At 37.5% G+C, this 45,484-nt stretch carries 44 protein-coding genes and 2 tRNA genes (1 of these 46 running past the window's edge); 22 read left to right on the forward strand and 24 right to left on the reverse strand.

Translation table 11 applies throughout. The features are described 5' to 3' along the window. From ACOH2D_RS07610 to lspA, 3 genes are all read left to right on the forward strand, one after another. Positions 1-315: the end of an NAD(P)/FAD-dependent oxidoreductase gene (locus ACOH2D_RS07610; protein WP_449534871.1), read on the forward strand. Its footprint begins 1,239 nt before the window's first position; only the last 315 of its 1,554 coding nucleotides appear in the window; its start codon lies off the left edge, out of view; it ends in the stop codon at positions 313-315. A gap of 562 nt (positions 316-877) precedes the next feature. Continuing rightward, entirely contained in the window at positions 878-1,771 is an 894-nt protein-coding gene (gene fabD / locus ACOH2D_RS07615) for an ACP S-malonyltransferase (RefSeq protein WP_348034918.1), read from the forward strand. A gap of 3 nt (positions 1,772-1,774) precedes the next feature. Further along, positions 1,775-2,275 carry a signal peptidase II gene (lspA, locus tag ACOH2D_RS07620; protein WP_449534872.1) on the forward strand — a complete coding sequence of 167 codons (501 nt, stop codon included), beginning with the start codon at positions 1,775-1,777 and terminating at the stop codon, positions 2,273-2,275. 111 nt (positions 2,276-2,386) lie between these two features. On the opposite strand, the gene ACOH2D_RS07625 is transcribed toward lspA, so the two are convergent. From ACOH2D_RS07625 to ACOH2D_RS07640, 4 genes are all read right to left on the reverse strand, one after another. After that, positions 2,387-2,578 carry a hypothetical protein gene (locus ACOH2D_RS07625; RefSeq protein WP_348034920.1) on the reverse strand — a complete coding sequence of 64 codons (192 nt, stop codon included), beginning with the start codon at positions 2,576-2,578 and terminating at the stop codon, positions 2,387-2,389. A gap of 264 nt (positions 2,579-2,842) precedes the next feature. Beyond that, entirely contained in the window at positions 2,843-4,120 is a 1,278-nt protein-coding gene (locus tag ACOH2D_RS07630; protein ID WP_449534873.1) for a metal-dependent hydrolase family protein, read from the reverse strand. 9 nt (positions 4,121-4,129) lie between these two features. After that, positions 4,130-5,152, reverse strand: a complete 1,023-nt coding sequence (gene galE, locus ACOH2D_RS07635) for a UDP-glucose 4-epimerase GalE (protein ID WP_449534874.1) — start codon at positions 5,150-5,152, stop codon at positions 4,130-4,132. Beyond that, entirely contained in the window at positions 5,152-6,291 is a 1,140-nt protein-coding gene (locus ACOH2D_RS07640) for a DegT/DnrJ/EryC1/StrS family aminotransferase (protein WP_449534875.1), read from the reverse strand. Before ACOH2D_RS07640 ends, galE begins: the two co-directional genes overlap by 1 nt. Before the next feature lie 213 nt (positions 6,292-6,504). Here ACOH2D_RS07640 and ACOH2D_RS07645 point away from each other — a divergent pair, with 213 nt between their 5' ends. Together ACOH2D_RS07645 and ACOH2D_RS07650 are read left to right on the forward strand one after the other, a co-directional pair. After that, a complete protein-coding gene (locus ACOH2D_RS07645) occupies positions 6,505-7,740 on the forward strand; it encodes a 3-deoxy-D-manno-octulosonic acid transferase (protein WP_449534876.1) in 1,236 nt (411 codons plus the stop codon). A 95-nt stretch (positions 7,741-7,835) separates the two neighbouring features. Beyond that, positions 7,836-8,090: a hypothetical protein gene (locus ACOH2D_RS07650; RefSeq protein WP_449534877.1), complete on the forward strand. Its 255-nt coding sequence runs from the start codon at positions 7,836-7,838 to the stop codon at positions 8,088-8,090. 81 nt (positions 8,091-8,171) lie between these two features. Here the strand turns inward: ACOH2D_RS07650 and ACOH2D_RS07655 are convergent, their stop codons facing one another. The 5 genes from ACOH2D_RS07655 to mutS all read right to left on the reverse strand — a co-directional run bounded on the left by ACOH2D_RS07655 (position 8,172) and on the right by mutS (position 11,982). Continuing rightward, entirely contained in the window at positions 8,172-8,576 is a 405-nt protein-coding gene (locus ACOH2D_RS07655) for a type II toxin-antitoxin system HicB family antitoxin (RefSeq protein WP_348034931.1), read from the reverse strand. Positions 8,577-8,629: 53 nt separating this feature from the next. Beyond that, complete coding sequence (locus ACOH2D_RS07660; RefSeq protein WP_348034932.1) at positions 8,630-8,812, reverse strand: type II toxin-antitoxin system HicA family toxin; 183 nt, start codon at positions 8,810-8,812, stop codon at positions 8,630-8,632. Between the two features lie 216 nt (positions 8,813-9,028). After that, positions 9,029-9,112 (reverse strand) — tRNA-Leu (locus ACOH2D_RS07665). A 74-nt stretch (positions 9,113-9,186) separates the two neighbouring features. Further along, a tRNA-Gly gene (locus ACOH2D_RS07670) sits at positions 9,187-9,259 on the reverse strand. A gap of 113 nt (positions 9,260-9,372) precedes the next feature. Continuing rightward, a complete protein-coding gene (gene mutS / locus ACOH2D_RS07675; RefSeq protein WP_449534878.1) occupies positions 9,373-11,982 on the reverse strand; it encodes a DNA mismatch repair protein MutS in 2,610 nt (869 codons plus the stop codon). A 439-nt stretch (positions 11,983-12,421) separates the two neighbouring features. Between mutS and ACOH2D_RS07680 the strand changes: the two genes are divergently transcribed. Continuing rightward, positions 12,422-12,958, forward strand: a complete 537-nt coding sequence (locus ACOH2D_RS07680) for an RNA methyltransferase (protein WP_449534879.1) — start codon at positions 12,422-12,424, stop codon at positions 12,956-12,958. A 158-nt stretch (positions 12,959-13,116) separates the two neighbouring features. On the opposite strand, the gene folK is transcribed toward ACOH2D_RS07680, so the two are convergent. Continuing rightward, a complete protein-coding gene (gene folK / locus ACOH2D_RS07685) occupies positions 13,117-14,265 on the reverse strand; it encodes a 2-amino-4-hydroxy-6-hydroxymethyldihydropteridine diphosphokinase (protein ID WP_449534880.1) in 1,149 nt (382 codons plus the stop codon). Between the two features lie 377 nt (positions 14,266-14,642). On the opposite strand from folK, the gene ACOH2D_RS07690 reads away from it, so the two are divergent. The 3 genes from ACOH2D_RS07690 to rpsU all read left to right on the forward strand — a co-directional run bounded on the left by ACOH2D_RS07690 (position 14,643) and on the right by rpsU (position 18,569). Further along, positions 14,643-17,300, forward strand: a complete 2,658-nt coding sequence (locus ACOH2D_RS07690; protein ID WP_449534881.1) for an AsmA family protein — start codon at positions 14,643-14,645, stop codon at positions 17,298-17,300. Positions 17,301-17,477: 177 nt separating this feature from the next. Continuing rightward, positions 17,478-18,341: a sigma-70 family RNA polymerase sigma factor gene (locus ACOH2D_RS07695; RefSeq protein WP_348034773.1), complete on the forward strand. Its 864-nt coding sequence runs from the start codon at positions 17,478-17,480 to the stop codon at positions 18,339-18,341. Between the two features lie 33 nt (positions 18,342-18,374). Then, complete coding sequence (gene rpsU / locus ACOH2D_RS07700) at positions 18,375-18,569, forward strand: 30S ribosomal protein S21 (RefSeq protein ID WP_348034772.1); 195 nt, start codon at positions 18,375-18,377, stop codon at positions 18,567-18,569. Between the two features lie 50 nt (positions 18,570-18,619). Here the strand turns inward: rpsU and ACOH2D_RS07705 are convergent, their stop codons facing one another. Together ACOH2D_RS07705 and ACOH2D_RS07710 are read right to left on the reverse strand one after the other, a co-directional pair. Beyond that, positions 18,620-18,859: a hypothetical protein gene (locus tag ACOH2D_RS07705; protein WP_449534882.1), complete on the reverse strand. Its 240-nt coding sequence runs from the start codon at positions 18,857-18,859 to the stop codon at positions 18,620-18,622. Between the two features lie 405 nt (positions 18,860-19,264). Further along, positions 19,265-20,059 (reverse strand): DUF2797 domain-containing protein, encoded by a 795-nt coding sequence (locus ACOH2D_RS07710; RefSeq protein WP_348034770.1) that lies wholly within the window; start codon positions 20,057-20,059, stop codon positions 19,265-19,267. A 72-nt stretch (positions 20,060-20,131) separates the two neighbouring features. On the opposite strand from ACOH2D_RS07710, the gene ACOH2D_RS07715 reads away from it, so the two are divergent. Then, positions 20,132-21,646, forward strand: coding sequence for a GH3 auxin-responsive promoter family protein (locus tag ACOH2D_RS07715; protein ID WP_449534883.1), 1,515 nt, complete (start codon positions 20,132-20,134; stop codon positions 21,644-21,646). A 289-nt stretch (positions 21,647-21,935) separates the two neighbouring features. Here ACOH2D_RS07715 and clpX read toward each other — a convergent pair whose 3' ends face one another. From clpX to ACOH2D_RS07745, 6 genes are all read right to left on the reverse strand, one after another. Continuing rightward, entirely contained in the window at positions 21,936-23,168 is a 1,233-nt protein-coding gene (gene clpX / locus ACOH2D_RS07720) for an ATP-dependent Clp protease ATP-binding subunit ClpX (protein ID WP_348034768.1), read from the reverse strand. 57 nt (positions 23,169-23,225) lie between these two features. Beyond that, complete coding sequence (gene clpP / locus ACOH2D_RS07725; RefSeq protein ID WP_348034767.1) at positions 23,226-23,909, reverse strand: ATP-dependent Clp endopeptidase proteolytic subunit ClpP; 684 nt, start codon at positions 23,907-23,909, stop codon at positions 23,226-23,228. A gap of 133 nt (positions 23,910-24,042) precedes the next feature. Continuing rightward, complete coding sequence (tig, locus tag ACOH2D_RS07730) at positions 24,043-25,365, reverse strand: trigger factor (RefSeq protein WP_348034766.1); 1,323 nt, start codon at positions 25,363-25,365, stop codon at positions 24,043-24,045. A gap of 205 nt (positions 25,366-25,570) precedes the next feature. Continuing rightward, the gene (locus ACOH2D_RS07735; protein ID WP_449534884.1) at positions 25,571-25,915 is read right to left on the reverse strand and encodes a phage holin family protein; all 345 of its coding nucleotides are present in this window, start codon (positions 25,913-25,915) and stop codon (positions 25,571-25,573) included. A gap of 44 nt (positions 25,916-25,959) precedes the next feature. After that, positions 25,960-26,727 (reverse strand): alpha/beta fold hydrolase, encoded by a 768-nt coding sequence (locus ACOH2D_RS07740; RefSeq protein ID WP_449534885.1) that lies wholly within the window; start codon positions 26,725-26,727, stop codon positions 25,960-25,962. Positions 26,728-26,888: 161 nt separating this feature from the next. Beyond that, complete coding sequence (locus ACOH2D_RS07745) at positions 26,889-27,602, reverse strand: pyridoxine 5'-phosphate synthase (protein WP_449534886.1); 714 nt, start codon at positions 27,600-27,602, stop codon at positions 26,889-26,891. 87 nt (positions 27,603-27,689) lie between these two features. Here ACOH2D_RS07745 and ACOH2D_RS07750 point away from each other — a divergent pair, with 87 nt between their 5' ends. From ACOH2D_RS07750 to murI, 8 genes are all read left to right on the forward strand, one after another. Then, positions 27,690-28,346, forward strand: coding sequence for a CBS domain-containing protein (locus ACOH2D_RS07750; RefSeq protein ID WP_348034762.1), 657 nt, complete (start codon positions 27,690-27,692; stop codon positions 28,344-28,346). Positions 28,347-28,350: 4 nt separating this feature from the next. Further along, a complete protein-coding gene (locus ACOH2D_RS07755) occupies positions 28,351-29,220 on the forward strand; it encodes an NAD kinase (protein ID WP_348034761.1) in 870 nt (289 codons plus the stop codon). Between the two features lie 98 nt (positions 29,221-29,318). Further along, on the forward strand, positions 29,319-30,035 hold the full coding sequence (porG, locus tag ACOH2D_RS07760; protein ID WP_449534887.1) for a type IX secretion system protein PorG: 717 nt from the start codon (positions 29,319-29,321) through the stop codon (positions 30,033-30,035). Positions 30,036-30,092: 57 nt separating this feature from the next. Beyond that, a complete protein-coding gene (gene uppS, locus ACOH2D_RS07765) occupies positions 30,093-30,776 on the forward strand; it encodes an undecaprenyl pyrophosphate synthase (protein ID WP_449534896.1) in 684 nt (227 codons plus the stop codon). Then, positions 30,748-33,336: a BamA/OMP85 family outer membrane protein gene (locus ACOH2D_RS07770; RefSeq protein WP_348034758.1), complete on the forward strand. Its 2,589-nt coding sequence runs from the start codon at positions 30,748-30,750 to the stop codon at positions 33,334-33,336. The genes uppS and ACOH2D_RS07770 overlap by 29 nt, the downstream gene beginning before the upstream one ends. 172 nt (positions 33,337-33,508) lie before the next feature. Further along, positions 33,509-34,534, forward strand: coding sequence for an OmpH/Skp family outer membrane protein (locus tag ACOH2D_RS07775; protein WP_449534888.1), 1,026 nt, complete (start codon positions 33,509-33,511; stop codon positions 34,532-34,534). Between the two features lie 39 nt (positions 34,535-34,573). Next, the gene (locus ACOH2D_RS07780) at positions 34,574-35,083 is read left to right on the forward strand and encodes an OmpH/Skp family outer membrane protein (protein WP_348034756.1); all 510 of its coding nucleotides are present in this window, start codon (positions 34,574-34,576) and stop codon (positions 35,081-35,083) included. A 189-nt stretch (positions 35,084-35,272) separates the two neighbouring features. Then, positions 35,273-36,052 carry a glutamate racemase gene (gene murI, locus ACOH2D_RS07785; protein ID WP_449534889.1) on the forward strand — a complete coding sequence of 260 codons (780 nt, stop codon included), beginning with the start codon at positions 35,273-35,275 and terminating at the stop codon, positions 36,050-36,052. A 72-nt stretch (positions 36,053-36,124) separates the two neighbouring features. Here the strand turns inward: murI and ACOH2D_RS07790 are convergent, their stop codons facing one another. Both ACOH2D_RS07790 and ACOH2D_RS07795 read right to left on the reverse strand, forming a co-directional pair. Next, positions 36,125-36,643, reverse strand: a complete 519-nt coding sequence (locus ACOH2D_RS07790) for a gamma carbonic anhydrase family protein (protein WP_348034754.1) — start codon at positions 36,641-36,643, stop codon at positions 36,125-36,127. Positions 36,644-36,976: 333 nt separating this feature from the next. Further along, positions 36,977-37,987, reverse strand: a complete 1,011-nt coding sequence (locus tag ACOH2D_RS07795; protein WP_449534890.1) for a PorP/SprF family type IX secretion system membrane protein — start codon at positions 37,985-37,987, stop codon at positions 36,977-36,979. Positions 37,988-38,442: 455 nt separating this feature from the next. Between ACOH2D_RS07795 and ACOH2D_RS07800 the strand changes: the two genes are divergently transcribed. The 4 genes from ACOH2D_RS07800 to ACOH2D_RS07815 all read left to right on the forward strand — a co-directional run bounded on the left by ACOH2D_RS07800 (position 38,443) and on the right by ACOH2D_RS07815 (position 40,893). Further along, positions 38,443-39,345 (forward strand): NifU family protein, encoded by a 903-nt coding sequence (locus ACOH2D_RS07800; RefSeq protein WP_449534891.1) that lies wholly within the window; start codon positions 38,443-38,445, stop codon positions 39,343-39,345. 65 nt (positions 39,346-39,410) lie between these two features. After that, positions 39,411-39,611, forward strand: a complete 201-nt coding sequence (locus tag ACOH2D_RS07805; RefSeq protein ID WP_348034751.1) for a dodecin family protein — start codon at positions 39,411-39,413, stop codon at positions 39,609-39,611. 39 nt (positions 39,612-39,650) lie between these two features. Beyond that, positions 39,651-40,007: a DUF1304 domain-containing protein gene (locus tag ACOH2D_RS07810; RefSeq protein ID WP_449534892.1), complete on the forward strand. Its 357-nt coding sequence runs from the start codon at positions 39,651-39,653 to the stop codon at positions 40,005-40,007. A 73-nt stretch (positions 40,008-40,080) separates the two neighbouring features. Beyond that, the gene (locus ACOH2D_RS07815) at positions 40,081-40,893 is read left to right on the forward strand and encodes a mechanosensitive ion channel domain-containing protein (RefSeq protein ID WP_449534893.1); all 813 of its coding nucleotides are present in this window, start codon (positions 40,081-40,083) and stop codon (positions 40,891-40,893) included. Here the strand turns inward: ACOH2D_RS07815 and tsaB are convergent. From tsaB to ACOH2D_RS07835, 4 genes are read right to left on the reverse strand one after another with little or no spacing between them, the layout of a single operon-like run. Continuing rightward, on the reverse strand, positions 40,890-41,561 hold the full coding sequence (gene tsaB, locus ACOH2D_RS07820; protein WP_449534894.1) for a tRNA (adenosine(37)-N6)-threonylcarbamoyltransferase complex dimerization subunit type 1 TsaB: 672 nt from the start codon (positions 41,559-41,561) through the stop codon (positions 40,890-40,892). The two genes, ACOH2D_RS07815 and tsaB, sit on opposite strands and share 4 nt — an antisense overlap. A gap of 19 nt (positions 41,562-41,580) precedes the next feature. Further along, positions 41,581-42,882 carry an efflux RND transporter periplasmic adaptor subunit gene (locus ACOH2D_RS07825; RefSeq protein ID WP_348034747.1) on the reverse strand — a complete coding sequence of 434 codons (1,302 nt, stop codon included), beginning with the start codon at positions 42,880-42,882 and terminating at the stop codon, positions 41,581-41,583. Positions 42,883-42,891: 9 nt separating this feature from the next. Beyond that, a complete protein-coding gene (locus ACOH2D_RS07830) occupies positions 42,892-44,220 on the reverse strand; it encodes a TolC family protein (RefSeq protein WP_449534895.1) in 1,329 nt (442 codons plus the stop codon). 50 nt (positions 44,221-44,270) lie between these two features. Further along, positions 44,271-45,434 (reverse strand): efflux RND transporter periplasmic adaptor subunit, encoded by a 1,164-nt coding sequence (locus tag ACOH2D_RS07835; RefSeq protein ID WP_348034745.1) that lies wholly within the window; start codon positions 45,432-45,434, stop codon positions 44,271-44,273. Positions 45,435-45,484: the final 50 nt, after the last annotated feature.

The raw sequence follows: 45,484 nt of genomic DNA on the forward strand, positions 1-45,484 counted from the left end.
AATCCCAGTTCTTACCAACCTGGATTAAAATCGGTACCCTTACACTCCTTATTGCCCAAATTGATTGGCGGGAGTTTACGTAACGGATTTAAAATTTTTGGCGAAAAAATGAAAGGCTATTATACCGAAGAAGCCAATGTCGTGGGTGTTGAATCGCGTACCTCCTCGCCTATTAGCATCCCTAGAAATGAGCGATTGGAACATCCGCAAATTTCAAATCTTTACCCTTGTGGCGAAGGCCCTGGATATGCTGGTGGCATTGTGTCTGCTGCCATTGACGGCGAACGTTGTGCAGAAGCGGCGTGTGGAGCGTAGACGAAATTGAAGATGAAATTGAACTTGCCTGCCCGTCCGAAGCTTTTGCGGAGGCGGGAAGTTGAAATTGAAGCCGTCCATTAAAGATCACTTCTCGTTATTTTAAGAAATCGAAGCCTTTTAATGTCGAATATCGAATACTGAATAAAAAATGTTGAAGTATTAAATCCGTCGTTTATAGGAATGGTGCATTTTTGATTTCATTTTTTTTCCGTTGCAACCTTTGCTAAAATCCTTTAAGTCTTTGGGTTTAAATAAACTAACCGCAATGGGCGCAAAGTTCAGCGCGAAGAACGCGAAGCGGTTGAAATTGGAGTCGAAGACAAGAATGGAATTAAATAAATTCATTCAAGTTTTGAAACAACTAAACACCTTACATCTTCACAACTTAACATCATTCTAGTGTTTATTCCAAAAACCCTTTTGAGAAGTTCCCAGTCAGAACTCGATTTTAAATCGCAATAGATTATAACGAGCATCTTGGTTCTTGATTCTAAAAGCGCAGCGGTCTCACATCTATCAAAAATATTCCTATTTTTGCATTTCTAAAAACAGACAAATAATGAACGCATATATATTTCCTGGCCAAGGTGCCCAATTTACAGGAATGGGCTTGGACCTTTATGAAAAATCATCCATAGCACAACAACTTTTTGAACAAGCGAATGCCATACTTGGTTTTTCGATAACCGATATAATGTTTGAAGGCTCAGCAGAAGCGCTTAAAGAAACCAAAGTAACACAGCCCGCAATTTTTTTACATTCAGTAATTTTAGCAAAAACCCTTGGTGATCAGTTCAAGCCAGATATGGTTGCAGGACATTCTTTAGGAGAGTTTTCAGCGTTAGTGGCGAATGGCACTTTATCTTTTGAAGATGGATTAAAGTTAGTATCACAACGTGCTTTAGCTATGCAAAAAGCCTGTGAGTTGCAACCAAGCACCATGGCAGCGGTTTTAGGTTTGGAAGATTCAATTGTCGAAAGAGTATGCGCTGAAACTGAAGGTATCGTTGTGGCGGCAAATTACAATTGCCCAGGACAACTGGTTATTTCTGGCGAACTTAACGCGATTAATCGTGCTTGTGAAGCCATGAAAGAAGCGGGAGCAAAACGTGCGTTGGTATTACCTGTCGGCGGCGCCTTTCATTCGCCACTAATGGAACCTGCACGTGAGCAATTGGCTGCTGCCATTGAAAACACCTTTTTCAGCAAACCGAACTGTCCAATTTATCAAAATGTGACAGCCCATGCAGTGATCAACCAAGATGATATAAAAGCCAATTTAATTTCACAATTGACTGCACCGGTACGTTGGACACAATCTGTGCAACAAATGATTGCCGATGGCGCCACTTTATTTACAGAAGTCGGCCCTGGCAACGTGTTACAGGGATTGGTCAAGAAAATCAACAGAGACGCACAAACCGCTGCGGCAACATTTACCCCTAATTTGTAGTCAATGAAACTATCTAGAACATTAAGTATTGTCTTATTGATTATTGCCAATATTGCCATTGATCAAATATCAAAATTTATCGTAAGAGCAGAAATAGCCCAAAATGAAATCATTCAACTTGTGGGCGACACTTTTATCATGACCAAGGTTGAAAATTCAGGGGCATTTTTAGGTATGGGAAGTGACCTGAGTCCTACTTTAAAATGGATTTTATTATTGATCCTTCCGGTCATTGTTTTGGGCGGCGTGGTGTATTATATCTTAACTAATAAAGCGTTAGACCGCTTAAGCCTGATTGCATTTTGCTGTATCGTTGGTGGTGGTATCGCCAATGTATTTGACCGGTTTGTGTATGGTTCTGTAACTGACTTTTTTCACATCGACTTAGGTGGCGTGTTTAGAACTGGTATCTTTAACGTAGCCGATATGTCGGTCTCTTTTGGAATGATCTTATTGGTTATTGCCAGCTTTCAACAGAAGAAACTCGAAAAACAAAACGCTTAAAACAATCAAATTTCAACTAGAATTCTCGAAGTAGATTTAGTCTTAAGCGCATTATAAAATCAAAAAAGCCTCAATAATCTGAGGCTTTTTCTATTGTTCTAAGTTACTATTTTATCTTGCTAAATTACAATCTTCACAAGCTTTCACTTCGCCGTAATAGGTTTCTCTATATTTATGAAGTGTTTTGTAAGGGATACTTAAAAATTGCTTTTTAATGTACGTTACTTTGGTCATGAGCAACCCCATTTGAGGGGTGTACCTTTCTTCAGGAATTGTTTCTCTTTTAATACTAATCAGTTTCATTTTGTACTTTGCTTTTTGTTTTTATAATCAAATTAGCTCACCAATTAAATTTCTTTAAAGTTAAAATTCATTAAGTGCATTTTGATTATTTCTAGTCATCATGAACTACAAAGAAACAAATTCAAAAATAGACATCCAAAACATCAGGGTTAAAACCATGTTAATCAACTTGCTAATTACAACACCCGTAACAACGGTCCGTTTTCGCAGTCATATTAACAACAGATACACGATATAATTAACAGATATGAACGTCAAAAACGGTTATTCCTTGTAGGTTTTACCTTCTTTCATTACAAATACCACATTGGTCATGGTGTCAATATTTTCAGTTGGATCGTCATTTGTAGCCACAATATCCGCTAAAAACCCTTCTTTCAATTGTCCAATTTGAGTGTCCATTTTCAGCAACATGGCATTTGTGACGGTAGCACTTTGTATTGCTTTAATGGCTGGCATTCCTGCCTCAACCATATAACCAAACTCTTTCGCATTTTCGCCATGGGCAAAAACCGCGGCATCAGTTCCAAAAGCTATTTTAACACCTTTTTTATAGGCTTTTCCAAACATGGATTGAATTTTCGGGCCTATATCCAACGCTTTTCCAACGATCACCTCTGGATAATAATTAGGGATTTTGGCCTTTTCAGAAACTGATTTTCCTGCAGTAATGGTAGGCACCAAATACACGTCATGCTTTTTCATAAGCTCCATGGTTTCATCACTCATAAACGTCCCGTGTTCAATGGTCTTTACACCACCAAGGATGGCGCGTTGCATGCCTTCATCGCCATGTGCATGAGCGGCAACTTCAAGTCCGTAGTCTTTAGCAGTATCGCAAATCGCTTTGATTTCCTCTACCGTAAATTGTGGATTCTGTCCGCTTTTCGCAACACTCAACACCCCACCCGTAGCCGTAATTTTTATCCAATCGGCACCATTTTTATAACGTTCCCTTACCGCTTTTTTCGCATCTTCCACACTATTGACCACACCTTCCTTTGGGCCTGGATCACCCAACAGTCCTCTTTTGGCACCATTGGTTGGATCAGCATGACCGCCCGTAGTTGCTAAAGACTTTTCGGCGGTTAATATTCTTGGACCATCAACTTTACCTGCATTAACCGCATTTCTTAAGGCTACATTGACGCCCGAACCTCCCAAATCCCTAACGGTTGTAAAACCTGACATCAGGGTCACGTTTGCAAAATGCTGTGCGTTAAAGGCCACATCGGCATCATTGAGGGTATACTTTTCCAGATAAGCAGCAGGGTTGGTTTCACTTTCAATGTGAACATGCATATCAATAAACCCCGGCATCACGGTTTTTGACTTTAAGTCAATCACCGCATCTTCGGCCGATTTAGGTGTTGAAAATCCATCTTCAATTGCCATGATCTTCTTTCCTGAAACGATAATCGTTTTATTGGTCAAAACCTTACCTTCTTTGGTATCGATTAATTTCCCACAATGCAAATAAGTATTCTGTCCAATTAAAATCGAACTAACTAAAAGGCTACAAAAAAGAAGTGCTTTTTTCATGGCTACAGTTTAAATGTTTCTGATATGTTTTTCCCATTTCCAAGCAGATAATAGGGCATCATCCAAATTGGTTTCCGCTTTCCACCCTAATTCTGTGTTAGCCTTAGTCGTATTAGCAAACGCTTGAATGACATCGCCTTCACGTCTTGGGGCAAACTTATAATTTAGTTTTTGTCCTGATACTTTTTCAAAAGATTGGATGACTTCCAAAACCGTACTTCCTGTTCCTGTCCCCACATTAAAGGTTTCGTAATTGGAAGCATTCTTTTGTCCGACTAATCTTTCTAACGCCACTACATGCGCTTTTGCCAAATCGACCACATGAATATAATCTCTCACGCAAGTACCATCTGACGTTGGATAATCATTACCAAATACCGAAAGCTCTTTACGCAATCCTGCAGCGGTTTGTGTGATAAAAGGAATTAAATTCTGCGGCACGCCAATGGGCAATTCACCAATTTTTATGCTGCTATGCGCTCCAATCGGATTAAAATAACGCAATGCAATAGCACTTAAATTTTCATTGACTTTACAGGTATCACTAATAATTTCCTCTCCAATTTGCTTGGTATTACCATATGGCGACTCTGCCAATTTAATCGGTGCCGATTCATTGATCGGCATCTGGTCCGCTTGTCCGTAAACGGTGCATGAGGAACTGAAGATGAAGTTTTGCGTTGGCAATTGCAATATGGATTTCAACACATACACTAAGGTATTGATGTTGTTCTCATAATATAACAATGGTTTTTCAACACTCTCTCCAACGGCTTTACTCGCCGCGAAATGAATGACGCCGACAATATCCTGATGTTTTTCAAAAAACGATTCAACTTTCGATTTTTCCTTTAGATCCAACTTCTCAAAAATGGGGGTTTTACCAGTAATGGCAGTAATTCCTGCTAAAACATCAATGGACGAATTTGAAAGATCATCGATAACAACCACTTCATAGCCTTTTTCCTGTAGCTCTACAACGGTATGTGAACCGATAAATCCTAAACCACCTGTAACTAAAACTTTTTTCATTATAGAGAATCGTTTATAAAATTAATAACTGTAGAGGTAATAAATTCAATTTGCTCGTCATCCAATTCCGTATGCATAGGCAATGAAATAACTTCTTTGACCAACTGATTAGTGACCATAAAATCTTCTTCCTTATATCTAGAGTCTTTATAAGCTTTTTGCAGATGCAAAGGAATCGGATAATACACGCCACAAGGAATCCCCTGCTCGTTTAAATGTTTTACCAAAGCATCACGATTGACATCCTTAACTTTTAAGGTGTATTGATGGAATACATGGTTATCCTCACTGCCTTCTCTAAAAGGTGTGACAATATGCTCATGACCTTCAAAAGCTTTATCGTAAGCATTTGCAGCTTTTAAACGTGCTGCATTATACGTGTCCAAGTGCTTTAACTTCGTGTCTAAAACAGCAGCCTGGATAGAATCTAATCGCGAATTAACGCCCACCACATCATGATGGTAACGCTCGTACATGCCGTGATTGACAATCCCTCGCAGTTTGTGCGCTAATTCATCATCATTGGTGAAAATAGCACCACCGTCGCCATAACATCCTAAATTTTTGGAAGGAAAAAACGAGGTAGAAGCCACATGTCCAATCGTACCAACTTTGGCTCTCTTACCATTGCTATACGTATAGGTTGCCCCAATAGCCTGTGCGTTATCTTCAATAACAAACAGATTGTGCTCCTCAGCAATTTTCATGATCGCTTCCATATTCGCACATTGACCAAACAAATGCACCGGAACGATTGCTTTCGTTCTTGGCGTAATGGCTTTTTTAATCGCCTCCACATCAATATTAAAAGTTTTAGGATCTACATCAACCAAAACTGGCGTTAATTGTAATAAGGCAATAACCTCAACAGTTGCAGCAAAGGTAAAATCGGCAGTAATAACCTCATCCCCTGGTTTTAAATCCAAGGCCATCATGGCTATTTGCAAAGCATCTGTGCCATTCGCACAAGGAATGACGTGTTTTACATCAAGATAATTTTCTAAATTTTTCTGAAATTGGTGTACTTGTGGCCCATTAATATAAGCTGTAGTGTCGAGAACTTCAGCAATAGACGCATCAACAACATCTTTAATTTTCTGATATTGACCCTTAAGATCAACCATTTGTATTTTTTTCATCTCGTTATATGTAGAATTGATAGTTTAAAACCTCAAGGCTTTATCGAGCAGCGAAATTACGAAATTGCACTTCTTATACCAATCATTCCTAAAGGTTTAATTTATTTTTCGATGAACGAATTCATTTGATTTTGATGAATCTTTACAAAAATTCAAAAGCATTTTTAAAGCGACATAATAGAAAGAAATGTATTTTAGCACAAATCATTCTTCTTGAAATTACTTTACAACATAGCATTATATAGCGTCGAATTTTTACTCAAAATTCCAGCACTTTTCAATGAAAAAATCAAAATGGGCGTTGAAGGACGCTCAAAGGCCTTTAACATTCTAGAAGAACACTTATCGGCTAACGACCGAACCTTTTGGTTTCATTGTGCTTCTTTAGGAGAATATGAGCAAGGACTTCCGATTTTTAAACAACTTCGAATGGAAAATCCGAACCATAAGATTGTGTTGACCTTCTTTTCGCCATCGGGATATGAGGTCCGGAAAAACACGGGCATTGCAGATGTGGTCGTCTATCTTCCTATGGATACTAAAGCCAATGCGAAACGTTTCGTCAAACTCGTCCATCCTGAATTGACCATCTTTGTGAAATATGATATCTGGCCAAATTACCTAAGCGAATTAAAAAACCGTAGTTTAAGAGCCATTTTGATTTCTGCATCTTTTAGAAAAGAGCAATCTTACTTCAAGTTTTATGGCGGGATGATGCGCAACGCCTTACGGGCTTTTGAACATATTTTTGTTCAAAATGAAAATTCAAAAACTTTGTTAAACGCGATCGACCTTAATAATGTTACCGTTGCTGGAGACACACGCTATGATCGCGTTTCTGACCAATTGCTTCAAGACAACACACTGCCGTTTATTGATCAGTTTAAAGACAACAAACTATGTGTGGTGGTTGGAAGCTCATGGCCCGAAGATGAAATCTTGTTTGTTGACTACATCAATTCAATACAATCAAAAAAAGTCAAATTCATCATTGCGCCCCATAATATCAAAAGCAATCAAATTGATCAATTCGTCAACCAACTTCAAAGGAAAACTGTACTGTTTTCTGATAAAGAGAATAAAGATCTCTCCGAATACGAGGTGTTTATCATCGATACGATTGGCATTTTAAGCAAAGTATACAGCTATGCTGACCTCGCTTACGTGGGAGGCGCTATGGGAAAAACAGGTCTTCATAACATCTTGGAGCCCGCAGTTTTTGGCATTCCGGTCATCATTGGTAAAAACTACAAGAAATTCCCCGAAGCCTATCAAATGATAGCTAATGGAGGCGTTATTAGTATTAAAGACAGTCAGGAACTTAAAAACAATCTAGATACGTTGATTAAAAACCCTGAAAAAAGAAATCAACTCGGAAATCTGAATGCCGCGTTCATCCTAAAAAACAAAGATGCCGTCATTCAAATCATGAACTATATCAATAATTAGACTAAAAACTGGCGCCCAAACATCGGTAATATTATTTTTTTATTGGACTAACGATTCGAGTTTCATAAATTACACACTTAACTAAAACTTTTACTATGAAAAAAATTATTTTAAGTTCTGCCTTCGTTATTGCACTAGGTTTTTCATTGACATCTTGTAGAGAAACGGAAAAGAAAACAGATGAGCCAAGTGTTATTGTTATTGAAAAAAAGGCCGACGACACTCCTAAAAAGACAGAAGGCACGCTAGAAAAAGCCGGAAGAGCCATTGACAATGCTGCGAAAGAAGTCAAGGAAGCAGGCAAAGCTGTTGATAAAGCTGCGAAGGAAGTTGTTGGTGACGATAACTAATTCAAAAGCTAACTCATACAAATTAGAAGACCTGACGTGCATTGGGTCTTTTTTTATTGAATCAATTTCTTGTAAACACTATTAAAATGATACGGATAATAACTCTTGTCCTAATTCATGGACAGCTTCTTCAATTTCTTTCAAGCGTTTCTCTGATGCATTGGCTTTTCCTGTCGCATACTGCCGCAACAAGGATTTATTGATATTTGCTTTCGTGGCAATTCCTGCCATACTGATCTCAGGAACTAACTTAAAAAATCCTTGTAAATCCATTTCGTACATAAAATCTGGATTTTCAAATTCTTGAGACCAATCTTCACCGATTTCTTTGGCTACTTCAATATAATCCAAATAGGCTTGTTGAAAATTTCTCTTCAATTCCGCCAAAGACGCTCCGAAGGCACTCACAACACCAGGCGCATTAGTAGATGTGCCCCAATAAGTGCCGTCTTCAGCCTTTTCAACGTAGACATTTATGCTTTTCATAACGTATAGTATATTTGATTTAACTAATTCAATTCTTTAAAAAGTAAGGAAATTTATTTTAGCCCTGCCTGCTTTAATATCGCATTTACGGTTCCGATTGGAATATCTTTTTTAGGATGCGGAATTGTTACAATTCCTTTGTGCTGTTGATGCTTAAAATGGTGGTGACTACCCTTTGTTCTTACCAATTCCCATCCTTCCTTCTCTATCAACTTTATTAAAGAACTTGATTTCATCACATAAAGATATAACAATTATGTTATATATCAACAATGTTAAATGAGATTTTTTCTTCTATAAAAAAGGAAATTAAGATTATTAGATGAGATATTGCTTCCAAACCATAAAACTGATATTGGATACTTGAAAAGGATGAAATACTAAGGATTGCAATAAGTCAAAGTTGACTAAAACCAAAAAACCTTGACAATCTTTCGATTATCAAGGCTTAGTACTCAAGGCGGGACTTGAACCCGCACGTCCTAATGGACACAGGATTTTAAGTCCGGCGTGTCTACCGATTCCACCACTTGAGCAGTTGCACAAAGTACTCATTGTGTAAAACAATGTTCCGCAGCAGCGGAATCCATACTTTTGCTTTTCGATATTGAGCGAAAAACGGGATTCGAACCCGCGACCTCCACCTTGGCAAGGTGGCGCTCTACCAACTGAGCTATTTTCGCGTTATTGCAATTAATTTAAGAACGTTTTCACGACACCTATCGGCATTGCGAGGGCAAATTTAATACATTTCTTAGAATGACAAAGCCTTTTGCATAAAAAAAAGTTGTTTTTTTTATGCACGCTTCTTTTTCAACAACATACGTTTAATTTCATTCAATTTCATAAGCGCCTCAACTGGCGTTAAAACATCGATATCAATATTGATGATCTCTTCCTTAATCTGCTCTAAAAGAGGATCATCTAAGTTGAAAAAACTCAATTGCATGTCATTTTCAAGCGTTCTTACCTTGTTTGTCAATTCTTCGCTGCTATGTGATTTCTCTAGTTGCTTCAGGATTTTATTGGCACGATGAATCACTTGTTGTGGCATTCCCGCCATTTTCGCCACATGGATTCCGAAACTATGCTGACTCCCGCCTTCCACTAATTTTCTTAAAAAAAGCACATTATCCTTCAACTCCTTCACAGAAACATTAAAGTTTTTAATCCGTGCAAATGTTTCGGTCATTTCATTCAACTCATGATAATGGGTGGCAAACAAGGTTTTGGCCTTGCTTGGATGCTCATGCAAATACTCGCTAATGGCCCAAGCAATCGAAATCCCGTCATAAGTACTCGTACCACGACCTATTTCATCCAACAACACTAAACTTCGATCAGAGATGTTATTCAAAATGGAAGCCGTTTCATTCATCTCCACCATAAAGGTCGATTCGCCCATCGAAATATTATCACTCGCACCAACTCTTGTAAATATTTTATCGGTCAATCCTACTTTAGCGTGCTCAGCAGGCACAAAACTTCCCATTTGAGCCAACAGCACGATTAAAGCCGTTTGACGCAAAATGGCCGATTTACCCGACATATTAGGCCCGGTAATCATGATGATCTGTTGCTTGTCTCTATCCAAATAAACATCATTGGCAATATAAGGCTCACCAGGTGGTAATTGTTTTTCAATAACTGGATGTCTTCCGTTTTTGATATCTAAGGCAAAACCGTCATTGATTTCTGGACGTGTGTATTTATTGTCATAAGCCAATTGCGCAAAACCGCATAAACAATCCAGTTGCGCGATTAATGCCGAATTTTTCTGAACAGGTTGAATGAATTGCCCAATCCACGACACCAATTCGGAAAACAATTGCTGTTCAATACCCAGGATGCGCTCTTCAGCACCAAGGATTTTAGTTTCGTATTCTTTTAGCTCCTCAGTAATATAACGCTCTGCATTAACCAAAGTTTGCTTTCTGATCCAATCCGCAGGTATTTTATCTTTTTGTGAATGGCGCACTTCAATATAATACCCAAACACATTATTGGACGCAATTTTGAGGGACGATATTCCTGTACGTTTGCTTTCGCGTTCCAGCATAGCATCTAAATAATCCTTTCCTGAGGTGGAAAGCGCTCTGAGTTCTTTCAATTCCGCAGAAAAATCAGAAGAAATTGTATTCCCCTTTAAAATATTAACCGGCGCATCATCATTTAAAGTCGTTTTGATGCGTTGACGCAACTCTTCACAAAGCTCCAAAGTGTTGCCAATATGTTGAATCGCTTTATTATCGGTATTTTGAGTGAGCGTTTTAATAGGCACAATGGCTTCTAAGGCATTTTTTAGCTGAACGACTTCTCTAGGAGAAATTTTAACTGTTGCCACTTTTGAAATCAACCGTTCGATATCGCCGATACCTTTGATCTGGTTTTGGATCTTTTTCAGAACAATTGTATCATCTAAAAAATACTGAACCACCTCATGCCGCTGATTGATTTTGTCTATATCCACAAGCGGCAAAGCTAACCAACGCTTCAATAAACGCCCGCCCATTGGCGAAATGGTGCGGTCAATCACGTCAATCAAGGTCACTGCGTTTTGATTGTTGGATTGATAAAGTTCCAAGTTCCTTATGGTAAAACGATCCATCCAAACGTGATCATCTTTGGTAATCCGCTGAATGGAAGTAATATGTTGTAATCTGTGATGCTGTGTTTCACTCAGATAATGCAAGACAGCACCTGAAGCCACAATACCTTCAAACAAATCCTCAATACCAAAACCTTTTAACGATTTGGTTTGAAAATGTTTGAGCAAGGTTTCATTGGCATAATCATCCTGAAACACCCAATCTTCCATATAAAATGTATGAAAGTTATCACCAAAAGTATTTTTAAACTCGTTTCGTTTTGGTTTAGAAATCAGAATTTCGCTTGGTCTGAAGTTTTGAAGTAATTTATCAACATATTCCGAATTCCCTTGAGAAATCAGAAACTCACCTGTGGAGACATCTAAAAAAGAAACGCCAATCAAATTTTTGCCAAAACAGACTGCAGCCAAAAAGTTATTGGACTTTGAATGCAAAATATCATCATTCAATGCCACTCCAGGCGTCACCAATTCAGTAACACCGCGTTTCACCAAGGTTTTTGCTTGCTTAGGATCTTCCAACTGATCGCAAATCGCCACGCGGCAACCCGCTTTGACCAATTTTGGCAAATAGGTATTTAACGAATGATGAGGAAATCCAGCCAATTCGGTTTCGGATTCACTGCCTGCACCGCGTTTGGTTAATATAATATCTAATATTTTGGAGGCTTTTACTGCGTCGCTGCCAAAGGTTTCATAGAAGTCGCCCACCCTAAAAAGCAATAAGGCATCAGGATACTTTGCTTTAATCGCATTGTATTGTGTCATTAACGGAGTTACCTTCTTTTCTTTTTTCATAAATTGTCTTTGTCATTTCCACGAAGGTGGAAATCTCACAATGTTTGTGTTTTTTAAATGGTATTTTTGCCCTAAATTTCAGGACTGCTAAGGTACTTATAATTTGAGGCTTTGGAAAATGGATGCGACAGAAGTTATTTACAATGTTTTACCGCACTATGAAACCTCATGGAAGGACTATTTCGCAGAGACGCGCAGAGAATTCACAGAGATACGCGGAGTTTTTTGAGCTAGATTCTGAATTGAGCAACAGAACCTTTCAGGTTTCCAAAACCTGAAAGGTTTGACAAATTTAAAACAGAGAAATTCCCTAGCGATAGTTATCGGGCTTGTGGGAATGGCGATGATAAGGTTCCCCTGCTGATAGATTCTATTGGAATCCTTGAAATCTAAAATGATGAGATTCCCACCGTCGTGGGAATGAAAATAAATATTTTCTATGAGAAAATTAAAAAACAGCGAACTCGACCGATTGAGTTTGGAAGCGTTTAAAGAAACAGAAAAAACGCCCTTAATTATTGTGTTGGATAATATCCGAAGTTTAAATAATATAGGATCGGTGTTTAGAACCAGTGATGCTTTTTTGGTGGAGAAAATATATCTGTGCGGTATTACCGCTACACCTCCGCATAAAGACATTCATAAAACCGCTTTAGGAAGCACCGATACGGTGGACTGGGAATACGTTGAAAACACCATGGATTTAATTGAGCAATTAAAATCTGACAATGTGATTATAGCATCCATTGAACAAGCTGAAAACGCTACCATGCTCAATGATTTCAAACCTCAACCCAATCAAAAATACGCTTTGGTGTTTGGCAATGAAGTGAAAGGCGTGGCTCAAAATGTGGTCAGTGCAAGCGACGTGATCATCGAAATCCCTCAATTTGGAACAAAGCACTCTCTGAACATCTCAGTAAGTTGCGGGATTGTGGTTTGGGACTTGTTTTGTAAGATGGGTGCACGGGGATAGCACAATCATAACAAACATTACCACTTTCACCTCTTCTCGAATTATCATTCCGACGCAGGAGGAATCTCATTATTTATGATATCGCTGGCTCACTCGCATGTGATTCCTCCGCTGTCGGAATGACAAATAAAATCCTAATTTGACTGTTTCAAACAAAACTAAACATCCTTCCCACTAATCTCCTCCAAAATCCATAAATAGTCTTCCCTGTTTTCTACAAAATCAAGATCAGAAATATCAATGATTTTGACATTGAGCTCCGTTTGGTTCTTTAGGAATTCTAAATAGCCAGAATTAATCTTTTCGAGGTAATCGTTTTCGATATTCTGTTCATAGTCGCGGCCACGCTTCTTGATATTCGCTTGTAAACGCTCGGTATTCTGATACAAATACACATACAAATCGGGTTTTGCAATATCTTTATACATCAAATAGAAAAGCTTTCTATAGAGTCTAAATTCATCTTCAGGCAAGGTTATTTTAGAGAAAATCAACGATTTATAAATATCATAATCACTGACCATAAAATCCTTGAATAAATCTAATTGCGATAAATCATCGCTGATTTGCTGGTAACGATCGGCCAAAAATGACATTTCCAAAGTAAAGGCATAACGCTGTGGCTCTTCGTAGAATTTCGGCAAAAAGGGATTATCGGCAAACCTTTCTAAAATCAATTTGGCATTAAAATCGTTTGAAATTTGATTCGCCAAACTCGTTTTTCCCGCACCTATATTTCCTTCTATGGCAATATAATTATGGCTACCAAACCCAAACTGCTTCATGGGGTTTTTTAACCAAATATTAATGGGCTCAATCTCACTGTCGTCTTGGCACGTTTCCAAAAGCTGCAGCACTGACTTCTCAAACTTAGGATGCATTACTTTAGGCGCAATATCATGCAGCGGCTGCAACACAAACTTGCGCTTATGCATTTGAGGATGTGGCGTGGTAATGAATTCGGAATCCATAACCTCATCGTCATAAAAAATAACATCCAGATCAATGGTTCTGGATTCGTAGCCTGTACTGGAATGGCGCGTACGTCCAAGCTCAGTTTCAATAGTCAAAAGCTGTTGCATCACTTCTTCTGCAGAAAAATGAGTTTCAATAAAAATACAGCCATTGTAAAAATCTTCAGTAGATGCATCCTCATCAAAACCTAAAGCAGGCGTATTATACACTCTTGAAAAACTATTAATTTTACCAATACGTCTAAATATAAGATCAACGGCATCTTGCAGATGTTTTAATCTGTCGCCTTTATTACTGCCAAGTGCGATGTAAACTTTATGAGATTCATTCATATGTGATGCCAAAATAAAGAAAACAAAACCACTTTGTAATCTATTTTGACTGAAAAAAACATTTAAAAAGCCCGATAGCAAGTGGAGGTTTACATAACATTTCTTCAAAGCAGACAGACAACAGCCTTAAAATATGGATTATAGTAAATTGAAATTCTTAACACATAACTCTTCATTTTGCTCAAGAACTAAATGTCATTCTTGACAACATTTTTATATCTTGGTCTTTCCATAATTTAAAATCATTTTAGCCTCAAAAATTGCTAAAGTTTTACTTAACTTTAACAGTTGCCATCTATAAAATTATACTTTGCGTATATATTATACCTACTTAACTCTAAGGCTTTCAACTAGTGGAAGCAAAAACTAAATATTCAATGAAGAAGTTTCTAAAAATCACCGGAATTACCTTATTAATTATCATTATCCTCTTAATTGCATTGCCTTTTGTGTTTCAATCGCAAATAAAAGGTATGGTCAAAAATTTCATCAATCAAAATCTCAACGCCAATGTAGAATTTAGCGATGTGAGCTTGAGTTTGTTCAGAAGCTTTCCGAAGGCCCACGTTGAAGTGAGCGATTTGGTCATTACCAATTTTGAGCCTTTTAAGGACGAAACTTTTGTCACTGCAAAAAACATCAACTTTACGATGTCAGTAAAAGAGCTTTTCAAATCGGCTGACGAAGCTATTGTCATTAATTCCATCAACGTCAACGAAGCCCTATTGACCCTAAAAACCGATGCTTTTGGAAATGTCAACTACGACATTGTAAAGAAATCTGAACCTTCGCAAGATACCAAAGACTCTAGTTTTTCTTTCGACATTCAGGATTACAGCATTAAAAACAGCGCTTTGACCTATATTGATATGACTTCCGACCTGCAGTTTTATCTGACCGAATTAAACCATTCAGGAAAAGGAACCTTTTCGGGCGACGTGGGTGAACTGGACACCAAATCGGAAGCCAACGTGAGCCTCACCATGGATAGCACCAATTATTTAAACAATAACCATGTGAAATTAGACGCCCTTATCGACATGGATTTAAGTGCACAGAAATATACCTTCAAAGAAAACAAAGCCCTTATCAACCAATTGCCAATTGAGTTTAATGGATTTGTGCAACTAATAGACGAAGGTCAACTCATTGATATCTCATTCAAAAACATCGGCTCTACGTTTAAAGATTTCTTAGCGGTAATTCCAGCTACCTACTCAAAAGATTTAGATAAAGTAGACACTACAGGTAACTTTGACATCACTGGGATTGTGAAAGGCAAACTGACCGAAACTACCATTCCAACCTTGGACATCAGCATTAAATCGGACAACGCCTCGTTCAAATATCCAGATTTACCTAAACGTGTTGAAAATATCGTCATTGATACCGAAATCAAAAACGACACCGGAATTGCTGCGGACACGTATGTAGCGATCAATACTTTAAATTTTAAAATTGATAGCGACGTTTTCAAATCGTCAGCGTTAATCAAGAATCTTACCGGCAATATGCAAGTGAGCGCTGATGTGGACGGCACTTTAAATCTGGCTAATCTTACCAAAGCCTATCCTTTAGAACTTGACAATGAAATAAGCGGCATCCTAAAAGCGAAACTGCACACTTCATTTGACATGAATGCGATTGAAACAAACGCTTACGACCGCATTAAAGCTTCAGGAAACGCGAACATCACTAACTTGGTGTTTACGTCGGATGCGATGAACCAGCCGCTTCATATTTCAAAAGCAGATATGACTTTTAATCCATCGACCGTGACCTTAAATAGTTTTGACGCGAAAACCGGAAAAAGTGATATTTCAGCCACAGGAACCATTCATAATTTGATTGGCTTTATGATGAGCAAAAAAGTGAATTTAACGGGAGATTTCAAACTCAACTCCAACACTTTGGCGCTGAGCGATTTCATGAGCGAAGAAACAGAATCGACTACGGCAGCAACTTCCAAAAAAGCTGCAACCACGACAAAAGGATTGAAAATCCCGAAATTTTTAGATGCTACCATTACCGCTAACGCCAACACGGTTATTTATGACAATCTTAATCTGAAAAATGTCAAAGGTGTTTTGACCATTAAAGACCAACAAGCGACTATCAATAATTTGAGCTCCAGTTTATTTGATGGCATCTTATCCATGTCTGGAAATGTCAACACCAAATCTGACACACCATCTTTTAGTATCAATTTAGACGTTAATGGTTTTGACATTTCGAAATCCTTTAAAGGTTTAGAGTTGTTACAAAATTTGGCGCCAATAGCCAAAGTACTTCAAGGTAAATTGAACAGTACCATTAAAATTTCAGGAACCTTGGATAAAGAATTTTCTCCAAATCTAAATACTATTTCAGGATCAGCGCTTGCTGAAGTATTGACGACCGATATTGACGAGAAAGCAAGTCCGCTTTTATCAAAACTGGAAGGCGCCTTGAGTTTTATCGATTTTGGAAAATTAGATTTGCACGACTTAAAGGCCCATTTAGAATTTGCCAACGGTAAAGTTCAGGTTAAACCTTTCCACTTGGCCTATAAAGATATCGGCATCACCGTTTCTGGAGCACATGGCTTCGACAAAACCATGACTTATGATGCTGTTTTTAATGTTCCTGCTAAATATTTAGGAAGCGATGTGAACCGTCTTATCGGAAAGATTAATGACAATGAAGTCAATAAACTTTCCATTCCTATATCTGCAAAAATTTTCGGATCGTTTACAGATCCAAAAGTTTCGACAGACTTGACAAGTGGCATAACCAATTTGACCACCCAGCTCATTGAAATCGAAAAGCAAAAATTGATTGGCAAAGGCACCGATAAAATCAAGGATTTATTAAGTGGCGTTTTAGGAGGAACTAACGACAAGACCCAAACTCCCCAAACAACGACCAAAGATTCCACCCATACACAACAAGCTCCTATAAAGAAAGACAGCATCAAAAACAGTGGAGAAGTTATCAAGAATACAATAAAGGATATTTTCAATAAGAATAAGAAGAAAAAAGATACCGTAAATTAACGCAACGTAAACTTCTCAGATTTATCTGAAATTTGAGAAGTTTTCATCTTTTTAATCAAAAATAACCTCAAATTTACAGAAATTCAGCGAATTGCGTTAAAGTAATGTGAAAGCTTTTGGTTTTGTCGTTTATTAAGTTATAATGTAAGATAACTTTTTAAAAACTGAATAGAATAGATGAGGCAATTAAAAATTACGAAGCAGGTTACAAATAGGGAATCTAAATCTCTTGATAAATATCTACAAGATATTAGTAAGCTGTCATTGATTACGGCTGATGAAGAGGTAGAATTAGCACAACGCATTAGAGAAGGCGATCAGGAAGCTTTAGATAAACTGACAACGGCCAATCTCCGTTTTGTGGTATCGGTAGCAAAACAATATCAAAATCAAGGTTTAACCTTACCCGATTTGATTAACGAAGGGAATGCTGGTTTGGTCAAAGCAGCCAAACGTTTTGATGAAACTAGAGGTTTTAAGTTTATTTCCTATGCCGTTTGGTGGATTCGTCAAGCAATTCTTCAAGCTTTAGCCGAACAATCTCGAATAGTTAGATTACCTTTGAACAAAATTGGTTCGATCAATAAGATCAACAAGGCCTTTTCATTTCTAGAGCAAGCACACCAACGTCCACCAAGTGCTGAAGAAATTGCCCAGGAATTGGATTTGACAGTGAAGGATGTTAAAGAGTCCATGAGAAATTCTGGACGCCATGTATCAATGGACGCCCCTCTAAAAGAAGGAGAAACTTCAAGTTTATATGATGTTGTTTCTTATGGCGATTCTCCAAGACCTGATCAGCTTTTAATGACTGAATCTTTAAGTTTGGAAATTGATAGAGCACTCAATACACTTTCTCAAAGAGAAAGTGATGTGATCCGATTGAATTTTGGATTGAGCAATCAACCACCAATGACCTTGGATGAAATTGGAAAAACCTTTGATTTAACCAGAGAACGTGTACGTCAGATACGAGAAAAAGGTATTCGACGATTGAAGCACACCTCAAAAAGTAAAATTTTAAAAACGTATTTGGGATAGTCTTAAATACACTATATACTATAAAAACTATTTATGTTAAGAATCGAAATTAAAGAAGGCGAAAATATTGAACGCGCAATTAAGCGTTATAAACGTAAACACAGAAATGTGAAAGTAATGCAGACTTTAAGAGAAAATCAATATTTCACAAAACCTTCAGTTAAGAACAGGCGCCAAATGCAAAAAGCATCTTATATTCAAGGTCTAAGAGATAAAGAAAACGCATAGTTCTCTTACTATTTAATATAAAAAAATCACGTCATTCCGACGTGATTTTTTTATTTTTCGAGATGTCGTTCTTCCCTACCGATCGGATGATCTTCGTAAAAATCCTTAAAGGTTTTGTTTGTGGTATATTTATCTCTCAATACCTTATACACCATAAACACCACCGAAGCCTCTCCTATACAGGTCACATAAAACACCCAATTTAAGGGTGCATTCATACTGACCATAATGACCAAGGTCACTAATAGAAACGTGGCGAGCGCAACATATAACAGGACTGGTATTTTCATGGTTTCTTGTATTTATAATAGCTATAACGCAATGGCATTCAAAGTGAAACTCAAGCTTCACAAAGAAATTATTTGCCAATCACAAAATTTCGAAAAGTAACAATCTGGTTGGTGCAACTTTGATAAATTTCGAGCAGCTCTGTGCAACAACACCTTACATTAAATTACGAAAAAATGAAGATTTAAGAGAATTTAGAATTGTAAATTAATGTTAATTGGGATTAAGTGAAAAATTGTTGGAAGAAATCTTCAACATTGGCAAGTTATTTCCTCGGAAGATTATGAAAAAAGACAACATAAAAGCTCTTTGCGAACCTTCAAAAAAACTTTGCGAAACTTTGCGTCATAGCCTCCCGTTCGCACCTCAGAAAATTTATTGTCCCAATTAAATATTAACAGTTTTATTTATTGCACAGAAAGTGCTACAACAAATCCTTCGTTAGATCTGATATTGAAAACCGTTTCATCTTCAAAAATGAGATATTGCCCTTTGATCCCTTTTAAAACCCCCTGATAATTGGGTGTTTTCTCCAAATTAAGACTTTTTGGTTTTTCAGGATATTGCAAAACAGGAAACTCAATATTAGTTTCTGTGTTGCTCGCAATAAAATAATCTCGTGCCGCTTCTGGAATGTATTGTTTTAACCGATCGCGCCATTCTACTAAATTCTCGTCAACAATCTCATTTTTCAACATCGTGCGCCAATTGGTTTTATCGGCCACAAAATCCTTTAAGGCGACTTCAGTAACACCCGCCAAATAACGGTTAGGCACTTCAACGATTTCAATCGCTTCATGTGCACCCTGATCAATCCATCGTGTGGGCACTTGCGTTTTTCGAGTCACGCCTACCTTGACATTACTGGAATTTGCCAAATACACAATATGCGGCTGCAACTGCACCTTTTTTTCATATTCTAAATCGCGATCTTCTTGATCTAAATGTGCTGTACTTAACTCTGGTCGCATGATCCAATCGGCCGCTTGTGGGATGTCAAAAAAACAGCTTTTACAAAAGCCTTGTCTGTAAATAGCTTTGTATAATGAACAGTTGAGACATTGGTAGCCAACAAATTGAATCGTGATCGTTTTATTCAATAGTTGATTCATATTAATGAAATCATTTTCAAAAACAAGATAATATTGAATAGGTTGTGAAAACTCAGTTGCCATTTTGGTTAAGACCCCTTGATACGTCATTTATTTAAAAATTTATTTAGAAGATTGTATTTAAAAAAAGTGTTATTTTTAGTCTTTAAAGATACTACAAATATGTCAATCCCATTAGTTAATTCAATTGCTTCATGGTTCTTGAAAAAGCGATTCCATCAAATTGATTTGTTTTTAAAGTACCCTAATGAAGTACAGAATGAATTGCTCCAGGACTTATTGACCACGGCAAAAGACACTGAAATAGGCAAAATGTATGATTTTGCGAGCATTACTAACTACCAAACCTTTGCCGAGCGGATTCCTATCTCAACTTATGAAGAAAATCAGATCAATATTGAAAGATCCCGAAAGGGCGAAAACAATATTTTCTGGCCATCACCGATCAAGTGGTTTGCAAAATCAAGCGGCACGACAAATGCGAAAAGCAAATTCATTCCCGTGAGCTCTGAATCTCTAGAAGACTGTCATTATGCCGCAAGCAAGGATTTATTGTGCATGTACCTCAACAATAATGAAAATTCACAATTGTTTACAGGAAAAAGCCTCAGGCTTGGTGGAAGCAAAGAACTCTACAAAGAAAATGGCACTGTCTTTGGCGACTTATCCGCCATCCTCATTGATAATATGCCCTTCTGGGCCGAATTTAGCAGCACCCCAAGCAGTAAAGTCTCTTTGATGAGCGATTGGGAACATAAAATGCAAGCCATCGTTAATGAGACCATAAATGAGAACGTTACAAGTCTGGCAGGAGTACCTTCGTGGATGTTGGTACTTTTGAACAATGTCTTGGAAACTACCAACAAGAAAGATATTTTTGATATTTGGCCAAATCTGGAAGTTTATTTCCACGGCGGCGTCAGCTTTTTACCTTATGTAGATCAGTACAAAGCCATTTTGCCCAGAAAGGATTTTAGGTATTATGAAATTTATAATGCGTCTGAAGGCTTTTTCGCCATTCAGGATCAGAACAGCTCAAGTGAGCTTTTGCTCATGTTAGATTATGGCATTTTTTATGAATTCATTCCGATGGATGCTTATGGCACGCCTGAGCAGCGCATCATTCCGTTAGCAGAAGTTGAAAAACACAAAAACTACGCGGTGGTCATCACGACCAATGCGGGACTTTGGCGCTATAAGATTGGAGACACCATTCGCTTTACCTCCTTACAGCCGTATCGCATTAAGGTCAGCGGACGAACCAAACATCATATTAATGTATTTGGAGAAGAACTGATCATTGAAAATGCGGAAGACGCCCTAAAGAAAGTATGTAAAAAAACAAACTCTCAAATTGTTGATTATACCGCGGCACCCATTTTTATGAGTGGCAAAGAAAAAGGTGCTCATGAATGGCTGATAGAATTCAAAACACCTCCAGAAGACATCAATTATTTTAATGAACTGCTCGATAACGCTCTAAAATCCCTAAACTCTGATTATGAGGCGAAACGGTACAATAACATCACGCTCAACAGTCCGAAAATTCAGTTGGCAAGACCGCAATTATTTTATGATTGGTTAAAGCAGCAAGACAAATTGGGCGGACAACACAAGGTGCCACGGCTCTCCAACACGCGGCAATATATGGACGCCCTACTGAAGTTAAATGTGTAAGGCCGTTTAGCGCAGAAAATGACAAATTTTATTTTTATAACGAAAATAAAGTAGGCTTTATCTAAAAACAAGGCGTGTCGTTTTTATCTCTCAAATAAGCTATTATATTTACAGTAAAGCAATCAATATAGCACCTTAAAATGTGCACTATTGAATAAAGAAGCAAAACAATAGTCCTCTGTTGTAAATATATTTAAAGCATTGTTTTTGCAATATTAGTTTTTAAATCCAAAAAAAAGAAACCACCCTGAAATAGAGTGGTTTTTGCTTTTATATAGGTTCAAAACTTTTAAGACACCGCTTTTAAGCGTTTCAATGTGGTTTTATCCAATTTATCTTCAGCATATTCCTTGGTAACGTGAAGTTTCTTTTCATTGCCACTTGGCAATTCAAACATCGCATCCGTTAAGATTTCTTCACAAAGTGATCGCAAACCTCTAGCGCCCAATTTATACTCAATCGCTCTACCCACAATAAAATCTAAAGCACCATCTGTAATGGTAAACTTAATGTCATCCATTTCAAAGAGTTTTTTATACTGTTTGATGATGGCGTTTTTTGGTTCCGTTAAAATCGCTCTTAATGTTTCAGCATCTAAAGGATCCATATAACTCAACACTGGCAAACGACCAATGATTTCAGGAATCAATCCGAAATCCTTTAAGTCTTTTGGGATGATATATTGGAGTAAATTATCTTTATCGATGACGTCACCTTGAGTTGCCGCTTTGTAGCCAATAGCCGCCATATTCAGACGTTTTGAGATAATGCGATCAATCCCATCAAAGGCACCACCAGCGATAAACAAAATATGTTCGGTATTAACTTCGATGAATTTTTGATCAGGATGCTTACGACCTCCTTTTGGCGGGACATTAACAACTGTACCTTCCAATAATTTCAATAAGCCCTGCTGAACACCTTCTCCCGAAACATCCCGGGTAATGGATGGATTATCACTCTTACGAGCAATCTTATCGATTTCATCAATGAAAACAATACCCTTTTCGGCTTTTTCAAGATTATAATCAGCAGCCTGTAACAAACGTGTCAATATACTTTCCACATCCTCGCCTACATAACCAGCTTCGGTCAATACCGTTGCATCCACAATGGCCAAAGGCACATTGAGCATTTTTGCAATGGTTTTTGCCATTAAGGTTTTTCCAGTTCCGGTTTGACCCACCATGACGATATTGCTCTTTTGGATTTCAATATCATCTTTGCTTGCCGGTTGCAACAAACGCTTATAATGGTTATAAACCGCAACAGACATCACTCTTTTTGTATAATCCTGACCTATGATATATTCATCAAGAAACTTCTTGATTTCCATAGGCTTCTTAAGCATCAATTCCGAGGACAACTCGGCGTTGTCACTTTGCTTTGATTCTTCTAAAACAATCCCATGGGCCTGCTCAATACATCTGTCACATATATGTGCATCTAACCCTGCGATCAGTAAATTGGTTTCCGGCTTTTTCCTACCACAAAACGAACATTCTAATACTTCCTTTGCCATAACTCTTTTAATTCTAAATTTTAAATCTCAAATCCGATTGCTATAAATCCTTTGAAATTATATTTTTTTAGTACCCGTTAAAACTTCATCGATCATACCGTATTCCTTGGCCATTTCAGCTTTCATCCAGTAATCTCTATCACTATCTTCATACACCTTTTCATAATCCTGACCGGTGTGCTTACTGATAATGTTGTAAAGTTCTTTTTTTAGGGTGACTATTTCTCTAGCGGTAATTTCTATATCACTCGCTTGACCTTGCGCACCACCTAGCGGTTGGTGAATCATGACACGAGAGTGCGTTAATCCACTGCGCTTTCCTTTAGCTCCCGCACATAATAAAACAGCACCCATTGAGGCTGCCATCCCTGTACAAATTGTTGCTACATCAGGTTTGATCAACTGCATAGTATCATAAATACCAAGACCAGCATATACACTACCTCCTGGAGAGTTGATATATATTTGAATGTCTTTTGAGGCATCCGTACTTTCCAAGAACAACAATTGCGCCTGGATTATATTAGCCACTTGGTCATTGATGCCAGTGCCCATAAAAATAATACGATCCATCATCAGTCTAGAAAAAACGTCCATTGAAACTGCATTCATTTGACGTTCTTCGATAATATTGGGCGTCAAACCAACAGGATACATACTGTTCATGATTTGATTATAATAAGTACTACTAATGCCTTGATCTTTTATTGCGAATTTTTCAAATTCTTTTCCGTAATTCATAAGTATTTTTTAGTTCTTAAATTCATTAAAACCCCAAAATCCTTGGGATATCTTGATGACTATTAAGTAGTCAAAAAAAAGCGTAAAACCTAACAGTTTTACGCTCTAAATATAACGATTTAAATTATAATTATTAGCTGTAAAACTCTTTTACGAAATCATCATAAGTAATTTCTTTAACTTTATGATTCGTTTCTTTTTTGTAAAGCTCCAATAAATTTTGGCTCATCAATTGCTCTGACAAACGTTTCACTTCGTCTCTATTAGACAAAATACGTGCCGCAATATCTTCCAATTCTTTATCTTGTGGATCCATTTGACCAAATTGCGCCATTTGTACTTTGATCATGTCCTTAGCAAAAGTCTTTAAATCGTCAAACGTAACCTGTAGATTGTATTTTTCAATCAATTTACCTTCGATTAACTGGTAGCGCATGCTTTTTTCAGAATTTTCGTATTCTTCTTTAGCCTGATCTACGGTCAACTCATCTTCTCCGGCAGTTTGCATCCATTTTTGCAGGAACGCTGCTGGAAGGTCAAATTTTGTATGCTCAACCAAATACTCAGTAACATCATTCAAGAACTTCTGATCGCCTTGTTGTCCAAACTGCTTTTCTGAATCTTCCTTGATTTTTGTTTTCAAATCCGTTACTGAAGTCACGACGTCTTTACCAAACAATTTATCAAACAACTCTTGATCCAAGTCGGCCAATTCTCTTTTGTTGACTTCTTCAATAGTCAAAGAAACCTCAACATCCAATCCATGGGCATCATCATGAGCCACTTTTAAAAACTTCATTAAGTCATGGTCGTCATTGAACAAGCCTTTAGTTTTCAAAGTCACCACATCGCCAACCTTAGCTCCGATTAAAGATTTTTCAGCAGTTTTGCTTTTGATCTTATCTAAAGTAAAAGTCGCTTTATTATTGATTTCTTTTTCCTCGTTTGCAAAAACACCAGTAATTTCAGAATCTTTTGAAACCGCATCTTCAGAAACCAATTTACCATATTGCTTTTGGATGTGCTCGACCTGACCGTCGATCATTTTGTCATCAGCAACAATGGTGTATTGAGTGATTGGAGTTTTTCCTTTAAGTTCTACCTCAAATTTTGGCGCCAAGCCCAATTCAAATTCAAATGAAAAAGAATCCGCATCCCAATCTAAATCATCTTGAGATTTTGGTAATGGACTGCCCAAAACATCCAATTTCTCTTCAGTCATATACTTCTTAAGAGCGTCCTGTAAAAGTTTATTGACTTCATCAACCAATACCGCTTTTCCATATTGCTTCTTAACCATTCCCATTGGTACATGTCCTTTTCTGAATCCAGGAATGTTAGCTGATTTACGGTAATCCGTAAGAATTTTTTCTACTTTATCGCTATAGTCTTCCTTAACGATATCTACTTTTACAACAGCATTTAATGCGTCAATGTCTTCTCTTGTAATATTCATATTGTAATTAATATAGCCTAATGGCGTTTTATCTTTTTATCTATCAAAACCCTGCTAACAGGCAGAATTCGTTCCACTTATGCTTTCCATTTCTTTCTAAAATGAACCAAAAAACGCATGATTCACTCATCAAAAATGGGGATGCAAAAGTACATATTTTTTAAATCCAATCAAAGTTTTTAAACAGTTGATTTATAGACTGCTCTTAGTCCTTGTCCATGAGAGAATATAGGATGGATTGCAAAAACGATAAGAGCAAGCTAAACAGCAATGCCGTCCAGAATCCACTAACGGCAAAACCGCTCATAAAGTTGGCTGCCAAAAGAATGATGACCGCATTGATTACTAAAAGAAATAAACCTAAAGTAATAATGGTAATAGGCAAGGTTAAAATAACCAAGATCGGTTTGACGAAAGCATCTAGCACCGCCAATAGAATGGCCAGAATAATGGCCGATGTAAATCCGTCAGCAAGTTGTACTCCAGGAAGGAACTTTGCTATAATGACCACGGCAAGCGCGCTTAAAAGTAATTTGAGAATTAAATTCATGTCGGTTTTAATATTGGTTTAGATTAAAAATATCAAATGCACTATTATTTGCCTAAAAAATTGCTAACCTCTGTATAAAAGTCGGCTGGATTTTCAGCATGCAACCAATGCCCCGCATTGGAGATTGTAACGATTTTTGATTTCGGAAAATGGGCATGGATCAAACTTTCGTCTTGAAGCGAAATATATTCTGACCGATCGCCGCGTAAAAATAACGTGTCGTTTTCAAATTTGACGTGCATTGGCAAAGGCTCGCCAACCTCACTGGACAGTTCTTTCAAAACCTCAAGATTCATGCGTAAGGCAAGCACACCTTTTTCTTTCCAATATAAGTTTTTAAGTAAGAACTGTCGGATTCCAAGAGTTGATACATATTTACTTAACACCTCATCGGCCTCGCCTCTACTTTTAAGCGTTTGAAAATCTAATGCTGACAACCCATTTAGAATGTCGTCGTGATGCGCCGGATAATAGCGTGGCGAAATATCTGCAACGATCAATTTTGAAACGAGTTCAGGATATTCCACTGCAAACAACATCGCCGTTTTTCCGCCCATGGAATGTCCCAAAAGCACAAAATCTTTTAATTGATGTTCATCACAATACTGTTTTAAATCGGCAACCATGACTTCATAGTTAAATTCGTCACTATGAAAACTTCGTCCATGATTACGCTGGTCAATAAGATGCACTTCGTAACCTTCCTCACTGAATTTTGTGCCGATGGTTTTCCAATTGTCACTCATCCCCAAAAATCCATGGAGAAAAATAAAGGGTTGGCCTTCGCCTAAAATATTTGAAAAAAGATGCATGATGAAAAGATTAACGATTGACGATTAACGATTGTTGATTTATGATCGATGACAGATGACGGCTGACGGATGAGGGATGAAGGATGATAGCAAAAAACAAAACATCTGCTCTCCTCTAAATGCCAACTGAAGACTGCCAACTGAAGACTGAAGACTGCGGACTACTTCAACTGCCTCAAATACATATTGATAACATTTTCAATCCCCAGGTACAGACTTTCTGAAATTAAAGCATGTCCAATGGAAACTTCCAATAAATCGGGAATATTCTGTTTGAAAAATTTAATATTATCTAAAGATAAGTCGTGCCCTGCATTAATGCCTAAGCCCAACGCACTGGCCAAAACCGCACAATCAACGTAAGGCTTGATGCCCATTTCGTTGCCTAAGTCATAATCCTTGGCGAAGGCCTCGGTATAAAGTTCGATTCTATCCGTTCCGGTAGCTTTTGCACCTTCAATCTGTTTTAAAACTGGATCCACAAAAATTGAGGTGCGGATTCCATTTTGTTTAAATTCCTTGATGATGTCCACCAAAAAATCTTTATGCTTAATGGTGTCCCAACCTGCATTTGAAGTGATCGCATCTTCCGCATCGGGCACCAACGTGACCTGTGTCGGTTTTATGTCAAGCACCATATCCACAAATTGACGGATAGGATTGCCTTCAATATTAAATTCCGTATAAACTTCTGATTTCAAATCATACACGTCCTGATAACGAATATGTCGTTCATCGGGTCTTGGATGGATCGTCACACCTTGGGCTCCAAACTTCTGCACATCTCTTGCAAATTGCACCACATTTGGAACATCGCCACCTCTTGAATTTCTAAGGGTAGCAATCTTGTTGATATTAACGCTCAACTTTGTCATAGCTTTTGTTTTATTGAGCAAAAATACGAAGTAGATGATGCTTATTGTAGTTATTTTTAATTATTTTGCAGGAACAAACCTGAGAACATGCCGCTAAGAGAGTACATTATCAACGACATCAAGCCACTGAACATTAATGACAAGGTCAGCGATCTTAAAATGATGTTCAATGAATTGACCTATTCCCACATCCCCATTGAGAAGGACAAAGTGTATTTAGGATGCATTTCTGAAACGGACGTGCATTGCTTTGAGGGGGACAAAACTATTTTAGATTGCGCCCATTCCTTAGAAGGCTTTTTTGTGAGAGCAGAAACCAATTGGCTGGATGTTTTAGAAACTTTCGCCCAGCACTCTTGCAATATCATGCCGGTTTTAGATGAAGAGAACAACTATTTAGGCTACTATGAACTCAATGACATCATTGGGATTTTTAATGACACGCCATTCTTCTCAGAACCTGGAGGCACTTTGATTGTTGAAAAAGCTATTGAAGCTTATTCCTTCAGTGAAATCAGTCAAATCGTCGAGTCCAATAGTGCCAAAATATTAGGCGCTTTTATTTCTAAAATGGAAAATGACATGGTGCAAATCACGCTCAAAATTGGCAGTACTGGACTTAATAATGTGATACAGACTTTTAGACGCTATAGCTACAACATCATTTCTGGTCATGAAGAAGATACTTATGTTGAGAATTTAAAAGAACGCTCAGAATACTTGAAAAAATACCTTAATATGTAACGCTATGAAAATTGCAGTTTATAGCCAATATTACAAGGGCAACGAAACTTGTGTCAGCACCCTTCTAAATTATTTAGCCCATAAAAAATCGGAGGTATTTATTGAGGACAGCTTCTATCAGCTTATTGCCGATCAATTGGAGGGGCCAACATTTGAAACCTTTCAAACCTTGGACGATTCGTATGATCTGCTCATAAGCATTGGTGGCGATGGTACAATTTTAAGAGCAATTACTTATGTCAGCAGTCTTTCCATACCAATTATTGGTATTAACACAGGGCGTCTAGGTTTTTTGGCTACGATCCAAAACACTCAAATTGAAAGCGCCATTGACCATATTTTTGCAGGCAACTATAAAATTTCAGAACGCAGCCTATTGTGTGTTGAGACCCACCCAGAAAACAAGGATCTTACACAACTTAATTTCGCACTTAATGAAGTGGCCGTGAGCAGAAAAAACACAACCTCCATGATTACGGTAAAAACACATCTGGACGGCGAGTATTTAACTTCTTATTGGGCAGATGGCTTAATTGTCTCCACCCCTACAGGCTCTACAGGTTATTCTTTAAGTTGCGGCGGCCCCGTCATGTCGCCAAGTGCTAAAAGTTTTGTCATCACACCAATCGCACCTCACAACCTGAGTGCGAGACCCTTGGTTATCCCCGATCATACCGAAATCCAATTAAAAGTAGATGGCCGGGAAGACTTTTATCTCATTTCATTAGACTCAAGAATTGCAACGCTGCACAACAGCACTATCGTAACTGTTAAAAAAGCAGACTTTAAGATAAAGATGATTGAACTTCATAGCGAAAGCTTCATTGATACTTTGCGTAAAAAACTTCTTTGGGGAGAAGATAAACGCAACTAAACAATAAAATCTTTTAAATACTGTTTATCTGTAATACAATTTGTTTCAAATTGTTAAAGGCTAATCTTATTTATTATATTTGCAAACTTTAAAATTTTATGAGGTCTATCATTTTAATAATCTTTAGTGTTTGTTTCGTATCAAACATCCAAGCGCAAATTTACGAAGTCGGTTTTTTCCTTGGCAACAGTAATTTTATTGGGGATGTTGGTAAAACAAATTATATAGCACCTAACAATCCAGCAGGCGGACTCATGCTGAAATGGAATAGAAGTCCGAGACATTCGTATAGAGCCTCCATACTTTTTACAGAACTGGAAGGCAAGGATAACTCTTCAGATGACCCACGAAGACTGGAACGTAATTATGGGTTTAAAAACTCACTTTTAGAATTTTCTGCAGGAATGGAGTTTACCTTTTTGGATTTTAACCTCCATAGTTCAGATCCTCAAATGACACCCTATTTATATACTGGTATTTCGGCTGCGAGACATAAAAATCTCTATTTTGATCCCACACAACCCATACCACCTAATAATGATCCCATTATGCCCCTATCCGAGAATAGTCAAAGTTGGGCTCTCGGTATTCCAATGGTAGTAGGCTTTAAAACAACCGCAGGTCCGGGCCTGGTATTAGCGGCTGAAATTGGCGTTAGATATACCTTCTCCGATAAACTTGACGGTAGTGTTCCTGATTCCAAAAATCTACAGTCTTATAGCTTCGGAAATTTAAACAGCAATGATTGGTATGTTTTTTCTGGAATAACTGTAACTTACACCTTTGGACAAAAACCTTGCTATTGCAATTATTAAGTGGATTTAAAAAAACAAATACATACCGGCAAACTCCCTAACCATTTAGCCATCATCATGGATGGCAACGGCCGTTGGGCAAAAAAACAAGGCCTACTTAGGGTGATTGGTCATGAAAGAGGCACGAAATCCGTACGGGAAGTGGTGGAAGCGAGTGCCGCAATAGGCATCAAGCACCTCACCCTTTATGCGTTTTCTACTGAAAACTGGAACCGTCCAAAAACTGAAGTTCAAACTTTGATGAAGCTTTTGGTTAAATCCCTGAAAAAGGAAATCAAAACCCTTCAAGATAATAACATCAAACTTAACGCTATAGGTTGCCTTAAAGATTTACCTGAAAAAGCTAAAGAAGAGCTTGAAGAAGTCATCGAAAAAACAAAGGACAATAACCGAATGGTTTTAACTTTAGCCTTGAGTTATGGGTCGCGAGAAGAACTCATAAATATGGTTAAGGAAATATCTGATAAAGTTAAAAATAATATAATTTCAATCGATTCTATTGACGAATCCATTATTAATAAGCATCTTTACACGCAAAATTTGCCAGATGTAGACTTGCTCATCCGGACCAGTGGCGAACAAAGAATCAGTAATTTCTTGTTATGGCAAATTGCTTATGCTGAATTATATTTCACCAGTATTTTATGGCCCGATTTTAAAAAGCATGATTTATATACCGCTTTGATAGACTATCAAAATAGAGAACGACGATTTGGAAAAACAAGTGAACAACTTAGCTAATAACACGCTTTTGAAAACAATTACTAATACTCTTTTCAGTGCCTTTTTTCTTTTATTATCCCTTGCTTCAACGGCGCAGGAAAATCCATATAATTCAGGTCAAAATTACACTATAGCAGAAATCGTCGTCACAGGCGATACAAATTTCAGCGAAGCTACAATTATCACGTACTCAGGCTTAAGAAAAGGGGAGGTTATCGCCATCCCTGGAGAGCGTATTAGTGAAGCACTTAAAAAACTTTGGGGATCCAATCTTTTTAGCAACATCGATATTTTCCTTACCAAGACAGAAGGCGACATGGCTTATTTAGAAATCAGCCTTCAAGATTTGCCTGAACTTAATGAGCTGGCCATTAAAGGGGTCAAAAAAGGTAAAAAAGAGGCTATTATTAAGGATAATAAGTTAACCAAAGGTGTAAAAGTCACTGAAAACCTCATAACGACGACCAAAAATTACCTTACCAATAAATATAGAAAAGAAGGTTTTTACAATACCAAAGTTACGGTAACTACCGTTCCTGTGGTGGATTCTATTGAAAAAACTAGGGTTAACATGGTCGTGAACATAGAGAAAAACGACAAAGTAAAAATTAGTCATATAACATTTTCTGGGAATGAAAAACTAAGCGACAAGAAGCTTAGAAAGGCCATGAAAAAAACCAAGCAAAAAAACCCAGTACGCTTCTTAAAACGTTCCAAATACGTAAAAGCGGACTACAAGGAAGACTTGGTTAGTGTTATTAATAAATACAAAGAAAACGGCTATAGAGATGCCCGTATCATTTCTGACTCTATCTATAGTGTCTCTGATGGCATGATTGCCATTGACATTAAAGTTGAAGAAGGTGAAAAATACACCTTTGGTAAAATTGCATTTGTTGGAAATACAAAATTTTCTGATCAATATTTGGCATCAATCTTAGGTATTAAAGAAGGAGACACTTATAATGGTGTCGAATTAAAAAAGAGAATTGCAGACGATTCAAGGCCAGATGCACAGGACATATCGACGCTTTACCAAGATAGCGGCTATTTATTCTCAACCATCAATCCCGTTGAAGTCAGTGCCGAGGGTAATGTTATTGATATGGAAATCCGCATTTCAGAAGGAAAACAAGCCTACTTCAATAACGTATCTGTCGTTGGAAATGATAAAACCAATGACCGCGTTATCTATAGAGAATTACGAACACGACCAGGTCAGCTTTATAGCAAAACGGCGGTAGTAAGAACAGTGAGAGAACTTGGACAATTAGGTTTCTTTGATGCTCAACAATTGAGTCCAAATTTCAAAAATGCTGATCCTAATGAAGGGACTTTGGATATGGAATACTCCGTCGTTGAAAAAGGTTCTAGCCAAATTGAATTACAAGGTGGTTACGGTGGTGGCGGTTTTATTGGAACCCTTGGTCTATCTTTCAACAACTTTGCAATTAAAGATATTTTTAAAGGAGAAGCTTACAAACCTGTACCAACAGGTGATGGTCAAAGTTTAGCTTTACGTTTACAGGCAAGTCGTTTTTATCAAACCTATAGTTTTTCATTTACAGAACCATGGATGGGTGGAAAACGTCCAATCCAGTTCTCAACCTCATTATCACATACCAGACAATTCTTATACAATCCAATGACCAGAGATGCGGACAAAAGTAAGCGTTTCAACATTTCTGGGATTACTGTTGGACTTGCAAAACGTTTAACACAGCCTGATGATTACTTTATGCTATCCCAAGCGGTAAGTTTCCAGCATTATGATTTACAGAATTATAATACGGGTCTCTTTACTTTTGGTAATGGCTATTCTAACAACTTGGCGTACACCATTGGATTGAGCAGAAACAACACCTATACCGATCCTGTTTTCCCAACAGGAGGCTCTAGCTTTGCTGTCACCGCAAAATTCACTCCTCCGTATTCATTGCTGAACAATGTTGACTATACAGCTTTAAAAGAGGAAAGAGCAGCATTGAGACCCAATGATCAAAATGATGATTATGCACGTATGGGAGAAATCGATCAGGAGCGTTACAAATGGTTGGAGTTTTATAAAGTTAAATTCAAAGGCGATTGGTACACCAACGTGGTTGCAAACAAATTAATCCTTAAATCGGCTTTTGAGTTTGGTTTCCTTGGCGCTTACAATCAAGATAGAGGCGTGATTCCTTTTGAGCGTTTCTTTGTTGGAGGAGATGGTTTAGGCAACTATTCATTAGACGGTAGAGAATCGATAGCCTTGAGAGGTTATCCAAACCAATCCTTGTCTTCGCAAGATGGTGGAACGATTTACAATAAATTTTCAGTAGAACTTCGTTACCCAATTACCTTAGGCGCACAAGCAAAAATATTCGCTTTAGGATTTATAGAAGGTGGTAATTCATTTGATAGTTTCAAGAACTACAACCCATTTGATCTCAAACGTTCAGCGGGTGTCGGATTACGTATTTTCATGCCAGCATTTGGATTGTTAGGTATTGACTTCGGTAATGGTTTTGATGCCTTACCTGGACAAACCAAGAAAAATGGTTGGGAAACACACTTTATTATTGGACAGCAATTTTAAGTTTGGCACGGTATTTTCTTATCATCCTTTGACGATTTAATACGAGTGTTAAAATTTTTTAGAATATATTTCGTTAATTTGAAATATATTGCGCTGATCGGACAGAATCGTTAAGTTTATCTGTCATTTTTAGAATTTATAGCGTGACTCATAAATGATAAAATACAAACAGATGAAACATAAAGTTCTTTATTTATTGACAGTCATAAGTCTTTGGAGCTTTACTTCAATCGCACAGCAACAGCGTGGCGTTAGAATAGGTTACATTGACACCGAATATATTTTGCAAAATGTTCCGGAATACCAAGAAGCCTCAGCGCAATTAGAAACTAAAGTCGTGCAATGGAAGACGGAAGTGGATCAGCGATTAGCCGCATTGGATCAAAAAAAAGCACAACTCAACAATGAACGTGTACTTTTGACCAAGGAACTTTACGATGAACGTTACGAGGACCTCAGCTTTGAAGAAAAGGAAATTTTGGACTATCAACAAAATCGTTTCGGGCCAAATGGCGATTTGATGATTCAAAAACAACAGTTGATTCAGCCTATTCAGGATCAGATTTTTGCAGCGGTTCAAGAAATTGCAGACAGCAAACAATATGATTTTATCTTTGACAAATCGGCTGATGTGGTCATGTTATTTGCAGCAGAACGATTTGATGTTAGTGAATTGGTTTTAAGAAGTATCACCAGATCCTCAAAACGAACACAAGCGCAAACCAAATCAGAACGCAGAGCGGCTTCACAAGAAGATGTTGTTCCAGTAATCAACAAAGAATTGGATGCCCGCGAACAAGCTGCAGAAGAAAAAAAGAATGAACGCCTATCAGCTGCTGATGAAAGAAGAGCAGAACAACAAGCGACCAGAGATTCTTTAAAATCTGCCGTCGATGCCCGACGACAAAAAATATTGGACGATCGCGCAAAAGCAAAGGCGGAAAGAGATAACAACAATCCTCAGGATAGTACATCAATTAAGATTGAGGAAAAAGGCAAAACTGCTGTAGATAGTTCTAAAAAGACCCCAGCGCAAATTGCTGAAGAAAAGAAACAACAACAAATTACCGATCGTGAAGAGCGACAAAAAGCACTTAACGAACGCAGAAAGAAAATATTAGAAGATCGCAAAAAAGCAAAGGATGAACGGGAAACTGAAAAAACAAAAAAGGATACCATTCCAGAAAATAATAACTAGAAACAATTAATAATTATAACACGTAATACTATTTTAAAAATGAAACAATTTAAGACCCTTTTATTTGCAGGATTACTTTTTATTGGAGCGACGAGCTTCTCTAATGCACAAAGTAAAATTGCTCATATCAACACGCAAGAGCTTATCAAAGCGATGCCAGCAATGAAAAGTGCTCAATCAGAGTTAGAAAAATTGCAAAAAACCTATGAGACGGAAATTCAAACTATGGCTACTGAACTTCAAAATAAAATGAAGCAATACCAAGCTGAAGTTGAGAGTAAGACTGATGAAGAAAATGCAAAAAGATCTCAAGAAGTTCAAGGTATGCAACAAAGTATTCGTGAGTACCAACAAACTGCTCAACAAGATCTTCAAAAGAAAGAATTTGACTTGTTAAAGCCAATTACAGACAAAGCTGAAGCAGCGATCAAAAAAGTTGCAAAAGCTCAAGGTTTTCAATATGTATTGGATTCTTCTCCAGGTTCAGGTGTAATTTTAGCTGAAGGAACAGACCTTATGGCTCCAGTTAAGAAAGATTTAGGATTCTAGAATTATTTTAGAATAACAGTAAAATTTTATATAGAAAGCCACTTTTAACGAGTGGCTTTTCTATTTTTGTGACAGTTTATTTGAGTACTTATTAAGAAAGGTTAAGTTTTACTAAACTCTTTTAGAACCGATCACAAAACAAGTCTTTTATCTTATGTCTAAAAATGAAATGGTCTTAAATCCATATTAATGAGCATTCAACCGATTGGCATCTTTGATTCTGGCATTGGCGGCACTTCTATTTTTAAGGAGATAAAAGCCTTGCTTCCACATGAACATACCGTCTACCTGGCGGATAGTTTTAATGCGCCCTACGGCAATAAGTCAAAGGAAGAAATCATTGCTTTAAGCATCAAAAACACCGAATTGCTCATAGCAAAAGATTGTAAGCTTATTGTCGTTGCTTGTAATACCGCAACAACCAACGCCATCAAAACTTTAAGAGATACTTATGACCTTCCGTTTATAGGAATCGAACCTGCCATTAAACCAGCCGCATTAAGCACGCAAACCAAGTCCATTGGCATTTTGGCTACCAAAGGCACACTCACAAGTGAATTATTTCATAAAACCACGGATTTATATAGCCATGGAATCCAAGTTATCGAACAGGTTGGCGAAGGTATAGTGACACTCATTGAAGATGGTAGAACGAATAGCGAAGAGATGAAAATCTTATTGCAAACCTACCTCAAACCGATGCTTGATGCGAATATTGATTACTTGGTTTTAGGCTGCACACACTACCCTTATCTTATCCCACTCCTATTGGATATGCTCCCAAACCATGTCAAAATCATTGATTCTGGCGAAGCAGTCGCCCGACAAACCAAATCAGTTTTAGAACTGCATCAATTATTGAATAAACAAACCTCAACTGCGATCAATCAATTTTACACGAATGGGAATGTCGATGTTTTGAAAGACATTTTAGATGAAAACTATAACGTTGATTATTTGAGATTTTAATCATTTCCTCATAATCTCGTGGCTCTCGGAAAAAAGATTGATGTTAACGGTTGCTGAGCCTGTCCAAGCACTTTATTCTTCTTTAAACCAGCCTGAATACATCACATAATTTTCCGCAATGCGATGGATTTCCCCTGAAATCAATTCCTGGCTGATATCCTTTACTTTTTTCGCTGGGATACCGGCGTAAATGCTTCCAGATTGAACTCTTGTGTTTTTGGTGACCACAGCACCTGCGGCAATAATACTATTACTTTCCACCACACAATCGTCCATCACGATACTGCCCATCCCAATCAACACATTGTCGTGAATAGTACAGCCATGCACAATCGCATTATGCCCAATAGAAACGTTATTCCCAATAGTTGTCGGCGAGGTTAAATAGGTGGCGTGAATGACAGCACCATCCTGGATATTAACCTTGTTCCCCATTTTGATATAATTCACATCGCCTCTAATCACGGCGTTAAACCAAATGCTGCATTGTGTGCCGATGGTAACTTCCCCAACGATGGTAGCATTTTCTGCGATATAGCAGTCGTCTGCTATTTGTGGATATTTTCCCTTTACTGATTTTATGATTGGCATTTGTTGCAGTTTCTAGTTTAAGGTTTCTTGTTTCAAGGTAAAAACCGATATATTTAACAAAAATAGACATTTAAAATTGAGATTATCTTCAATCAGTTAATGATTTCAGGTCTTCACAGAAGTAAGGTTTCTTGTTGGTATTCAAATAAATCTTGGGGTAATTATCATCGCAGCAACAAAATAAGTTGCCAACGTCTTGGAAAACGCCATGCTCAATGCTATTAACGAAGACAAAGAGAAACGAACTACTTGAGATTGAGGTTTCATGCACTCAAAGATTATTTTATAGATTCCACCAAAAAAGCTTCGATGCGCTATTGAGGTCTTTTTGTTTTAGTTAATGGCCGGACAAACACAATCAAAGTGCATTTTCCTACATTTAAAATTATAACCAAGCGTCAATTGATGGAAGCCGCCATTATTAAAAACTACCGAGTTAGCTTGATAAGAATACGTATAGGCAAAGACAAGGTTTTTATAATCAACACCCACAAACGGTGTGAAATATTGCAGTTTTTGACTGCTTACGCCAGCATTATTTGCAAATTCAGCGCCATCCAAACTTCTTCTATAGGAGATACCACCCCATAATTTCCCAAAGTCCATATCTTTATAAACCTTTCCATTGATATCAATAGAAGATTCCTTGGTACCGTCGCGGTATAAAAACAAAAGTGAAGGTTCATAGCTCCACTCACTGCCGAATTTCCTAAAAACATTTCCGGCACTAAAGAGGAAGGTTCTTAAGTTATCAAACTTAAAAATACCGTTGGCATTGGCATTGACGCCATCATTATTCAACACATTTTTAACTGTCGCATGCGCGTAAAAATTAATTAGATGGTAAGAGAATCCGAAATCGATATTGAAATTTGTAGCACTTTGCTGCACGCCTGAAATCAAAGGATCATAGCCCTCATAAACAAAAGTCGTTTCATCTAATTTATACTGAATGGCGCCGGCACTAATTCCGAAAGACAACATATTCAAATCGATCTCATTACGTGAAAACATTATGTGATGGGCATAGGTAAGATAAGCTCCTGTTTGAGAATGGTATCCGTTTTTATCATTATATACAATGGCTCCCACCGCAGACGGGGAATCGCCAATACGGCTATTAATACTAAAGGTTTGCAATGCCGGCGCATTATCCTGACCAAACCATTGCTTACGTGCCGTTAATCTTAACTTGGCACAATTTGCCACGCCCGCCATTGAAGGGTGAATCAAATAATAATTATCCGTTAAGTAATCAGAGTAAATCGGCAATCCTTCTTGAGCTTCGCTAAACTGTGCAATCACAACGGTAAATGCTACTATACAAAACTTTTTAAATGTCATACTCTTTTGTCTTTTCAATGGAATCTGGGCTTCCCGATTTGTTTGAGCAGCTTTATAAATCTTTCAAATATATAAATTTTTTAAGCGCCTTCATGGAAATAGCTTCACAATGTTCTGTGAATCCCTGTCTGTATTTCTACTAACTATGAAGTCTTTATGGCGGTTTAGGATACTTTTATATGGTCATGAAATGTTAGTTCTTAATGCACCTAAAAGCATGGTTCTTCCCAATTTTATATCCAAACCATATACCTAAGACAATTAAAAACCTATGATGATAACATGATCATAAAAAAGTGTTCCACTCTTTAATTACCATATTGAACTATTCATTGATCGCCATATAAATGCCTTAAAATTATTGCTTTCCAACCAAGTTCACGTGATTAACATCCCGCTTGAAAAAGTCTTTTTTACTCTTTTGTTTTCTTATTTTTGCATAAAGAAAAGAACCTATGGAAAAGATCACAATTACAATACTTGCCACGAGCAATCCAGCTATATTAAAGTTTCAGGCGGACCAGTTTTTAACGAATCACGAAAGCTTTGAATTTCATAATATTGATGAAGCCAAAGCCTCGCCTTTGGCACAGCAGTTATTTTATCTACCGTTTATAAAAAAAGTATATATCTCTGGAAATTTCATCGCCTTAGAACGTTATGATATTGTTGAATGGGAAGATGTACAAGATGTGGTTGCCGAACAAATTGAAGACTATATCAACGACGGAAATCTGGTGGTTACCGAAAATAAAGTCGTTAAGAAAGTACCTTCTACAGTTTATGCTGAAAGCACCCCGAATCCGTCAGTATTAAAATTTGTAGCCAATAAGAAATTAGTCGCTACCACTTATGAGTTCGTTTCTGTTGAAGACGCTAAATACTCGCCGTTGGCTTCAGAATTGTTCCATTTGCCGTTTGTTAAAAGTGTGTTTCTTGATGAGAACTTTATCTCCATTACAAAACATGACGTGGCAGATTGGAGTGAGATCACGACGCCATTAAGAGAGTTTCTCCAGAATTTCATTGACAGTGAAAAAGACATAATTCTGGCGGATGCTCCAAAAGCACTTAAAAAGACTGAAAGTCATATGGAGGCGAAATTTGAAAATTACGATGACGTCTCAAAAGAAATCATCAGTATTCTTGAAGAATATGTAAAACCTGCGGTGGCCAGCGACGGCGGGAATATTGAGTTCAGATCTTATGACCCAGAAACCAAAGAAGTGAAGGTCGTTTTGCAAGGTGCTTGTAGCGGCTGTCCGTCATCAACCTATACTTTGAAGAATGGTATTGAGAATATGCTTAAGGAAATGCTTAAGGGTAAAGTACTTATAGTAGAAGCCATAAATGGTTAATTTTTAATTTTTTATTCCTACCTTTAAAGGTATTAGTAAATTATTAATTTAAAAAACCGATAAATATGGCAGTATTAAAAGTTATTGAAATATTAGCAAACTCAGATAAAAGCTGGGAAGACGCTGCAAGACAGGCAGTAAAACACGCTTCAGAAACGGTTAAAAACATTAAGTCTGTTTATGTAAAAGATCAGAGTGCGACCGTTAAAAACGGCGAAATCGCACAATTCAGGGTTACTCTGAAAGTAACCTTCGAAGTCCACTAAATTATAGAATAGCGCTTTAACAAGCGCTATTTTTCAACTATGACTTTCCTAACTCTAGTTCTCGTAAGCTTTGTTGCTCTTAGCCACTTTTATTTTCTAATTTTAGAAATGTTTTTATGGACAACGCCCAAAGGCATCAAAACGTTTGGACTTAAATCAAAAGTATTTGCTGAAGACACCAAAGTATTAGCTGCCAATCAAGGCTTATATAATGGTTTTTTGGCAGCTGGCTTAGTGTTATCAATGATTATGAAGGCCCACCCATTTATAGCTTTCTTTTTAATTTGTGTTATTGTTGCTGGTCTCTATGGCACCTTTTCAACCAAAAAAATCAAACTTTTCTATATACAATCGGTTCCTGCACTTATTGCTTTAGCTTCCTTAATGTTTTCTTAAAACCGTCTTCATATTACCTAGTCCTCATGATTATCAATAACTTTGTAAATAAGCAAAAAACATAAATTGATATATGGAATTACAACAATGGACTGACAGGGGTTACGAACTAATTATGGTATTTGGGCCAAAAATTTTGGCGGCAATTATAATATGGATTGTAGGCTCATGGGTTATAAAACTACTTTTAAAGGGTGTCAGAAAAACAATGGAAAGAGGCCGTTATGACCTCAGCCTTAAAAAATTCCTGCTCAATCTTCTTAACTGGGTACTCAAAGTTGTTCTTGTTGTAGTGGTTCTTAATACAGTTGGCATTGGAGGCGCCTCCTTCGCAGCCATTTTAGCTGCTGCAGGTTTAGCTGTTGGATTGGCGCTACAAGGCTCCTTGGCGAATTTTGCGGGCGGTGTCCTGCTTATGATATTTAAACCTATTAAAGTGGGCGATTATATTGAGGCCCAAGGTCAAGCAGGTTCTGTAAAGGAAATTCAAATATTTACAACCAAGTTAACATCTTCTGATAACAAAGAAATTATTATCCCTAACGGAAAATTGTCCAATGACAATATCGTGAATTATTCGGCGATGGAATTACGCCGTGTAGATATGGTTTTTGGCGTAGGTTACGATTCTGACATTAAAAAGGTTCGAGATTTGTTGTTGACGGAACTCACCTCACATCCTTTGGTATTGAAAGAACCGGCACCGTTGGTTAGACTGGCCAAACTGAATGATAGTTCTTTGGATTTCAATGTCCGACCTTGGGTTAAAAACGCAAATTATTGGGCTGTTTATTATGACATTCTGGAAAGCACCAAACAAGCATTAGATGCTGCTGGTATTGACATTCCTTATCCACATCAAGTGGAAATCCATAAAGAAGGCTAAGCTTTTGGTTTAGTTCCGATAAAATCCTTTAAATAAAAAGGTTCAAAATAAGCGACATCTTCCAGGACGCTTATTTTGTATTTATCCTCTGCTAATTTGCCTATTTCGTTTGCCGATGGCAATTTGTTTTCCACAAATACGGCATTAGGGTGCGTTATGATTTGCTTTGTTTTTTCAACGCCATTGCCAATAAAATAGACTTTGCCTGCTTCAAGAAACTCCTTAAAGCTATGTTCATCTAATATTTGAGCTTCAATAGCCCTAACCTGCTTATAATCCTTATCGTACACCGATGCATAAACTTCCAGACGCCGTGCATCAAGCATAGGCACAATACATCCAGAATCGATAGTTAACTGATGTGCCAATGCCTCTAAAGTATCTACAGAAATCAATGGCTTATTCAAGGCAAAACACAAGCCCTTTGCGGCAGAAACGCCAATGCGCAAACCCGTATATGATCCAGGACCTTTGCTTACGGCTATTGCGTCAATATCCTGAGGTTTCAAATTGGCTTCTTTAAAAACTGCATCGATAAATAGATGCAGGGATTCGGCATGTGAATAATTGGAATTGTAATCTTCCTTTAAAACCAAAGTCTCTCCTTCTTTAGAAAGAGAGACGGAACAATTGGTTGTTGCGGTTTCAATATTAAGTATATAGGCCACTTTTGAATATTTTTAAGAGCTATTTCTTTTTAGCTTCCTCAGCTTTTTTTACTTCTATCTTATCTCCTGGATTCAATGTTTTGGAGACGACATTGTAAGGACCTGTGATGATCACATCCCCTGCTTTTAAACCAGACAATATTTCGATATTGGTGTCATCTTGAATCCCAGTTTTTACCACTCTCAATTTGGCTTCATCATTGTTTTTGACAAATACACACTCAAACTTTTCTTCATTTTGAACTTTTTGAGGCGTTTCTTCTTTGCCAATATCTTTTTTATCGTAAGATTTTTTAACTGAAGACGTATCAGTTTTGATCACAATGGCACTTATCGGAACACTCACAACATCTTTTCGTTTATTGGTAATGATGTCCACAGTTGCGGTCATCCCAGGACGGAATGGGGAATAATTTTCGCCCTTGCCTTCCATCAAATCTTGATAAGACTCTTTAAGAATACTCACTTTTACCTTAAAGTTGGTAACCTGATCGGCCGTCAGCGCACTCGCCGCCGAATTGGCAATCGCGGTCACTACGCCCTTAAATTCCTTTTTAAGATAGGCATCCACTTCAACAATGGCAGCATCTCCAATATGAACTTTGACAATATCGTTTTCATTGACATCAATTTCAACTTCCATATTGTTCAAATTGGCCACTCTCAAAATTTCAGTACCAGCCATTTGTTGGGTTCCAACCACGCGCTCTCCAAGTTCCACATCTAATTTAGAAATGGTACCGCTCATCGGTGCGTAAATGGTGGTTCTGTTTAAATTATCTTTAGCTTCATTTACCGAAGCTCCAGCACTCTGTACGTTGTAGTAAGCCGACTGTTGACTTGCCTTTGCAATTTCATATCCAGAAACCGCTTTATCCCATTCTGATTTTGAAATAATTCCTTTTTCAAAAAGCTGCTTGTTACGATCATAGCTTAATTTAGCTTCTCTTAAGGAAGCTTCTGCCTGTTCCAAACCTGCCTTTATATTTTGATACGTTGCTTGACTTCTGTTTACTGCCGATTGAATAAGGTCAGGATTGACTCTTACCAACAAATCTCCTTTATTAACCTGTTGCCCTTCCTTAAACGGCAATTCAATAATTTCTCCGGAGACTTCACTCGAAATTTTCACTTCGACTTCTGGTTGAATTTTTCCAGTCGCAGAAACTTTTTCAACAATATCCATCAACATCACTTTCTGGGTTTCAACCTCCTTAAAGTTACCTGTTTTCCCAAACCAGCCCGCTTTTTTCCCTACAAGGAGTACCAAGATTAGGACGACTATGGTTGATATTAGGATAATTAGTGTTTTTTTTCTCATGTTGGTTCATTAATTAAAATTGGTGATAGGAATTCCAAAATAAAACTCCAATACTTTAAGTTTAAAGATATAATCATATTTAGCGCGAAGTACGTCACTTTGTGCAGATTCAAACTGATTTTGAGATTGACTAAAATCAAATGCATTTAAAAGGCCAACATTATAACGCTCTTTGGAATAGTTAAAAGCTTCCTGTCTTGCTGCCAGCGTTTTTTGGGACGCCTGGTATGCTTTTAAAGCTCCTTTTGCATCATTATAAGCTTGATAAACGGCGGTTTCCAAATCGAGGTTGGCTTGTTCCAATTGAAGTTTTGAACGCTCAAGATTAACTTTATTTCTACCCACATTATTACTTGCGGCCCAACCATTGAAGATTGGAATATTCAATTGCAATCCAAAATTATGTCTTTTATTATCTGACATTTGCATGCTAAAATCTGGTGTTGGAAACAATTCTGATGTAAAATAATTCGAACTAAAACTATAAAAGCCAGCGATCGTCGGCTGTAATGCACCCTTTGCTATTTTTACATCATATGCCGCCAATTCTGAATTAGCTTCAGCAATTTTTATTTCATAACGCGTTTCTTTAGCGGTCGCTATAATAGCATTTGGAGATTGTTTCAATATATCTGGTTCAGGCGCTATATAATCGATATCAGCGGTATCAAAGTTTTGATAATCTTCAATTAAAAGAATTTGTGCCAAAGTGATTTTTGAAAGTTGAATGGCATTTTCGGCATTCACTATTTGTTGCTCTTGGGAAGCAAGGGTAGCTTGAACCTCCAACAAATCCCCTTTAGGCAAAGAACCAGCATCTACAAGATCTTGGGTGCGGTTTAACTGTTGTTCACTGATAGCTTGCTGAGCTTCTAATACTTTTAAACTTTCCTTATTGAACAATATCTGTAAAAAAGAATTGGCAACCAAAAGAGAAATATCATCCTTCATTTTGTCCAATTGATATTGCCTTGCTACAATTTCTAAATTGGAACGATAGAGTTGGTTCAAATTTCTTAATCCATCATATAAAGTAATATTAGAACTGATGCCTCCGGATAAGGTTTTTGAAGTGGCCGTAACGGCACTAAATGTAATAGGATCTTGGGAAAGTCCAATGTTCCAACCGTAGGACGTAGATGCACTTAATGACGGCAAAAAATTACCGATGGCATCTTTTTTACCAATTTGTGCAACTTTGATATCTAACTCCGATTGTTTAACCGAAATATTGTTTTCTAAAGCATAGGCCACACATTCGCTCAGCGTCCATTTCTTTACTTGTGCTTGTGAGGTTAATGCTAGAAAGGCGAAAATTATAAGGATTGGTTTTTTCATAATTAAAATATAAGTCTATGAATCATTTGAAGTGTTACACTTAAAATAAATTATTTCTTTTTAGCATAGTCTGGAATGCCTTGTACCTGATTCCAAACTTTTATTTTATCTGATTTATTAATACCGCCTTTCACTTGAACAAAAATCCCATCACTGATTCCCAACTGCACATCGCGACGTTCAAATTTTTGATCGCCGACCATCACTTCAACAAAAGGCTTCTGGGTTTGCGGATCAAATTGTACCAAAGCTTCCTTAATGGCCAATACGTTTTCTGCTTTATCCAAAATGATGGACGCATTCGCACTTAATCCCGCTCTGATAAATGTAGAATCAATAGATTTCAGGGTTCCTTTAATGGCAAATTGAATCGCACCATTTTCTGCAACACCTTTTGGTGCGATATAATCCAATACGGCATCAAATTTTTTATCTTCAATGGCACCAATGGTAATTTCAAGCGGCAGACCTTCTTTGATTTTGCCCACTTCACTTTCATCAACCTTCCCTTCAAAAATCATTTTTTTAACATCGGCCAAAGAAGCAATGGAAGTTCCTTCATTAAAGTTATTGGCTTCAATGACCTGGTTTCCTGCCTTTACCGGAACGTCCAACACCATTCCTGAAACCGTAGCTCTTACTTGTGTCTGTGCAATATTTCCCAAGCCACTCGTCGTACCTGTTTTGACGATATCATAATTTTGACGTGAAGAAGCCAAGCTTATTTCAGCCTGTTCAACGCTTTGCTTGGTTTGCAAATAGGTGTTTTTGATGGTTTCAAATTCGTTGGAAGAAATCACCCCTTTCTCAAATAAGGCTTTTTGACGGTCGTAATTGGTTTGTTGCGTTTGCAAATTAATTTTCGCGGTTTGCAACGCCGTCTGACTTGAAGAAATTGAACTTTGAGCACTCGCTAAGGAAGACACATTAGGAATGACGCGAATTTGAGCAATAAGATCTCCTGATTTGATATATTCTCCTGCCAAAATAAACACTTCTTCAATGACCCCCGAAATATTAGATTTAATCAGCACTTCATCTTTTGGAACGATATTTCCCGTGGCTACTGTTTTCACAACAATCGTTTGTTCAATTGGAGTTTCGGTGGTGTAAACAACAGGATCTTGCTGATTTTTTTGATACAAATAAATTAAGGCGATTGCAAACATTGCAACGATAAGTCCTAGGATAATGACTGTTTTTGTTCTTTTCATTTGGTGGTTGTTATTGTTTTTTAATGGTCAAATGTTTACACCTTAACAAT

Source organism: Gelidibacter sp., assembly GCF_053579655.1.

Bases quoted from the DNA above. Each gene is read 5' to 3' on its own strand.
- ACOH2D_RS07800 (WP_449534891.1), top strand. From the start codon at position 38,443: ATGGAAAAGATCACAATTACAATACTTGCCACGAGCAATCCAGCTATA.
- ACOH2D_RS07790 (WP_348034754.1), bottom strand. From the start codon at position 36,643: ATGCCAATCATAAAATCAGTAAAGGGAAAATATCCACAAATAGCAGAC.
- murI (WP_449534889.1), top strand. From the start codon at position 35,273: ATGAGCATTCAACCGATTGGCATCTTTGATTCTGGCATTGGCGGCACT.
- ACOH2D_RS07795 (WP_449534890.1), bottom strand. From the start codon at position 37,987: ATGACATTTAAAAAGTTTTGTATAGTAGCATTTACCGTTGTGATTGCA.
- mutS (WP_449534878.1), bottom strand. From the start codon at position 11,982: ATGAAAAAAGAAAAGAAGGTAACTCCGTTAATGACACAATACAATGCG.
- uppS (WP_449534896.1), top strand. From the start codon at position 30,093: ATGGATGGCAACGGCCGTTGGGCAAAAAAACAAGGCCTACTTAGGGTG.
- ACOH2D_RS07650 (WP_449534877.1), top strand. From the start codon at position 7,836: ATGAAAAAAATTATTTTAAGTTCTGCCTTCGTTATTGCACTAGGTTTT.
- ACOH2D_RS07805 (WP_348034751.1), top strand. From the start codon at position 39,411: ATGGCAGTATTAAAAGTTATTGAAATATTAGCAAACTCAGATAAAAGC.
- ACOH2D_RS07755 (WP_348034761.1), top strand. From the start codon at position 28,351: ATGAAAATTGCAGTTTATAGCCAATATTACAAGGGCAACGAAACTTGT.
- ACOH2D_RS07715 (WP_449534883.1), top strand. From the start codon at position 20,132: ATGTCAATCCCATTAGTTAATTCAATTGCTTCATGGTTCTTGAAAAAG.
- ACOH2D_RS07705 (WP_449534882.1), bottom strand. From the start codon at position 18,859: ATGAAAATACCAGTCCTGTTATATGTTGCGCTCGCCACGTTTCTATTA.
- fabD (WP_348034918.1), top strand. From the start codon at position 878: ATGAACGCATATATATTTCCTGGCCAAGGTGCCCAATTTACAGGAATG.
- ACOH2D_RS07695 (WP_348034773.1), top strand. From the start codon at position 17,478: ATGAGGCAATTAAAAATTACGAAGCAGGTTACAAATAGGGAATCTAAA.
- ACOH2D_RS07780 (WP_348034756.1), top strand. From the start codon at position 34,574: ATGAAACAATTTAAGACCCTTTTATTTGCAGGATTACTTTTTATTGGA.
- ACOH2D_RS07815 (WP_449534893.1), top strand. From the start codon at position 40,081: ATGGAATTACAACAATGGACTGACAGGGGTTACGAACTAATTATGGTA.
- ACOH2D_RS07630 (WP_449534873.1), bottom strand. From the start codon at position 4,120: ATGAAAAAAGCACTTCTTTTTTGTAGCCTTTTAGTTAGTTCGATTTTA.
- ACOH2D_RS07810 (WP_449534892.1), top strand. From the start codon at position 39,651: ATGACTTTCCTAACTCTAGTTCTCGTAAGCTTTGTTGCTCTTAGCCAC.
- tig (WP_348034766.1), bottom strand. From the start codon at position 25,365: ATGAATATTACAAGAGAAGACATTGACGCATTAAATGCTGTTGTAAAA.
- ACOH2D_RS07830 (WP_449534895.1), bottom strand. From the start codon at position 44,220: ATGAAAAAACCAATCCTTATAATTTTCGCCTTTCTAGCATTAACCTCA.
- clpX (WP_348034768.1), bottom strand. From the start codon at position 23,168: ATGGCAAAGGAAGTATTAGAATGTTCGTTTTGTGGTAGGAAAAAGCCG.
- ACOH2D_RS07660 (WP_348034932.1), bottom strand. From the start codon at position 8,812: ATGAAATCAAGTTCTTTAATAAAGTTGATAGAGAAGGAAGGATGGGAA.
- ACOH2D_RS07825 (WP_348034747.1), bottom strand. From the start codon at position 42,882: ATGAGAAAAAAAACACTAATTATCCTAATATCAACCATAGTCGTCCTA.
- ACOH2D_RS07640 (WP_449534875.1), bottom strand. From the start codon at position 6,291: ATGAAAAAAATACAAATGGTTGATCTTAAGGGTCAATATCAGAAAATT.
- ACOH2D_RS07750 (WP_348034762.1), top strand. From the start codon at position 27,690: ATGCCGCTAAGAGAGTACATTATCAACGACATCAAGCCACTGAACATT.
- porG (WP_449534887.1), top strand. From the start codon at position 29,319: ATGAGGTCTATCATTTTAATAATCTTTAGTGTTTGTTTCGTATCAAAC.
- ACOH2D_RS07655 (WP_348034931.1), bottom strand. From the start codon at position 8,576: ATGAAAAGCATAAATGTCTACGTTGAAAAGGCTGAAGACGGCACTTAT.
- ACOH2D_RS07680 (WP_449534879.1), top strand. From the start codon at position 12,422: ATGAGAAAATTAAAAAACAGCGAACTCGACCGATTGAGTTTGGAAGCG.
- ACOH2D_RS07735 (WP_449534884.1), bottom strand. From the start codon at position 25,915: ATGAATTTAATTCTCAAATTACTTTTAAGCGCGCTTGCCGTGGTCATT.
- ACOH2D_RS07690 (WP_449534881.1), top strand. From the start codon at position 14,643: ATGAAGAAGTTTCTAAAAATCACCGGAATTACCTTATTAATTATCATT.
- ACOH2D_RS07740 (WP_449534885.1), bottom strand. From the start codon at position 26,727: ATGCATCTTTTTTCAAATATTTTAGGCGAAGGCCAACCCTTTATTTTT.
- folK (WP_449534880.1), bottom strand. From the start codon at position 14,265: ATGAATGAATCTCATAAAGTTTACATCGCACTTGGCAGTAATAAAGGC.
- ACOH2D_RS07625 (WP_348034920.1), bottom strand. From the start codon at position 2,578: ATGAAACTGATTAGTATTAAAAGAGAAACAATTCCTGAAGAAAGGTAC.
- ACOH2D_RS07710 (WP_348034770.1), bottom strand. From the start codon at position 20,059: ATGACGTATCAAGGGGTCTTAACCAAAATGGCAACTGAGTTTTCACAA.
- rpsU (WP_348034772.1), top strand. From the start codon at position 18,375: ATGTTAAGAATCGAAATTAAAGAAGGCGAAAATATTGAACGCGCAATT.
- galE (WP_449534874.1), bottom strand. From the start codon at position 5,152: ATGAAAAAAGTTTTAGTTACAGGTGGTTTAGGATTTATCGGTTCACAT.
- ACOH2D_RS07835 (WP_348034745.1), bottom strand. From the start codon at position 45,434: ATGAAAAGAACAAAAACAGTCATTATCCTAGGACTTATCGTTGCAATG.
- lspA (WP_449534872.1), top strand. From the start codon at position 1,775: ATGAAACTATCTAGAACATTAAGTATTGTCTTATTGATTATTGCCAAT.
- ACOH2D_RS07775 (WP_449534888.1), top strand. From the start codon at position 33,509: ATGAAACATAAAGTTCTTTATTTATTGACAGTCATAAGTCTTTGGAGC.
- ACOH2D_RS07745 (WP_449534886.1), bottom strand. From the start codon at position 27,602: ATGACAAAGTTGAGCGTTAATATCAACAAGATTGCTACCCTTAGAAAT.
- clpP (WP_348034767.1), bottom strand. From the start codon at position 23,909: ATGAATTACGGAAAAGAATTTGAAAAATTCGCAATAAAAGATCAAGGC.